Consider the following 57,671-nt stretch of genomic DNA (forward strand, 5'->3'; position numbering starts at 1 on the left):
GAGTACTATGGCAGCTTACTTTGCAAACGTTGGTACTGCTCCGTCATTGGAAAAAGGGTGGAAATCACTTCTTCTTAACCAATTTCACGATATTATTCCGGGTTCATCAATTCCTGAGGTGTATGAAAAGTCAGAAGCTGATTACAAGGAAATTTTTACTGCCGGTGAGCATGTTAAAAATAATGCTCTTGTAGTATTAGAAAAGCAAATAAATACGCTGGGTGAAGGAACCCCATTCCTTCTATTTAACAGTTTGTCATGGGCGAGGTCAGAAACGGTAAGAATTATCGGGGGATTTGAATTGGCAGGTAAGAAAGCGCTTAATAAGGATGGTGACTTTTTGCCGTCAGACATCCGCCAGCTGAAAAATGGCCAACTGGAATTATCTATTTATGTATCTGACATTCCTCAACTTGGCTACAAGACTATCTGGTTAAAGGATTATGATAATCCAAGTATAAAAGTGAATGAGGAAGTAGGTAGCCGATGGGAAACTGAATATTATTTAGTGGAATGGAATGAAAAAGGGGAAATGCTCCGCTTGTATGACAAAAAGGCACAACGTGAGGTTTTAGCACCTGATGCACTAGCCAACCAATTTCAGTTGTTTCATGACCGACCAATCGTGTGGGATGCCTGGGATATTGATCCAAAATTTAATGACCAGCCTGCTGATTCAATAGTTTTGCTAGGTAAAGATATTCAAAAAGGCGAGACACAGGATTCCATTCGTTTTAAATGGCAGTTGTCAAATTCCATTATTGAACAAGAAATGATTCTTTACCATCATAGTAGTCGAATTGATTTTCATACAAAAGTGAACTGGCAGGAGCAACACAAATTATTAAAAGTAGCCTTTCCTGTTGATATCCTTTGTCAAAAAGCCACATATGAAATTCCATTTGGATCAGTGGAGAGAGCAAATCACACGAATACAAGTTGGGAGAGAGCACAGTTTGAAGTGTGCGGTCATCGTTTTGCGGATCTTTCTGAAGCGGGGTATGGTGTCAGCCTGCTCAATGACTGCAAGTATGGATATGACGTAAAACATAATACCCTTCGTCTATCTTTACTTCGAGCTTCTAAATGGCCAGATCCAACAGCTGACTTAGGTAATCACGAATTTACCTACTCGCTGCTTCCACATGAAGGGGATTGGAGAGAAGCGGAAGTAGTTAAGAGAGGTTATGAATTGAATCACCCTATCGTTTGTGTAAACGCCTCCTCTCATAGTGGGAATCTTCCAAACTCACATTCTTTTATCGATTTGAAGAGCAAACACGCTATTCTAGATACATTGAAACCCTCTGAAGATGGTAAGGGGATCATTTTAAGAATGTACGAATCAAGCGGCGGCAGGGAAGAAGTACAAGTAACATTTGTAAAGTCGGTTTTTTCTGCTGATGAAACGAACTTATTGGAGGAAAAACAAGACGCTGTTCCGGTTCAAAAAAATAAATTATCCTCCTATCTTAAGCCGTTTGAAGTAAAAACGATTTTAGTCACATTCTAATCACTTAGATTTTCATCTTGTATCGCCTGCAAAATATCTTAAGCAGTATAGCATATATAAATCCAAGCCATGAGGGTAGAGGAGGTGGTGAAAGATGGATAATGCGATGGATTCAGTAAACGAAACAGAAATGATATCAATATGGGTAGAATCATTACTTTCAAAAATGACACTAAAGGAAAAGGTAGGTCAGGTAAACCAAAAGATGTATGGTTGGGAAGCCTACCGAAAAACAGAATCAGGGTACGAATTAACAGAAAAGTTTATAAACCACGTGCGATTTGGGGATGGAATCGGAGTTATTTACGGTTTGTTTCGATCCGATCCATGGTCAGGCATTCATTATGAAAATGGAATTCCCAAAAGTGAAAGTGCTGAAGTTGCGAATATGATACAGCAATATATTAAAGAAAACACACGGCTAGGTATTCCAGTTCTGCTATCAGAGGAGTGCTCACATGGTCATCAAGGGCTCGACAGTATGATTACTCCTGTTAATTTAGGTGTAGGAGCGACATGGAATCCGGATCTACACGAAGATTTGATGGCGGCTGTAGCAGAGGAAGTTCGGGCAAAAGGGGCTCATATGGCGCTTGTATCAACACTCGATATTTTGCGGGATCCCAGATGGGGACGTTCAGAAGAATGCTTCAGTGAAGATCCGTACTTAGCTTCAAGGTTAACAGAAGCAGTGGTAAAAGGAATGCAGGGAGATAATGGTGAAACTATTCAAGCTGGAAAACTTGTGGCGGTATTAAAACACTTTGCAGCTCAGGGCAATGGAACAGGTGGCCATAATGCTGCACCTGCATCTATAGGTGAACGAGAATTAAGGGAGATCCATCTGCCTCCAATGATTGCGGCTATACACTCCGGGGCACTTGCTTGTATGGCCGCATATAATGAAATCGATGGGATTCCATGCCATGCAAATGGCTATCTACTCAATGAAATCTTACGAGAGGAATTTGGCTTTAACGGTGCTGTTATGGCAGATGGCTGCGCTCTAGACAATTTGGTCAACTTGACCCAAAGCAGAGAAAAGGCGGCTGCGCTGGCTCTTGAAAGCGGAATAGATATAAGCCTTTGGGATAATGTATATACCACCTTAGAAAAGGTTATTGAAGATGGTCTTGTTAGTGAAGAACAACTTAATAAAGCCGTTAGAAGAGTTCTTACATTGAAATTTAAAATGGGATTATTCGAAAATCCTTATGTTGTAACCAAGTGGGCTGGAATTACTGCACAAAAAGAGGAAATTAATTTAGAATCAGCAAGGCAGTCGATTGTTTTATTAAAAAATGAGGGAATTCTCCCGCTAAAGAATAACTTAAAAAAAATAGCGGTAATTGGGCCCAATGCCAATTCAATCTACAATCAATTGGGTGATTACACGCCGTTCCAAGAAGAAGATCATGTTATTACGGTTCTTAAGGGAATCGAAAAGCTTGCAGGGGAGACAGAAGTTGTATATGAAAAAGGATGTGGCATTCGTTCACGGTCTGCGGAAGGAATCGAGAAAGCCGTCAGTCTTGCTGAAAGCTCGGATGTAGCTATTGTGGTACTAGGTGGGTCGAGCGCAAGAGACTTTAAGGCACAGTTCGATTTAAATGGAGCAGTCGTTAATATAACAGGAGAAGAGGAAATGGATTGCGGCGAAAATGTAGACTTAGCTAGTTTAGAGTTAGGCGGTCATCAATTGCAATTGTTGCAGCGAATCATGAAGACAGGTACGCCAACCATTACGATTTTGATACAGGGCCGCCCACATGCGATCCCTTGGATTGCTGGAAACGCCCCAGCGATTTTAAGCGCATGGTACCCAGGGCAAATGGGTGGACAGGCAATTGCAGAAATATTGTTTGGACACGTCAATCCAAGCGGTAGATTGCCTGTTTCCATCCCGAGGTCTTCTATGCAGATTCCTGTATTTTATAATCACAAGGATGGGAATTACAAAAAAGATTATTTTGATATGATAGGCAGCAGTCTCTTCCCATTTGGATTTGGGCTATCTTATACGACCTTTACTTATGAAAATCTACAATGCTCGGAACAGGCTATTTCAGTAGATAAACTTTCAGCTGGACAAATATTTAATCTTTCAGTAGATGTTACCAATAGTGGTGGCAGTGATGGATATGATGTTATTCAGTTATATTTAAAGGGAAAAGAATCCAGCATTACAAGAAGAGTACGGGAATTAAAAGGATTTAAAAAGGTTTGGATAAAAGCTGGGGAAACAAAAGAAGTAAATTTTGATATTGGAAAAGAAGAATTGCAAATTTACGGAAATCAAAGGCAGTATACCATAGAGCCGGGAAATTTTGATTTAGAAGTTGGCAATCCTGTTGAATCCCTAAAAGTATCACTTAAAATCGGCTGATGATTTTTAAATTTTTGGGGCAGTTTATTTAGAGATTAAGAGGAAGCCTTTTCTATTAAAACGATTTTAAAGAGGTTAGCACCTATTTTGGTAATGTGTTTATTAGTTCTTCTTTTTGAATAAAAAAATACCTATTTTTATTACAAGTAGATAGAAATGATCGTAAACAAAGAGGCTGGGACATAAGTATTTCAGTCAATGATAAATCCGAACTATTAGGTGATATTTTAATAGATATTTCGCCTAATAGTTTGGATTTTTATTTTTTTCAATAGATTGGTTACTTCTGTATATCATTATTAAACTTAGTGGAATGGAGCGGAAGCCACCGACTCCTGCGGGAAGTAGAGGAAAGGCTGAGACCCCGCAGGCTCAGCTTCCTCCCCGCGGAAAGCGAGTGGAGTAAGCGCGCAATGGAACGAATTTTTCTTCCAACTTAACTCTTTAATAAGTAACAAAGTCGATAAATTAGATTTCGTTCGTCTTTTCAGGATCGTTTATAAGTTATGTCTCATCCTCTTTGTTTTTTGAAATGTAACAGCAATGACTAAAAATACTTTATTACTATCATGTTAGCCATCTTTTTTCCTATTTATAAGCCGAAAAGCAGAAAATCTTGTGTATAATAATACGTATCGACAAAATTCTCCAAGAGAAAATAGGTTATTTTTTGATATAATCCTATAAGTAAGTTGAAGCAAGAAGAAGGTGGCAGTTATTAATAAGGTTGAAGTTAGAGTTAGACAATTTATAGAGGATATACAGCATCCTCAGCAAAAGAAAAAATTAAATGTAAATGTCTTGGAAAGCCAATTAAGAATACATATAGAAGACTATTTTGATATGGATGGGTATACATTGTTTCACGATGTTATCGAAAGACTCGTTGAAGAAAATATTCTTATACCGATACTAAATAAACAAACAAATGGCCGGCATCCAGCCTTGCCATTATTTTATTGGGTTAATATCAAAAAAGAAATCACTAAATGGAATCGTCTTGAGATGCTTAAGCTGAATGATCGATTTGATTTTTCTTATTATGAAAACCATCCGGAATGGCAAACGGAAGATGAATGGTTCAGGGTGAAAAATCTTTATTCGTTTCTAAAATCAAGTCAGGATAGACAAATTGTTTCGCTGGAAGAGCGGAGCCTTGAGCTTTTCGGGCATGAAAAATTTCTGACTGACTCTGATCTATTCCCTGAGGGAAAGGGATTTCTACAAAGAATTGGCGTTTCGATGGAAGAATTAAAAAGTATGAAGTTTGGAGAACCGTTTGTATTTTGGTTAAAGCCGGGTGTTCAGATAGCGGATATTAAACGAGTATTAATAGTAGAAAATCTATCATTCTTCCATACTTGCGTTCAATTGCTGGAAGAAGAAATATTAGATTACGAACCGGAACTGATTATTTATGGTGAAGGTAAAAAGATAGAAAGGAGCTTCTCCTTCTTCTTTAAACTTTTCCCGAAGGATTCCTCCTATTTATTTTATTATGTAGGTGACTTAGATGCAGAGGGCTACAGCATTTGTATGAGATTGATAGATAAATATCAAGAATGCACCATTCAGCCTGCTTTAAAAATCTACCGCAAAATGCTTGACTGCATGGATCAGGCAAATTCGGAGACAGGACAGGTACGTAATGAAATACACAGGGAACGATTCTTTTCCTGGTTCACGGAAGAGGAGCAAAACAGCTTAAATGAATTATGGGCTGCCAAAAACCGAATTCCGCAAGAGGTTTTAACGATTGAAACGTGGAGGAGATGGATGTGAACGAATCGTGGGAAGGCTTTTCTCAAAGGATGAAACGATTGAATCCTTTGTTCGAATTGGGAAAAGGAATGGAAATCGGTGAACTCAAGCCCTATATACAGACTATATTAATGCAAGTTCTACTGACCATGTTCTATCGTGAATTAAATGATGATGATGGCCGTAGAAAAACCGACATTTTACATATGGTTGAGGACAGCATTAAACAAATGAAGCTGACGGCTGATGAAAAGCAAATAGAAAGAATTACGAATGGTCTCTTATTTCAGGGGAAGGAAGAATACAGCAAGCCATTTGAATCCTTATATTTTGATGAAACGAGACAGGTATGGGATACTCAAACCTTTCGTTATGTGATGATGGATGAACTGTATACAAACCTGGAGATGGGTGGATCCATCGTTTATAAATTAACTGATGTTGCACAAGAAATGATTTTTATGAGTCGGGAAATGGCGGAAGAGTTCTCCATTACGATTGAACAGCTATACAGTATGCAGCTGATTAAAAATGGTAACTTCAAAAAAGCGACACGGAATTTAGATCACCTCATTTCGAGAGTGAATCGTTTAATGACAAAGGAATATTCCTTTCAGAAAGAGATGATGAACAACCCGAAAATTCTTCTCCTGGAGCAAGAACACCAGAGAGAGGAAAACAGGTGGGAGATTGAAGAACAATTTGAGGAGGAGAAAAATCATTTCCGTACCATCTCGTCTATGATTGAAAAAGCGAAACGTACGGAAGAAAATGGATTGGTTCAAAAAGAATTAATTCTTCTCCATGAAAAAATTGAACATACCAGACAGCTTCATGACCGGTTTGCAAAGCTGGTTATTCAAAATATTTCATATGAGATGAAATTAAAAGCAGAAAATCCTTCTCTATTTTGGGAAAACAGCCTTGTTTCATTCCGGGAGCATATTTATGAAAACTGGTTAATGAAAGAGGGAATTAAGGATTTCGATTTGATTGATCAAATTATTGGACCGTTGTTTTCACCCAAAAATGAATTTATTCTCCCATTGGACTGGATTTGGATGGAACAGGAATCGGCGCATACTCTCCAAATAGAAGATACGAATCAAGATGAGGATGAAGAAGAAGAATTAATCAAGCGAGTAACAGATTGGTCCTCTGTTATTAAAGCATGGAAATATGTATTTGAGTATTTACAGCAATATGGAGAATTTTCATTAGCGGATTTAGCAGATATGCCTATGGAAGTACAGGATCAATGGTTTGAAGAAAGTGAAACGATTGATTTATGGATGTTGTTTGATAAAAAACCTCTCCAAATCATGTCTCCGACAAGGAAATTGGAAACATTGACGGATGAACGTGAAATCCTCCTTCATCGATTAATGAATGAATATCCACAATTTTTATCATTGGAAGGCCGTCATATTTATACGGAGTTTGATCATCGATCAGATCCAATCTATTGGTATGGGACCAAAATGACACCATTTAAAATTTGTGTCCGGGAGGAACTAAGAATAAATGAATAATGAGATTATAAAAAAAGCTTCGCATGTGTACTTTACTTTATTAAAAGAAAAAGTAATTGATGAAACGAGCGAGCATTTTCAAACCTACTATGAGCCGGAAGTCAGACAAACTGTCCTATTACTAGCAGATGAATCCGGAACCTATATTATAGAATCGCCTAAACGTATCCATTTAGTTGTACAGCCGGCAGGGTCAGTCTTTGCGACTAATTTTACCCATATGAAGGATAAGCATAAACAAATAGAAAATAAGAAGTATTTTAATTTAATGAGTGTCATCCTAATGGCTTTTTTGGCTATGGTGGATAAGAATCAGGCAGCCAGAATTCGGACAAAGCGTGAAGGGATAACCTATTATGCATTGGAACGCCAGGTTAATGAACTGATTACAAACTGGAATCGAATGTTAAAGGAGGACCCATCCTTTGGCGAGGAACAAGCCATTGATATGCCGGATATCGTGACTACATGGGTCCATATGGTCATAGAAACGGATGATTTCGGTACAAAGAAAGGGAACAGGCGCACGCGTATCGGACTGATTACGAGCGCTATGAGACTGCTCGAAACTGAAGGGCTGATTGTGATTTTGGACAAAGATGATATACCAAAAGCTGTTCCTAAATTGGAGTTATTTGAACGGATTGAATTCCTTTACCATGATTATGACCGTTATGAACAAATGAAGGAACTTATGAGAACGGAGGAACAGGAGCATGCCGAAAATCCATCGCATTAGAATCGTCGGACTGAAATATGACGGGATGCAAAAGCAATATAAGGACACAACCTTTGATTTTCACAATGAACAAACATCAACAAACGGATTAATCGCGATGATGAATGGTGGTGGAAAAGGGGTTTTCCTGCAATCCATCTTTCAGGTACTCAAACCGGGTACAGCATGGGGCAAACAAAATAATCGTTTTTACCAACAATTTTTCTTTAATAAAAAGGAACAATTTGCACCGTATACTTTCCACATATTAATCGAATGGGAACTGGATGGTTCTGACGGGCGCCATTTAGTGACTGGTGGTATGTTCTCTGCTGAGCAAAAGAAACTGCTGGATGAGGATCTCAATGAGGAAACGGGTTCAGATGAGCGAGAAGCCAAGATTGTTCCTAATATCACTTTTTATGCCAGAGAATTTGATCGTAAAGAGGATGTAGCATTAGAGCATATTCCTCTATACGAGAATGGGCAAGTTGCTGATCCGGAAGAACTGAAGGATTATTTTAAATGGAATGGATTCGATGTTTATCGAGACACAAAAAAACATTACCGCATTCTTGATACATATGGCATTAATCGAAAAGATTGGGACATTATGAAAGAGATTAATAGGGATGAAGGCGGAGTTGGTAAATATTTCGAAGGGGCGGAGGATGATCATTCCCTTTTTCAAAAGAGAATTATCCCGACGGTCAGCCAGGTATTAAATAAAGCTGAAGCTCAAAAGAATGACCTAATCGAAATCTTTAAAAGCCAGGCCAGTATCGCAAAGGATTTGCCGGTTTTACTTAAAAGAGAACAAGCCCACAAGGAATTTTTAGAGGATATAGTTCCTTTTGAAGATCATGTCAGAATTGGTGTAGAGCATGAAGAAATTGTACAAGCAAGTACGAAGGAAGGCCAGCAGCTCCTCGGTGCTTTGGAGCATGTCATTAAACAAGAAAAAGAAGAATTGATCTCACTAGAAACAGAGATTGAACAATTAACAAAGCAACTGTCTGTCCTACGCTTTGAAAAAGATAATTTGGAGTATGCCAAGGCCCATCAGGATGTACGTAAATGGGAAGAGCAGCTTCAGAAAAACAAAGAGAAACACGAACAGTTGAAGGAAGTTGTCGCTGAAAAACAAGCAATAAGGGACGAATTCACTTTCTCCTTGTTATTAAAGGAATGGAGTGAATTTGAAAATACGATTCTTAATCTGACTGACCAAATGAGTAAACTTGAACAAAACAGTGGATTAGAACAAGTGAATCAACGAATGGAAGAAATTAAAGCCGAGGTTACAGCGGAATGGGAAAAGGCCAATCTAGATATTGCCCAATCCAATAACCAGTACCATGCTTATAAAAAGTATCTGACTAAACGGATTAAAGAATCAAGTAGTCATGATAAACAAAAGACGATTGAAATTGCTAAATTAAGTGCGGAAATTCTTTCCATTCAGGATGAGCTACAATCTTTTGAAGTGAAATCAAAGGATATGTCCACCCAATTTGGTGACCGCATCACATATGATTTATCTGGATTAATCAGTCATTTTAAACAAAATCTAATTCAGCTTCAGGAAGAGTTAAAACAACTGCAGGATAAGGATCAACAAACACAGGAGTTTCAAAATGAACTGTCTGGTTCCTTAGGAACATTACGTGAGTCACTGAAACATCTGAACTCCAAACGAGATAATTGGAAAGAGGCATACCAAAAGCAGGATTTAAAAGAATCCTCTATTTTAGAACGGATGAAATTAGTTTTGGATGATGTCTCACCATCCTTGACCCATGCTCTATTATCCAAATACGCTGCCGGAATTGAAGGTCAATTAACACAGAATCAGGAAGAGAGTGAACAGGTTAAAAAAGAACTGTGGGAGAGTCAGCTAGACCATTATTTAAACGATGAGAATTTTTGGATTGCTAATCAGGATCTAAAAGAGTTTAAAGAGTGGATTGATGAAAAAACAGGAATAGATGTATTCTATGGGACACAGTACCTGCAATCATTGGATGAAGATGAACGTCTTCATCATCTGGAGTCCTATCCTCTTTTACCGTTTGGGTTAGTCGTAAGCCGGAATCAATGGGAAAAGATCAATCATCATCTTTTACAGGGAAGGCTATTTAAAAGCCCGGTACCTGTATATTTGAGAGAAGAGATGAATGGTACTCCGGTATCTTCTTTTGTTGTTTTGCACGGTGAGGAACATGAACTAATCACAAACCGTAATGAATTTATGAAATGGAAGGTAGCAATTTCCAAGAAAATCGAAGAGAAAAAAGATGTTTTAGACGAGCTTGGAAAATCAGAGCGATCTCTTCGCCGTTTATATAACGAATTAAACAGAATGACGGATACAGATCTATGTGTAGATATTGCCAAATTCATTGAACAGGAAGAAAAGGAAATATCCAAGGCTGATACGGAATTAAAACGAACTGTTCAAATCCTCGATAAAGAAAAAGAATTACATGCTCAATTACGTGAACAACTCAATCAAAAGGTAGTGAGAATCGAGGAATGTGGAAAACATGTAGATGCATTGGAAGCATTTATTCTGGAAAAAGAAAAATATGACGAACATAAACAATTACTTGAAGCTAAAGAAGTGCATAAAGCTACTCTTATTGCACAACAGGCTGAGATTGCCAAGGATTTAGATGAGCTGAACGATAGAAGTGCTCAATGGAATCAAACCTATTTGGAATGGAAATTGGCAATCGACCAGAGTATTAAGGAAATCGTGCAATTTGTTCATTCCGCTTCATTTCCACCAGCGGAAAAAATGGAGGGTAACGATGAAGTACCAAGCTTATCCCTGCATATATTAGATAAGATCATGGGGCAATTGAATGAATTAAAACTCTTGCAGCGCTCCAAGGAAGAACAGGCACAGGAATTACTTACATTAAAAGCTCAGAAAGAAGCCGAAATGTCTCAGAAGTCTAAATTGGAGAAGAAGCTAGCAAAGCAACATGAAGATTGGAGAGAAAGACCTGTACCTGATGAACCTATCAGTATATTAGAGGGTTTGCAGCAAACTGCTCAAAAAGAAGCGAAAGAAGCAGATAAAGAGGAGCGTAAGCAGGATAAGGAAGTAACCGTTGCGGAAACCTCTCTTAATCTGGCAAATGAACAAGCGAAAAAAGCACAGAAAAAGCTAAGCAAGCATGGACAAGAGCCGGAAAAATGGGAAGATCAGGATCTGGATGTTAAAGAGGTAGAAATTAAAGACCGAACTAAATTAACCAAAAAACAATTGGATCAGACTGAGAAGAAGTTGAAAGAGACAAACGAACGTATTAATGGATATGAGGGAGACCAATTAACATTATCCGTAATCCTCAAGGAAAATCCAGTACCTTATACAGATGAGGTCGTGGAGAGAATCAAAAATCAAGGAAAATCGTGTATATTAGCCTGGTGTGAAGCTCACCAAAACTTCCTTGAAGAAAAACAGGTTAAACATGCCAAGCTTGAACAATCGCTTCGTAAGCTAAAGCTGACGATTGAGGATAAAGATTGGGAGATTCGTTTTAAAAATGAAGTTTTGACCTCATTTGATCACATGGATACGCGCCATTACGCTCATATTGAAACCATTATTTCGAATATGAAACGATTTTCAAGAAGCGGTTTGGAGCAATTGGACCGTGATAAAGAACGAGCTGAAAAGGCGCAGGATTTCTGGGCAAGTCGTGCGAGTATGAAGGTTATGAGTATGTCCGATGCTATACGTTCCATGATTGCGAAAATGAAAATCAAAAATGAGCGTGGGACATTCCCGCTGGTCCAATTGAAGGAAGATCTATTGCCTAAAAATGCGGAAGAGGTGGAGCCACTTTTAAAGCAGCATTTCGTTATGGCAATTGATAAAATCACGAAGCAATTCGAGACAATTGATGACCATAATAAAGCGCTAGAGGTTGAAATCAAACAATTAATCAGTGATGAACAAATACTATTTGTTTCTCTTCGCAATCGTTTCCCTGAGTTGCTTGTTTATAATATGCGTACAGATAACGCGTTCATGTATGGACGACCTCAGAAGGAACATTACTCAACCTGGAAAACCATTAACCAAGGTTCTAAGACGAAGTCAGACGGAAGCGGCGGCCAAAAATTATCTGCGCGGATGGTCATGATGATGATGCTCCTATCGGTTAAGAGTGAAGCAGATAACAGCTGGGTATCATTAGTATGTGATAATCCATTTGGTCAGGCGGCATCAGCGCACGTCCTTGATCCAATTTTTGCGGTGGCAGAAAAACTGAAATTCCAATTAATCGTTGTTACACCGCCTGAATTGGTGAAAACAGAGATCAGCCAGCGCTTTGACTCTTATTATAAACTTGATTTTGTCCGTGAAAATGGTAAAGAGATTGTGACAGATACAGTGGTACCTGCCTATCGAATTTATCAGGAAGAGGAAGTTTTAGAAAGTTAAATAGAAGACAAGGAGACTGCTGAAATTCTAAGCAGTCTCCTTTTTTACCATAACGGCTCTTCTTTATCAGTCAATTGTAAAAAAAGAGGCATTGATAATAAAACAACAAGCATCAACACTAATTCGATGATTATGACAAAAGTTAAAGATAAATTAAACAGTACCGTAATAGGAATTGTTATCAGCGGAAATAATACTACAATAGATGTGATTTTTCTTGAATACATGCTTTGGTATTGATTAGCTCCACAATCATTACATTTCATATTTTTGCGGAATGATGCTAATTTTTTAAATGAATCATTCCATGACCATTTGCTGCCGCAGTTTTGACAAGTTGGCACTGTAATTCCTCCTTTAATGAATATCCTTAAATCTCTAATAAAAAAATGGAGTGGGGTATGGAAATAAAGATGGAACTACATCCACCAAGCATCCTATTTGTAAATTCATATCTTTCATATAAATACAGAACCTGTATCTTTTTTGTCGAACACTTGTACAAATATATTATAGTATTTAATTCCATTTTATATAAAATCATTTGTAAGGTATAATTTAAGTATTCAGAAATATAAAGGAGGATACATAGATGGGAATTTTGGATGGGTTAATGGGTAATTCTTCAACAGTAAGTAAGGATGAAGTATCCAAATCTTTAAAAGAAGTATTGTTTCCAGGTGAAGAAGTTCAACAAGCTTACAAGTTAATCAGGGATATGATTGTTTTTACGGGCAACAGACTTATTCTTGTAGACATACAAGGAATGACGGGGAAAAAAATCGAGTATCATTCCATTCCTTACAAAAGTATCACTCATTTCAGTACAGAAACAGCGGGAACATTTGATTTGGATGCTGAGCTTAAAATTTGGTTATCTGGAGCAGACATGCCGATAACTAAGACATTCAAAAAAGGCAATAGCATTGAAGATGTTCAAAAATTGCTTGCGTATTATGTTTGTGGATAAATAAAAAAATAATCAATTAATAATGGGAGGGCGTTTTAAAACGCTCTCCCTTTTTTTATTGTTCCTCTTACCTAATCCCATCATAACAAATACAATCCGTAGTCTTTTTGCTTCATATAATCATAAAAAACCATACTAATAAATAATCTTTTTTTGTATAAATTGTAAATAATGAAGGACATTATAAATTTGTGACGAATATTATAATATGTGTCTAAATTGTGAACGATATGAATACGTTTTACCAAACTGAACTAAATATTTTTGCCTAATTCTAATTATTAAAGCGCTTTCATTATTATGAAAGGGAGGAATTATAATGAATGATCAACAAATTGTAAAATGCGGAAAATGCCAAGGAAATCAAGTGAAAAAACTAATTACAGTCTCAGATATGATGTTTTTGGCTATTTTAATTGCGTGCTGCATTCCAATGCCGGGTTGGTATTTAATCCCGATATTTATGTTCATAGGCTTTTTGGATGTTAAAAAAGGCGGTTTCCGTTATAGCTGTACTGGATGCAAATCTAAGTTCAGAGTAACGAAGGAAATCAATGCTGCATTTACTGAGTTTTTTAGGGCTCAGAAGACACTAATTAAATAAGAAACAAATGAACGGGGACCAGTTAAATAGAAACTGGTCTCTTCTATTTATCTAACAAATACAGGAGTACTTGCGACTTAAGTTGTAGATCATATCATCCTTTGTCAGGACGTAAAAATTCTTGGTAATTAATATACTTAACACATAAACAACTGAACCAATTTAAAGGGATGGTGATATAAAAATGAGTACACTTTACATTTGTACAACTTGCGGGACACAAACGGACTGCTTAAATGACCCACCGGTGAAATGTTTAATTTGCAGTGAGGAAAGACAGTATATTAATCGTAATGGGCAGCAGTGGACAACAATGGAAGAGATGGTATCTTCAAAACAATTTAAAAATGAAATAAAGTATGAAGAAAAAGATTTGTACAGTATGAAAACAGAACCAGATGTAGGTATCGGTCAGACAGCATACATCGTTCAAAGCGATAATTTTACATTGTTATGGGACTGTATTACTTATATTGACCAATTAACCGTCGATAAAATTAAAAAAAAGGGTGGCTTACATGCAATTGCATTGTCACATCCTCATTACTATTCCAGTCAGATAGAATGGGCTGAAGCCTTTGATATCCCAATCTATATACACGAAGACGACCAGGAGTGGGTATTAAGAAAAAGTGAAAAAATTGTATTTTGGTCAGGAGAATCTTTAAAGTTGTCTGAAGGATTAATCCTTCACAGATTAGGTGGCCATTTTAAAGGTGGCGCTGTCCTTGAATGGAATAAAGGAAATCATCATAAAGGAATTTTGTTGACAGGAGATATTATTCAGGTGGTGGCTGATCGTAAATGGGTTAGTTTTATGTATAGTTATCCCAATCTGATTCCCTTGCCTGCTAAAAAAGTAATGGACATAGCCGATAAAGTAGCCAAAATGAACTTTGACCGGATTTACAACGCTTTTCATCGTATCATTCAGAAGGATGCCAAACAAGCCGTTCAAAAATCTGCTGAGCGATATATACAAGCGTTAAATGGGACTTTATTTGAAACTTAAGTAGGACACGAAGAGAAATTTTTTTTTAGGAAAACTGTTATTAAATAAAACAACGCCTTTTAGTTATAGAACCCAAAAGGCTAGTAACAAACGTATGGCCACCCTTATTTAAGAACTGATACACGTCTTGTTCCCTATATTCATTTTAGTCGAGATAATTACAAGTAATTTCAATTGGCGAACCTGGCTTTAAGTTTAGTACTTAGCACTAAGATGTAATCATCTTGACTTATCTTGGAACTTTTGGCATCTGCTCCTATTTGTAAATTATCAATTAAGGTTACCGAATTATAATGAAATAAATACGTTAATTGAAGGATTTTTCATCAATTCGGTACTGATGACGTTGACTTTTCATTTTAGCATTGTGCTTCAGATAGTATTCAAATACTTCTCTTGTTGTATAAGTTGGAGTATATCCAAAAATGTTTTTCACTTTAGTGTTATCAAGAACAGGTCGATAGCGAAGGAAGTTAACCTGTTCCTCTCCATATTGAGTTAGGGATAATCGTTTTAAGATATAAAGAGCCCATTTTACGACTAATGCAGGGATCCGTATGACTGGCTTGTATAATATATAGGCAAGTTCATCGATTGTTAGCTTACCATCACCAGCAATATTAAAGATTCCTGTCACATCACCTGTAACGGCCCGTTCGAGACAGCAAGCGACATCATGATCCCAAATAAAGACGAATGGGCTATCAGATCGAGAGATGCCGATTAATGCTTTCTTTTCGAAGAGTGCGGTGATTTGGTTGTTCACTGTCTCGCCAAGGATGGTACCTATTCGGAAAATGACCTGTTCCAGCTCTGGGTGAGTTTGACGATATTGAGCTAATAACTGTTCAACCAACCTTTTGTGATAGGAATATGCAAACTCCTTGTTGCCCCGAATCGGCACATCTTCTGTAATCCAATCAGGATTGTCTGGATGATAGCCATATGCAGCACCGCTTGAGGAGACGATAAGACGTTTCACGCCATTGCTGACGCAAGCCTTTAGAATATTTTCTGTACCGAGAACATCAACGGAATATTCCAGTTCACGGTTGCTCTTTTTTCCTGGTGTAACGATAGAAGCCAGGTGGACGACCGTATCGATACGATATGTGGCCATAACCTTATGTACATCCTCTGAGCGGATATCGAGCTGTACATATTCTATGGTAGTGTCGGAATAAAATATAGGCTTTTCTTGAATATCAGTAGCGATAATGTGAATAGGTTTCCCGTTTTTTTCTGCCACAGATAGTCGTTGGACAAGAAGGCTTCCTAAATAACCTGCCGCGCCTGTTATGAGTACATTCATGTTTTCACACTCCTGGCTGATTCTTGGACGGTTTCTTTATGAGGTGGCCGCTTTGACCAATAAGTAGCAATGGTAAGCCCAGATATAATATGCCAGATTGCCCACCAGGCAGCTACTATGGCCATACCACCTAGTCCGTCAAAGAAATTAAAGATCAAAACAAGTCCTAGTCCTGAGTTTTGGATCCCGACCTCAATCGAGATGGCCCGACGATCAGCAATCGGAAGCCTTAACAGCGAGGAAGTGGTGTAACCAATGACTATGGCAAGTAAATTATGAATAAATACAATGATCGCAACCATCCCAATGAACTCAATAAAATATTTAAAATTTGCTGCCAGTGAAACGATGACAAAGCCTAGGAAGAAAACAATAGAAGCTTTTTTCGCCCATTTGTTGATTTGCTGGGCTTTTTCCGGATATTTATGATTGATATACATCCCGATAGCAAGCGGTAACCCGAGCATTAGAAAGATTGTCACTAGCAAGTCTTGCGGACTGATAGTAAAGGATTTGAGCAAACTATCTGTTGGTCCATAAAGAGAACCCCAAAGCAAGGTGTTAAAGGGAGTCATAAAAATAGCCAGTACGGTTGAAATAGCCGACATGCTGATGGATAATGGGGTATTACCTTTAGCTAAGTAGGTCAAGAAGTTAGATAAATTGCCGCCCGGACAAGCAGCTACCAAAAATAATCCTAGAGCGATACTTGGTCTTGGCTGTATGATAAGAACGAGTAGATACGTAAATGCCGGAAGCAAGACGAATTGACAACACAGCCCGATTATAGCCGGTTTTGGGTTTTTAACACTTTGCTTAAAATCTGCCAATTTTAAGTCCAAAGCGACCCCAAACATGATAAACCCGATTAAGATATTCATAATTGTCAGTGAAGTTGCGTTGAAATTTAATTGGATATCATCGATATTCATGCTATTTACCCCTTGGTTCAGCATGCATTTCTTTAAAATATTTTAAGCCTGGTGCCCACATATGCTTGACTGGATCTACATCAGCATGAATAACCGAACAAATCCCGCTTCGGATTGAACGCTCAAGGGCCTCGCGGAATTCAGTTGGATTATTGGCATATTCCCCATGTGCACCCATGCTTTCAGCTAACTGTTGAAAATTGATATTGCCCAGGTCTGTATTAATGCTTTCTTCAGGGCTGAGGGTTTTCTTGATTAAGGTCTTAATTGGCTTCATGGCTATATGCTGATTAATTTTTACCATTCCCCATTGACGGTCGCAAAGAACGATATAGATAATATGCAAGCCATTCCGCACCGCTGTTTCAATCTCTTGTGGATGAAAGCCCATTGCTCCATCTCCAATGATGCAGCAGACAGGTACATCTGGCTTAGCAGCAGCTGCGCCGAGCGCCTGACCGACACCTGCCCCGAGCATCCCGAATTTAAATGTCGAAATGACTGTTCCCGGTTCTCTAACCTTATAATAGAAATTTGTCCAGATGGCTGTATTTCCGCCATCAATAACAAGTGGTGATTCTTTTGGAAATACCTCACTGCATATAGCAGGAATATGAGCTGAGTTCATCGGAGTGGCATGATCATTTAGATGTTCGTTAAGCTTATCCCTGTGCTTTTGCTTATCTTCAAGGTATTTGGATAGCAATGCTTCGCGCTGAAGGTAGTTCAATTGATCCTTGAAGGGAAGAAGTCGTTGATATAATTTTTCTAAAAAGATTTTTACATCTGAGAGTATGCTGACCTCAGTTGGCTTATTTGCACCGAGAATAGAAGGATCTAAATCGACTTGAATTACCTTTTGGTTATTGTTCCAGTAAGGTGCTTTTCCCCACCAATCTGTTTCTCCTATCCTTGAGCCTAGCACTAAAAGCACATCTGCTTCATTGCGAACCTTGTTATTAGCTTCAATATGAACCATTGGTAGCATAAGGCGGTTATTCTCTGAAATAGCGCCGCGTCCTGCCCAACTTGTTGTAATCATCGATTGTAATAATTCCGCAACCTTCTCAAGCTCATTGAAGGCGCGTGCATGAATGACTCCACTGCCAGCATGAATAACAGGAAATTTAGCTGATATAAGCAGTTCAACCGTTTCATCTAATTGTTGTTTATTTGGTTCAGGTGGCTGGGTTACACGATATTGGCTAGCCCTCCAAAATGAAAGGTCACATTTCACTTTCGTATTGAGAATATTTTCCGGTATATCAAGATGAACGACTCCTGGGCGTCCTTCGAAACATTTTCTTAAGGCGGTGCGGAGCATTTCTGGAATCCTATCGAATGAAGGAACTGCTTCGCTCCATTTCGCAATCTGGCCAATCACGGCTGTCTGATCAAAGCATTGATAGGTACCTCCACGGTCTGGGTACATGATGCCGGTCCGCCTGGCACTGGTAATCACAAGCACCCGGTTACCTTCTGCCTGCTCGACAACTAGTCCAGGAAGGATATTGGCTACTCCCGGCCCATTGCTGGCCATGCAAACTCCAAGCTTACCAGTTAATCTGGCATAGGCTCCAGCCATGTGGGCTGCGCTAGTCTCATGACGTGGAGAAATCAATTCAATACCATGGTTCTGTAAGTTTGAATAAAATCCAAAATAAGTTCCATCAATGATGCCAAATAATTTTTCAACATTCTCAAGGCTTAACATTTTTGCAATGACTTCGCCGCCACTCATTTCAGCCATAATATTCCTCCTTAATCATTACGATTATATTGATGAATCAAATCAGGGTTTAATACTTGAAATAATTGATGGAAAATCTTTTCAATATCCTCTTGGGTTGGAATCCTGCGGTTTGTGTCAATACCATTGCCGCAAAGAGTGAGCGCCGTTAATTCCTTTATCTGTGAGGAACACATTTGTTCCGTTGGGATGTATGGTCTGCCTGTCTCCCAAATGTTAAACTGCTCATTATATTGATAGATCAGTTTAAGTATTTTTCTTGCCAGGGCGGATTTGCTTTCATTGGGATTGTATCCAATAGCAACGGCCAGTTCTGCATAACGGTCTTCTGCATCTTCAATTCCGAAGTCAATTACAAATGGATGTAGGAGTGCAACACTTAAACCATGGGGGATTTTATATTTTGTCCCTAAGGCTCTGCCTGTGGCGTGTGCTAAATTAGTTGATGAATTAGAGAATGCTATTCCAGCATAAAAACTGCCGATAAGTATATCATCATAGGCTTGTTGGTTATTTGTTTTTATGTAAACGTTTGGAAGGGCGTTGGTGATTTTCTTGAAGGCTTGAAGAGCATAGTAGTCTGTTAATTCGGTTGCTTTTGTTGAAACATAAGCTTCCATTGCATGTGTAAGTGCGTCTAATCCTGTATATGCGGAGATGGCCGGAGGTAATTTCTTGGTCCAATAGGAATCTAATATGGCCGCATCCGGTACAAAACTTGGATGAGAGGGATTGCGTTTAATGCCAGTTTCATCGTCAGTAATGACCATAACTTTTGTTGCTTCTGATCCTGAACCAGCTGTGGTTGGTATGACAATCAAGGGAAGACGTTCAATTATGGATTCTTGCTGGATGGTAAGTAAAGTATGCTCTGAATTAATGGCAAAGACTGAAACAGCCTTAGCGAGATCAATCACACTGCCACCACCGATTGCCACGACACCATCACAGCTTTCTGAGAGAGCTGTATGGGTGATTTTTCTCACCTGACTGAAGGTTGGTTCTCCTTTGTCGCAAATATAGAGCTGAAATGATATCCCTTCTTTTTCAAGTCTTGAGAAGAGATGCGTTTTCGCATCTTTGTAAAGCTTTACTGAAATCATGATAAAAGCTTTCTTGATTTGCAGCTTTCGAATTGTCTCCATAAGCTGTATTCCACTAAACCCGCCTGTCAAGATTATGGCAGGTTTTAAAATAGATTCGATAAAGATCACTCCTTCAGCTTGATGTATACGCTTACATTAATGCGTGCAGATAGGTTTCTATTATTATATCTAAGGAAGATTATAAAGACTTGAAACTTCAAAAGCAATATTAATTCAGAAAATTTAAATTATTTGATTTTGATAACAAGATAATATTTTAGGATGAAATAAACTATGTCATATTTTTTTCAAGTAAATATCATTGATATTCCTTTAATTCAATAGAGAAAAAAACGTTAATTGTTACTGGGACAATTACTGCAGTAAGTTTAAAACAGAAAACTTGCTTCATATCATAATCGAAGGAGTAAGTTATATCATTAGCATTTCGCTAACAATAGCTTTGTTTAAAATTTTCCTTGGTGGAAAAATGAATCTTTCTTTGGTTCTTTTCCTATTTTACCAATCACTTTTGTTCCTTATTTATATCAATATACAAACTACCAAACATTACATATTATTGAAGTAATTTTCATTTAAAGTTTTTCTCAATTTGATACAATATAATTTGATAACGTACTAGATAACGTTTATAGTAGTTATCTACTGCTAATCCTGACTTTCTTCCGGTTAAATGTCGAATTGTCAAAAGGAGAAAATCAAATGAAACCTTTAAAGTTAGTATTCTTCGCAATGATTGCGATTATGATATTTGTTCTTTGGAAAATGTCCCCGACTGAGCAAAAGACTTTTATTACGAATGATCGAATGAAGGAAATCCAGTCAATAGTGGATGACTCAAGTAAAGGTAAAGTCCAGGCCAACTGGCAAAACGTCGCAGCTATTGCAGCTATTGAATATAATATAGACACTGTAGAACCTTATAATATCGAACAAACCACTAATCTGTTTATCGAAAAAGAAGGAAACAAATATAAGCTTAAAAATATTGAAGAAGTAATGGATACTTTAAAATATACAGATGAACAGAAATCTCAGGTGAAATCCTATATAACCTACTTGGATTCATTTAAAAAAGGTAATAAAAGCAATCAATATGAATTTATTGCTGAAATTGAAAGTGCCGCTGTAGATAATTATAAGGAATATGGTATATTGCCTTCCATCACAATTGCGCAGGCTATCCTGGAATCTGAATGGGGGAAATCAGGACTATCTCAGAAGTATAATAACCTATTTGGCATTAAAGGCCATAACTGGGATGGGGCTGTTGCAAGCATGGACACAACGGAATTTCATAATCAAAAAACGAAAAGTTATTTCAGAGCCTATAATTCGATTGATGAGTCAATCGATGATCATGGTGCATTTCTTAAAGAAAATCAACGTTATGAAAAGCATGGCCTTTTTGAGGCTAACACCTATATGGAACAGGCTCAAGCATTGGAAGATGCCGGCTACAGTACGGCTGAGAATGAAAAAGGCGAAAAGATATACAGTAAAATGTTAACTGATATTATTCAGCAATATCAATTACAGCTAATTGATAGCAATGTCACGTCAGATAAATTATAAAAACAAGCGTATGTGTCTACTTTTGCACATACGCTTGTTTTTTATTCTTAATAGGTGATTTTGGATTAACTGCATAGAATTAAATTTCCAACTTTTTCAAATGAGGTTTGCTAAAATAAATGGTAACTGTAAAAGTGACTTAAGTAATTATTTAATGTAAAGATTGGTTGGTGATCATTTGAATACGTATGGAGACGAATTGTTTAAGGGATCTGTTATGTATTATTCAAAATACAGACCTATGTATCCTTCTGAACTAATTAGATTTCTAGTAGAGAAATTCTCTTTAAATGGAGAGCAGAACCTCCTGGATCTTGGATGTGGAACAGGACACCTCACAATCAGATTTTCTGATTGGTGTAAAATAATCGTTGGGATTGATACTGAACCAGAAATGATTGAAGAAGCTAAACGTCTACATCAAGAGATAAGAATAGGGCAAATTCAATTGTTTAATGGGACTCTAAATCAATATAAGGATCTACATAATGAACAATATAGCCTCGTGACTATCGCTAAAGCCTTTTATTGGATGGACAGACCAACGATTTTAGAGGAACTTTTTCCAATCATTACGGAAGGCGGAGGAGTTGCTATTATCGATAATTATGATCCAAATCAACCACTTACAACATGGCAGGTAAGATTGAATGAAATTATAGAGAAATGGTATGGAACTGATCGAAAAGCTGGAAAGACTACCTATACCCATCCGATTAAAAGTCATGAAGAAGTACTAACTAACTCAAAATTCCATTTAGAGATTCACCAAATTGAACGGTAGAAGAGAGGAGGGTCAATCGGAAAAGACCTGGATATTGAAAAAATATTTTGTACCCTTCCTTCATCTCTTTCCACCAAAATCGCTTTGTCCATGGAGATACGGCCTGTTTGGGATTATCTGGCAGTCGTTTAAGAGATAGAAAGCTTATTAAGAACATGATTGCAGAAAAGACATAGATGAAGTGAATGGGGATGAATAATAAAAATAAGGAGGCAGCTCCCGGTGCGAGAAAGCTCATAAGACGAAGTGTGCCGTCCAATAATGCATTGGCATTTACCAGTTCCTTTTCTTCACAAAGCTCCGGCAGAAGGGAGAAAGAGAGACTTGCGTAAATAGGCTGCATTAAACCCAGTAAGCATTGCAATATGAATAAACCAATAATAGCGCCATAGACCAGAATAAAACCCAATAAAGGAAGTAAATAAGCGAATGAGCGAATCAGTTGTATATTACGCAAAAGTCTTTCTTTAACCATGTAATTTAAAAATGGAGAGCTAATACATTGTAAAATTAACGAAGGGATAAAATAAATCAACCAAAGTATACCCATCCATTCTTTCGAACCAGTCAATTCATACAGTAGTAATCCATTTACAATTCCACCAGCTGCTCCGCCTAATTCAGAAACAATTTCTCCAATCCAAAGAGCTTTAAACGATTTTGAATAATTTTTCATAAAGGATTACCCAAATAATGAAATAGCTTAGTTGAAAAATCTTTAAGCTGAGCAGCATTGATTGAATAGATTCCTTTATCCGCACGAATAAATTTGGCCGATTTTAAAATGGAAAGCTGATGATGCAGAGTTGTCTTTGAAATTAAAAATTGGACGCTTAATTCCTGCAGGGACCTTGGACCTTTAATCAATTGATGAAGCAGCTTTAAGCGGAGCTCATCCCCAAGCGCTTTATGGCCAGCAATTAATTCCTGTGAAGGTACATTTGATTGCCTAAAATAGTCTTCTTTAACTGGATAGAAGATCAGTTTGGTATCTACTGTTCGAATTTCCAGTATCCATGGCCGATAAGAAACATGAGGGACCATCTTTACAGACCATACGGAAGGTTCCGGTATATAATTCGCTCGGCCGCTTATTTGCTCAATGATCTCGGTGGGATTCTTTTCTTCCAATGATTGATGCTGTTTTTCTTCAAATTCCAGTGCTTTTAACCATTTATTCCATTCCTCGAAGCTTCTTACCCATTGATACCATCCATTTATAATGGTTTGATAGAGGACACATATTTCTTTGAATTGATATTTACCAAGATTAAGAACGTAGTCTCCCAAATAATCATGCTCTGAAAAATGTTTACTATACTCAGTAAACAAATGCTTTTCCTTATAATTAATCGCTGTATTTTTACGTGCTTCTTCACAGACTCGATTTTTATATGGAAGAACGGTTTCGTAAAAAGTATTTGGCGAAATATCAGCCAAAGCATCACGAAACTCCTGAATAGAAGATGAAGAAAATTTTGCTTGCAGCATTATCAGTCCATACCAAAGGTTTGTATCTTCGATTTCTTTTAAATCCTTAGAAAGAGATATTGGCAACTTGTTTTCCCAAGAGGACCATATTGCTTCCTGCTCAAAAGTATGCCGCATCTTTTCATGAGTATAGCCAGCAATACCAAGGATAACTTCCCAAACTGGTGAAGATTCTACTTGCATAGATAGCGATTCTATCGATTCAAACGAATAAAGATCCTGCATTTAATCCCCTCCATTTTTTGGATTATATTCAGATTCTAAATTAGTTGAATTATATATTCAATATATTTGGAAAATAAAATTATTTTCCTCTTAATTAATCGATTTAAATATGTGTTATTTCGAGTTGCCGCTAGTAGGAAAATAGACTTCCTTGATGACCAATTCGGTTATATGATTACCACTAGTGAACTTGCATGAACCAATACAGTTTCAGCATTCACCGGAATAAACAACATGTAAAAAGGGATGTAAACAGTTGTTTACATCCCTTAGTCATTAGATTTTCATAACTCCACCTGTACTGGCGGAAGTGACGAGTTTCGAATATCGTGCCAGATAGCCTGTCTTTACCTTTGGCTCAAAACCTTTCCAATTCGCTCTGCGGAGTTCAAATTCCTCGTCTGAAATTTCCAGTTGAATGGTTCGTTTATTCATATCAAGTTCAATGATATCGTCATTTTCAACAAAGGCAATGGGACCGCCTTCAGCAGCTTCAGGTGATATGTGGCCAATGCTGATTCCTCTTGAGGCACCCGAAAAACGTCCGTCTGTAATTAAGCCTACTTTTGCGCCCAATCCTCTTCCGACAATTTGCGAGGTAGGAGCGAGCATTTCCGGCATACCAGGACCGCCTTTTGGGCCTTCATAACGAATGACGACTACATCTCCTTCTTTTACTTTGCCGGTAATAATACCTGATAAAGCATCCTCCTGAGAATCGAAACAAATAGCAGGGCCTCTGTGATAGCCGCCAACTTCGGGATCGACCGCTCCAACTTTAATAATTGAACCATTTGGTGCAAGATTGCCAAACAGTACAGCCAAGCCGCCACGTTCAGAATGTGGATTGCTTAAAGGACGAATTACATCATAATCTAAAATCTCACAGCCCAGCACGTTTTCTCTCAATGTTTGGCCAGAGACAGTTATACATTCTCCGTTTAAAGCACCCGGCTTTTTCAGCAATTCATTAATAATAGCACTGACACCACCGGCATTATGTACATCCTCAATATGATAATCAGATGCCGGCGCTATTTTTGCCAAGTGGGGGACTCGGCTGGCAATCTCATTAATACGCTCCATCGGGTATTCGAATCCAGCTTCATGAGCCAATGCGAGAGTATGAAGGACTGTATTCGTTGAACCACCCATGGCCATGTCAAGAGCAAATGCATTATCAATCGTATCGATGGTCACGATATCACGCGGTTTAATGTCTGTTTTAATGAGCTGCATCAGCTGTTTGGCTGATTGTCTGACAAAATCCTTTCTTTCCTCTGCAACGGCAAGGATTGTCCCGTTACCAGGTAAAGCTAAACCTAAGCCTTCCGCTAAGCAATTCATTGAGTTCGCGGTGAACATTCCGGAACATGAACCGCATGTTGGACAGGCGACCTGTTCAAGCTCCTGCAGTCGCTCTTCATCAATTTGTCCGGATTGATAGGCACCGACACCTTCAAAAACGGAAGTGAGGGAGAGGGAGTTGCCATCTTTATCTTTACCAGCTTTCATTGGTCCGCCACTGACGAAAATAGTTGGGATATTGACACGAAGAGCAGCCATCATCATACCAGGTGTGATTTTGTCACAGTTTGGAATACAAACCATTCCATCAAACCAATGCGCTGATACGACTGTTTCAATAGAATCCGCAATAATTTCACGACTCGGCAAAGAATAACGCATGCCGATATGGCCCATAGCAATCCCATCATCGACACCAATAGTATTGAATTCAAACGGAACCCCACCCGCTTCACGGATTGCTTCCTTTACAATCTTTCCGAATTCCTGCAGATGTACATGACCAGGAACGATGTCAATATAGGAATTGCAAACCGCGATGAATGGTTTTCCAAAATCCTCTTCACTTACACCAGCCGCTCTCAGTAAGCTTCTATGTGGAGCGCGATCTATTCCTTTTTTTATCATATTACTACGCATTTCAGTCATGACAATCATCTCCAATTAGGTAAATTTATCTGTATATTTAGAATTATTCAACATTTTAACATTAAATGAAGTAATATCCTATCATAATTGGAAAAGAATTATATTTTTTATATAAATATCGTAAATTGCTGATGTAACTTTCATACTTGTTGAAACTCTCTTCGTTTGAAGACACATTATTTTCATTTTATTGAAAATCAGGGTAAAATAATGCGTATTACTTACATGACGTTTCATAATATGGATAAAAATTCTGACTTGGTAGTAGAACTTCAATCAAGACAGAAAGGATTTGATCGTTTGTTAGATTACAAGTTAATGGTCACTTTATATGAAGGAGACTATGAGAAATGGGTTAACACTGGGATTGCATTAGGGATTGTTTTGCTATTCATCCTTTTTAGGAAGCTAGTTACGAAGTATGTCTTTCAGTTGATATTAAAATTGAGAGAGGATAAGCCAAATGATTTATTTATTCAAGTTTTTAAAAGCTTTGAAAAACCGATCAGTTGGCTGTTTATTATCATTGGTCTGTACATAGGGGTAAAGTACTTTCCATTCATCAATCAACATAATCCTTTTTTCTTAAAATTATTGCGTTCGATGATTATCTTTTTGATTACCTGGGGATTATTTAATTTGTCCTCACCTTCACAAGGTATTTTATTAAATATTAATGAGAAAATGAATCAAAAAATCGATTTGATCCTCATTCCCTTTATATCCAGAGCCATGAGAGTGATTATCGTAGCCATCAGCATTAGTATTATCGGTCAAGAATTTGATTATGACGTAAATGGATTGGTAGCCGGTCTTGGTTTGGGTGGTTTAGCTTTTGCCTTAGCAGCTAAAGACGCTGTTGGTAATTTAATTGGCGGAATTGTAATCGTCACAGAAAAACCTTTTTCTATCGGTGATTGGATTTTAACATCTAATGTTGAAGGAACTGTGGAGGATATAAACTTTAGAAGTACAAAGGTTCGTACATTCAGCCAGGCGTTAGTGACTGTACCTAATGCTACGCTGGCCAGCGATGCAATCACGAACTGGAGTCGAATGGGAAAACGAAAAATCGATTTTCATTTGGACGTCGCCTACCAAAGGGAGACAGATCAACTTGATAATCTAATAGAGGAAATTAAACATTTGCTGCGCTCACATCAAGGTGTTCATCAGGACACCATTGTCGTAGCCTTCGATCAATTTAAAGATCATTATATAAAAATACTAGTTTATTTCTTTACCAATACTACTGCCTGGGAAGAACATGTCCAAATTAAACATCAAATCAATTTAAGTATCATGCAGCTGTTAGAAAAAGAGGGAATATCTTTGGCAGTGCCTATGCAAAAAGTTTCTGTTGATCCTGAGTTTTCATTAATAAAAGAAAGATCAAATTAAATCATTTTAATATACCACTGTGAATTAAGTGATTCATAGTGGTATATTTCTTTTATAAAGAGTATTCACTATAACAGTGCTAGAAAACCTTAGATATTAACCATATTTAAAAAAGAGGGAATACATTCTTTGCCACACAAGCCATCTCCAATTTCTCCAGTGTTTTACAATAATCAACTTCTACATTTTCAATAGTTTGATTCATACTCAGAACCATTTCCTTTACAATCGTTGAATCCTTATACCATTCTGTATATTGAGGTGGCGAGTGCGATACATCTTTCCATACATATGAGAGTGAAGGGCTATAAAAGTGAGGAGATCCAGATAGCAGCCTGCATTCTCTTAAACGAACTTTATACTTTTTTCCTGGAAATTCTTCATTTATATCATTAAAAAGATGCGGCCAATAATCCTTTCTTGAGCCTGTATGCGGCGTATTTAATGCCCATTGTTCAATTTTCTTCAAACTTCTATCATTAAATAAACACGTATACAAATCCTTTCCAATTTGAATCCGGCTATCGAGCTGTTCAAAGTGATGGATCGTTTTACCCGCAAAACTGATCTTCGTATTATTTTTCAAATAAGGAAATAAAATTTGATTCATTGATAAATGATCTTGTAGAGAAAATTCAGGTTTTACAAGGACCTGATTATGGATATTGGGTTCTTTTATGAGTGTTTCTTCTAAATGGTTTTGTTCATTTATGATAAGTGCCACCGTTAGAAGAGCTGAATCTTTATATTGCCAAAAGTAAGTCCAAACAGTTTGCATATACGCTGAAACAAATAAATGAGGCAATAAGTAGGCGAGATTCCGACCGTATTTAAGTGATTCTTCATACATGAGTAATTGAGGATAGGCATCATTAAAAATCAACCAATTGCCCCGTTCTAAAAACAAAAAGAATGTTTCAGCTTCCTTTTTCTCCAGCAATCTTGATAAACAAGTACCCTTTAAGTCAGTCATATTCCATCCGGCATTTCTGGAAACCATATGGGCAAGAAATGACCAATGGATCTCTGGATGGTTTTGATAAAAAGAAAGATAGGCTTTAGTCCTGGTAATATTATTCTGATTGGCTAAGCTTGTTTTTTCACGTATCATTCTTAAAATCATTTCATCTTCATGCGTCATTTTGTATATTACTTTCTTTTTTTGATCAAGCATCTTTTTCATTTCAGTTAATGTTCCGGATAGTTCTGTTTTTTTCTTTTTAAACCAGGGAAAGGACATAAATATATCTCCTTCTAATAAAAAATAATTAAAGGTGCTCTATTTTATTCTTTGAAAATTCGGTTTATACACATGCATAAAGCGTTAAGATAGACGATTGCCGCTTGGGAGGAGTAATCTAATAAGCAGCATGAATAGCTTTTACTTTGTCAATAATTTGTTCAGTTTCCGTATGAAAGTGAACATATTAGATATTTCAGTCTGTAGTTTTGTGAAAAAATGTTTGATTGAAAAGAAGTGAGGTTACGACATGAAACAACCAAAGACATCAGAGGAATATACATTAGGAAAAATATTGCTATTCTTTATCCCATTGGCTCTGTCAGCTAGTTTGACTTCGGTATCTCACGTTATTATTAACGGGACACTTAGTCGGGCTGAAGCAGCGGAGGTCATTATATCCAACTATGCAATTGCTTTTTCACTGTTTAGTATTATGGAAAGACCGGCTTTAGTATTCAGACAAACAAGCTCAGCCTTAGCAAAAGGGAAGTCGACCTTCCAGGCTATTTGCTCTTTTTTCATAAAAATCATCGTTACTTTAATGCTTATTTGTATGTTAGTCGCGTTTTCACCGCTTGGAGAATGGATATTCACTTATTTATTTAATGCTGAACCTGAGAATATGTCAGCTTTAATGAACACCTTTAAGGTTTTAGCTGTTGTGATTTTACTATCAGGCATCCGTACGTTATATCAGGGAATTATGATTAATCATCTTGAAACAAAATGGGTGACCTATGGTGTGATTATTCGCTTGATTGGTATGATTGCAATTGCATTTTATTTCATCCATTATGCGGATTTACTGTCAAGTATAGCCGGAGCCATCATTTTCTTAACCGGTATGTTAATCGAATGTGTAATCAGTATCTGGAGAGGCCATCGTTTAATAAAGACAGAGAACCTGGATGAAGATGATGAACAGCCATTGACCCAAAGAGAGATTGGAAAGTTTTATACGCCATTGGTCTTTTACTTATCTTTTCAAACGCTTGTAACACCTATCATTTATGCTTGTTTAAGCTTCATTGACAATGTAAATCTCGGGATCGCTTCTTTTGCTCTTGCCTTCAGTGTAACGAATTTGATCATCAGCTTTTTTATGTACACCCATCAGGTCGTTCTTCAATTTTATGATACAAACAAAAAAGCGGTCTTTCAGTGTATTGTGATTTTTAGTATAGTTCCTACAACATTATTGCTTATATTATGCTATACACCTGCAGGCTTCTGGTTTATGGATACGATCTTTGGCACAACCGGTACATTGGCTAAAGAGACATTGCAGGTGCTGCAATTCTTTATTATAAAAATCTTTGTTTTTCCTTGGGTGGATTACTTAGGGGGCATTTTAATGCTAAACAAGAAAACAGGAGCGATGTTAAAGCCACAGCTTTATAATCTGATTACGGTTGTAATTATTTTAGTGACATTTGTTGTCCTGTTCCCTTCATTAAATGGAAGAGCGGGTGCCATAGCTGCTTCTCTTGGGGAATTGGTTGGCTTAGTATTCGTTTTTATGGTGGTGCAAAAATATAATAAGGACATAGATAAGCAAGCTACTCAAATGGAATCCATGTAAGTAAAAGGGAGGTTATTCAGATGAATAATCTCTTTTTTTTTGCAGCTAAAAGACTCATAGCATGAGAAAGAGTGAGGAGAGTAAATATTCTTTGTATCCACCCTATCTGTTATACATATTTCCCCTAAATCATTAGTACTTTTATTACTTTTCTTCCTGTTCTAATTTCTCTAATGCCTATTTTTCAGTTAATGGGTAATTCCTGTCTAGTTAGACCCCTCAATGACGACATATTGCTACCGGTATGACGATATTAAGTACTTACTAAATTAGTAATCTTTATTTCCTGTAAATGAAGAGTCTAAAGTGATGAAAAGCATCCAGGGAAAAGAAGAATAAAAGGTTATAACTGGAAGAGACAATAATGCGAAATGTCTAAAAATTCGACAAATATAAAGTATCTCGTGGGAATTAATATAAAAAGTTGTAAATGTAAGGCATTTTTAGTTATTATAGTAAATATATAGCGCTTTACTAGGTAGTAATTTCATAAACTAGTAAATATTAACTAACGAAATTTATTGAATTATGTAAATATTCGTTATTTCACCCATGGCTACTATACAGAAAATCCAAAACGAAAGAAGGAGAGAACGTTAATGGCTATAAGCTTACAAAAAGGACAACGAATTGACCTGACAAAAGGTAATGCAAATCTAAATACGATTATGGTTGGTTTAGGTTGGGATCCAGTAAAGAAAAAAGGCGGCTTTTTTAGCAGAAGTGCAGATGTAGACTGTGATGCATCAGTTATTATGCTGACTGCAGATAAATTGCAGAGTAATAAAGATCTTGTTTATTTTGGGAATAAAAAAAGTGCTTGTAGTTCTGTTATTCATTCAGGAGACAACTTAACTGGGGATGGCGATGGTGATGATGAATCCATTAAAATCAACTTGAAATCTGTTCCAAATACATACAACAAATTAGTTTTTGTCGTAAACATTTATAACTGTGTTCAAAGAAAACAAGACTTTGGCATGATTGAGAATGCTTATATACGTGTTGTGAATCACGATACAGGCGAAGAATTAGTTCGATTTAATTTGTCGGATAATTATGCTGGCTTAACAACATTGATTACAGGTGAAATTTATCGTCACAATTCAGAATGGAAATTTGCTGCTATTGGTGATGGAACGAAAGATAGCAGTCTATCGGAGATATGCAGCAAATACCAATAATAAATATTAATTAAAATACTGGAGGGAAATAAAATGGCAATTTCATTATCAAAAGGACAAAAAGTAGATCTTACAAAAACAAATCCTGGTTTAACAAAAGTAATAGTAGGTTTAGGATGGGACGTAAACAAATATGATGGCGGACATGATTTTGACCTTGATGCATCCGTATTTCTTTTAAATGAAAGCGGAAAAGTATCCGGCGGAGAAGATTTTGTTTTCTATAATAATACAACAGGTGGTGCTGGTTCCGTAACTCACTCTGGTGATAACTTAACTGGAGAAGGTGACGGCGATGATGAACAGGTTAAAATCTCAATCCAAAGTATTCCACAAAGTATACAAAAAGTTGCTTTTGCTGTAACCATCCATGATGCTGATTCCAGAAGTCAAAACTTTGGTATGGTTTCAAACGCTTTCATTCGAATTGTGAACGAAGAAACGAATGAAGAACTGATCAGATATGATTTGGGAGAAGATTTTAGCATTGAAACTGCCGTTGTTGTAGGCGAATTATACCGCCATCAAGGAGAATGGAAATTTAGTGCGATTGGTTCCGGTTACCAAGGCGGTTTAGCTGCTCTTTGCAATGACTATGGATTACAAATAGGATAATACTATTCGTTTATTAAATAGTAATATACGAATTTGAGAGGTGTGATTTTGCACATGGCTATTCAACTCAGTAAAGGTCAACGTATTGACCTGACTAAAAACGATCCAACATTGCAAAAAATTGTTATCGGTTTAGGATGGGATGTAAAAAACTTTGATGGAGGTCAAGATTTTGACTTGGATGCCTCTGCGTTCATCTTAAATGCCCACGGAAAATGCCGTAACGATTTCGATTTCATTTTTTATAATAATCTTCAAAGTACGGATGGTTCCGTTACCCATACCGGAGATAACAGAACGGGAGAAGGGGAAGGCGATGATGAACAAATCAAAATCGATCTTTCTAAAATCCCCGATGATGTGAACAAAATTGCTATTACAGTAACGATTCATGATGCGGAAGTTCGCCGTCAAAATTTTGGACAAGTTACCAACGCTTTTGTACGTCTTGTAAATGAAGATACGGGCGTTGAGGTTTTACGTTATGACCTTGGAGAAGATTTCAGTATTGAAACAGCTGTCGTATTTTGTGAGGTTTATAGACATAACCTTGATTGGAAATTCAATGCGGTTGGTTCCGGTTATCAAGGCGGGTTACATTCATTGGTTAAAGCATATGGCTTAAGCGTTTAAGCATAAATGATTAGTTAGGGGGAATTATTTCTTTCCCCTATTATTTTTAAGATATACAACGGAGGGTTAACACTTTGGAAATTTTAGAACAAATCTTAAGTACGTATGCATTATTTTTTGACTTGGACATGTGGGCGGAAGTATTAACTGATCCTGTAGCATGGGGACTAATTGGGTCCTTAGTAATCATAGAAGGATTATTGTCCGCTGATAATGCCCTTGTTTTGGCTGTTTTAGTAAAGCATCTTCCTGAAAAACAACGAAAAAGAGCACTTATGTATGGGATGTTCGGTGCCTACTTCTTCCGTTTCTTATTTATTGGAATAGGCGTATACCTCGTTAAATTTTGGTTCATTAAAGTTTTAGGTGCTGCGTACTTAGCATGGATCGTAATCCAGCATTTTCGGTCAAAAGCCGGAGATGGCGAAGACGGCGTAAAACAATTTAATAAAAATTCATGGCTTACACGTACAATCGGAATATTCTGGAGCACGGTTGTTTCAGTAGAATTAATGGATATTGCGTTCTCAGTGGATTCTATATTAGCTGCATTTGCAATATCTGATCAAGTATGGGTACTTTTGGTTGGCGGTATGTTAGGAATCCTAATGATGCGTACGGTTGCCGGTGTATTCTTAACATTAATTGAACGGGTACCTGAGCTCGAAACTACTGCTTTTATACTCATTGGAATTATTTCAGCAAAAATGTTTGCAAGTGTTTTTGGCTTCCATGTATCTCATTATGTATTTTTTGCGATTATCATTGTCGCTTTTCTCGCAACTTTTATCATTCATTATATCAATAAAGGTAAAAATATTGATAAAAACACGGAAATGGCTGCATCTAAAGATAAATAAAAAGATCTGGCTTGAATTAAAGACGGCTACTGTGTTCGTAAACAGTAGTCTTTATTTTTATATGAAAGGAGCATAAGAATGCAACATTTCAGCTATGAATCATCCATAAAAATGAAAGAGATTTTTTATATGGAACCGGAGCCTTTTACGAAATATACAGATAAAGAGGTACTTGCTTATGCCCTTGGTGCCACTCTTTATATGCCTGCTATAAAAGCGAATATCGCAAAGGATATCATTAACAAAAAGTATCAAGAGCTTACTTCATTAGTGATTGATTTGGAAGACTCAGTTGCTGATTGTATAGTTGTGGATGCTGAAAACAAATTGCTGGAACATCTATCTATACTATCTGAGCATCTTGAGGAAAACAAAATAAGCATGGATGAACTGCCGCTTATTTTTATAAGAGTAAGGGACCCAATCCAAATGAGACGAATAACTAAGCTCATTAACGATTATTTGTACATACTGACAGGGTTTGTTTTTCCAAAATTCAATTATGAAAATGGGAAAGAATTTTTAGCAATCCTGGATGAAATCAATAAAAACAATAGCTTACTATATGGTATGCCTATATTGGAGTCAGCTGAAATTATTTATAAAGAAACCCGAATGGATGCTCTATTAAAAATAAAAGAATTACTGGATTCTTATAAGAGCTATATATTAAACATCCGGATAGGGGCTACTGATTTTTCTGGTTTATTTGGTATACGAAGAAAAGTAGACACAACTATTTATGATGTGTCGGTGATTAGAGATTGTATCACGGATATTATCAATCTATTTACCAGACAAGGTGATGAATATGTAGTTTCCGGGCCAGTTTGGGAGTTCTTCTCAAAAGATAACCGTATCTTAAAACCAACACTGCGTGTATCTCCTTTTCAAAGAAGATATGGTAGCTCCGGTCTAGTAAAGCGGACTGAATTAATCAATGAATACTTAGATGGTTTAATTAACGAAGTCCTCCTGGATAAATTAAATGGAATTAACGGAAAAACCATTATACACCCTACTCATATTAAAGCAGTTCATTCTTTATATACCATTACACATGAAGAATATTTAGATGCCATAAGCATCATAGCGAACCGCGAAGGGGATGCAGGGGTATTAAAAAGCATGTATGAAAACAAAATGAATGAAATGAAACCTCATTATTATTGGGCGAAAAAAATTCTACTCCGAGCCAAGGTATTCGGTGTATATAATGTTGATCAAGATTTTACTAGTTTACTTTTATATCAAGGACATGATGAACAAATTCTAGAGGTGAAATGAAATGACAGCAACCAGAGTGAATATAAGAGAAGTAACGCACCAAATACTGGATGATTTAACAGTTGGGATCGAAGTTTTTCATAATCCATATGATTTCGAAACAAATCAGTTATTTAAAATGGCGACTCGCATCAATAAAAAGCGTAATTTTTTATTTGTAAGTACGGTTTTAGGCAAACATCTGGCTGTTAACCCTAAAATACCTCTACTGGTTGGTCATTTATTATCCCTGCGATATTTAGAAGTCGTCTACGGCAAGAAAGATATGCGTGCAGCAAGCATTGCTGAGGCTATAAAAACTGGTGAAAACATTGAGGAAGCCTTGCTTTTAGTTAAAGAGAATCCAATCAAACTACCTAAGCCACTAACCATTATTGGTTTTGCTGAGACGGCTACAGCATTGGGTCATGCGGTATTTAGTTCCTTTGATAAAAATGCAAAATACATACACACAACCAGAGAAAAAATAGCTGAAATCCCTTCAATCATTAATTTTGAAGAAGAACATTCTCATGCCAGCAGCCATTATGTCTATTCAAGCGACCCTGCTTTTTTTGATAACGACCAAGAAATTGTATTAGTGGATGATGAAATAACAACGGGTAAAACAGCAATCAATATTATCCGAAAAATCCATTCTGTTTATCCATCAAAAAAGGTATTTACATTGATATCGATTTTGGATTGGCGCACAGCTGAGCATCGTTCACAATATCAGCAATTAGAAAGAGAATTAGGGGTTACCATACATCCAGTGTCTTTAATGGATGGAACAATCTCGATTAATGGTCAACCTGATTTAAAGCTAGAGGATCAACTTGCTGCTCCTAATCAAACTTCTGAGCAACACGTTTCATATATACCTATCCATCATTATTTTAAAGACCATCACTTTAATCAATTTACTTCTATCAATACTGATGAGTCTCTAAATGCTTCCCCTTATTCACAGGCTACAGGGAGATTTGGTCTGGATATAGAAGAAGAAAGAAGTTTTTCTCCTATTTTTGAAGAGATAGGCGGTATTTTGAAACAGCATCGCAAAGGTAAGAGGACCTTGGCTATAGGTACCGGGGAATTTATGTATATACCTATGATGATTGCTTCGTCCATGGGGAGTGAGGTTTACTTTCAATCTACTACTCGAAGTCCAATATACTCTTTAGAAAAGAGTGATTACCTAATTCATAATAAATTTACATTTGATAGTCCTGAAAATAAAGGGATCGTAAATTACTTATATAATATTGAAATCAATCGCTATGACGAGATATTTATATTTATTGAAAGAAACTCATCTCATGAATCAGTAAATTCCATACTATCCGCATTAAAACAAACCGAAATTAATTTCATTACTGTCATCACTCTAACGGAAATGAATCAGTAAGGAATTCATATCAACCATTTTCTTTCTAATTGGCTAGAACTGTTAGATATCATATATAGTTTCATACTTTTATAGTTATATACTGCTCCACTATACAACCAGGAGGGATTTTATGCTTAAAAGAAAACTAATACCGGATCAAATGGGAAGCTACAACGAAGATGATGCCATATTTTTATTAAGAGATATTAGTGATTACGTTTTTGAAACCAAAACGGAAGAAAGAGAAAGTTTGATCCAATCCGGTATACACTATTCGGAAATGCTCCCTGTCGAATATCATCCTCCAAAAGAATATATAAATTTATTTCATGATACATTAAAAAAATATTCAGAGCGTCTAGCAGTGGCTATTGGAACAGTGGCCGAACAGATTATTGAACGTAAAGGAATGGATAACTTAGTTTTAGTCAGCTTAGCAAGAGCTGGAACACCAATTGGAGTGTTGATTAAACGTTATTACGCCTATAAATATCAAATCAATGTTCCTCACTATTCTATATCTATCATTCGCGGCAGAGGCATTGATGAGGCAGCTATTGATTATATTTTTGAGCAGCATTCTCATGCGAACATTCAGGTAATAGACGGCTGGACAGGAAAAGGAGCTATTACGTTTGAATTAGCTGAAGCATGCGATCAATATAATTCAACTCACTCGAATTATATTGATCCTTCATTGGCCGTGTTAGCCGATCCAGGGCATTGTGTAGATATATATGGAACAAGAGATGACTTTTTAATCCCATCCGCTTGTTTAAACTCTACGGTATCAGGATTAGTAAGTCGTACTGTATTAAACTATGAATTCATGAGCAAGGATGACTTTCATGGTGCAAAGTTTTATAAAGAATTAGCGGATGCAGATTTATCGAATTTTTATGTGGATACGATTAGCGAGGATTTTGGGAAAGTAGAAGAGCAAGTGAAACAATCCTTGGAACACTTACGTCAAGAAGATAAAACACCTACGTGGCTCGGGATGGATTCTATTGAAAGAATTCAAAACATCTACAATATTAGCAATACACATTTTATCAAACCAGGTGTTGGAGAAACAACACGTGTTTTATTGCGAAGAATACCCTGGAAAATCCTAATCAATCCTAATCATTCAAATGATTTATCACATATTTTGTTTTTGGCTAAAGAGCGAAATGTACCGGTTGAGGAATTCAGGGATATGTCCTATACATGCTGCGGAATTATAAAAGAGGTATAAGGAAGGGATTACTATTATTTTATTTACATCCGATTTAGACAGAACTTTAATTTATTCAAAAAATATGATGGACAAGTACCCCATCGATAATCAAATAACACCAGTCGAATTTAAAGATGATCAGGTTATTACCTATATGTCTCAAACTTCTATTGACCTTTTACAACAATTTAATAAACAACATCTATTTGTACCAGTAACGACAAGAGCACTATATCAATATGAGAGAATTGAAGTATTTCAACAGAAAATAAAACCTAAATATGCGATTGTGAGCAATGGCGGAACGATTTTAGTAGATGGAAAGCCCGACTCAGAGTGGGACGATTTTATTAAAAACCATCTCTCTGTTACTTCACTTCCACATCATGACATGCTAAATACGTTCGCAAAGATCCGTCATGATTCCTGGGTTGAGCGTGAGTTTTATATCGATTCCTTGTTCTATATGTACCATGTAAATAAAGATACCTTACCACATCAAGAACTGCTGTCCTTTGAAGATGAATTAAACAAAATCGGATGGAGAACATTTTTGCACGGAAGAAAACTCTATATACTGCCAAGTAATTTAAATAAAGTTTTTGCAGTGGAGCATTTAAAAAAGCGGCTGGACTATGATATTCACACTGCTGCCGGGGATTCCCTTATGGATTATGATATGATCGCGATTGCCGATAAAGGATATAGTCTAAAGCATGGAGAGCTTTACGATGTCAAACCGAACGATCCAAAAATAAACTGGTTAAAAGGTAAAGGAGCAGCTTCCACAGAGGATTTAATTAAAAATCTTCTGAGCCTGTAAGAAAGCTGTAACTCGGTGGGAGTAAGAGTATAAAGTACTATCCCACTGGGTTACTGCTCATTCTTTCAATTGTTTTAGCAATTTTATTTCTAACTGAATAGCGATTCCTAAAAAACATCTATGTAATTGACCGAAAATATCATAGATTTTTTAGTTTATAGAAAAACTGACTAATTACGGGCGTATAATATTCTCCCAAAGTTATATTTTTTGTAAAAAAAGAGCAGATTTCCCAAATCTCTTAGCGCAACTGTAAAAAAATAGATATATAATATTAATGTACGAATCATCTTAGAGAAAGGAGTTTAAATATTGAATTACATAAAAATAGAACCTTTATTAAACAAATCTACAGCAGAATGGTTAGAGTTATTTCTTTCTTCTATTCGTACAAGACCATCCTATCATTTAGATGAATCAACTTTTCGTTTTCAAAGAATCAGTCTCCGAGTATTAGGTATTCCGCTCGACGAAGATGAATACTATAACTCCTTATACGACATGCACCAAAAACCTTTTATACATGTGTTAAGTGAAGAATTGGATAAAACAATCGATAATCAGGTCTTCCAAACTATACAGGATGTTTTAAACTTACATCGGACAGAAAATAAAGGATTATCAATTAAACGATTGATAGCCATTTTTTATGGTAAAAACTTAATACCTAAGCATACGGATTCTACCATTAACAGGCATGTACAAATATCAATCATTAAAGTGGTTGAACATTTTAAAGATAAACAGAAGAGCGGGTTGCTCTCACCTGAATTCCGCAGATTTATCATCGATATGATTAAGTGGCTTAAAAATCATTGGGAAAAATGGTCTAAAGACCTCCAAATAGGTTCAGATTTTCCGAAAGTCGTTTGGTATGGAGATCTATCCTTAAGTCAGCAATATTTTTTATTACTGCTCATGGAATTTGGTTGTGATGTTTTAATTTTGCATCCTGCCGGCACAGACTTTTTTAGCGATCTTGATCGAGAAAATGAATTTTCACTACCCTATGTGTATACGAATAAAGGGAAGCTAGAACCATTCCCTACGAAAGAAAGAGAGCGGCAAACAACTGTAGCGTATCGAGCCAACAAACAGCTTGAAATCATGTTAAATGATCATGAGTCTGGTATTTATAAACCTTGGCAATTTAGAAATTTCAAGCCTTCATCTACAACATTAAGAATGACCTATGATGATGTATTTATATATGCAAAAGAAAAAGCAATGATTAGGCCTCAATTTAAAATTGATAAGGATCGAGTAATCATTCCTGTCATATTCACAAAAATCAATGGAGTTTCACGAGATCGAGCGGATTATTGGTCTAAAATGAAGGATCTCAAGGATTCTTCACTCTCGAAAAACATTCGCGAATTTCCTTTCACGACAAAGACAAAAGCCAATTATCATTTTCACTTTCAGCATTCCTTAGATAAAGATGGCGCACTGTCACCCGAAAAAATGCTCGCAGGAAATTGGTGGAGATATGGAAATTTGCCGATTGAGCTGCAAAGGGCCATCGCCTGGACGATTAAAGAGTACTGTGAACATCCTAAATTACTAAAGCTGAATCATGAAACAGAATATGATTTGCAATTATTTTTATTTAAACAAGCGAGTTTGATTCCTGAAGATTTTCTGAAACAATTACAACAATTCGATTATTCTCAAGATGTGCCCAGAATCGTTCTATACAATATGGGAACTAACAGTACATTTACCCGTGAGGATGCAGCACTGCTGCTGTTTTTAAATGAATTTGGCGTAGATATTGTGTTATACCATCCAGCAGGACAAACCGATATAGAAAATTTTGTAGACCCATCTCATTACGATACCCATTGGCTAGAAGATATTGTTTTTGAACAAGAAATTCAAGACTTTCAGCAAGAAGAAAAATCATTCATTAAAAAGATTATTAAAAGAATATTTTGACTGATATCTATAAGGCTGAATCAACAAATATTCCAATGATTGGGGAAATTACTAATGGTAAATGAATTACAGATAAAACAAAATACAGATCTGACAGAACAGTCTGCTAATGAAGTTAGAATGCAGCTGCGCAATGAAGCACAGGTTCTTCAAATTGTAGAAAATATGGATCTTCGAAATCAAAATGAATTATTATCACTTGGGAGAGCACCCGCAGAACGACTTTCTCAGTTTTCAGACAGAATATTAAACACCATGGCACTTTCAAAAATTGATGAATCCGGTGAATTATTAATTCAATTAGAGAAATTAATGAAACGATTTGATAAAAACGAAATCATGAAAGAACCTAATTTCATCGCAAAACTATTTAAAAAAGCGAAGGCGACCACGGAAGCTCTCTTTAAAAAATATCAAACATTAGGTGGAGAGCTTGATAAAATTCATAGAGAATTTGCGATGATTGAGGATGAATTAAAGCGGACAAATCAAAACCTCGAAGGCTTATATGAAGAAGATATTGAATATTATTTCGAATTAGAAAAATATGTAGTAGCTGCTGAAATGAAATTAGAGGAAGTAAATCAGACGTTAATCCCCGAGTGCGAACAACGAGTTAATTCAGGCAATCAAATGGCTCGGATGGAGCTGGAAAATCTTCGTACAGTCAAAGAATTATTAGAAAGAAAAATTGATGATTTAGAAAAAGCCCGTATGGTAGCTGTTATTGCCGCTCCACAAATTAAAACAATGCAACGCGGTAATAATGATTTAGTTGCAAAAATAAATAGCGCCTTTGTGACAACCATTCCGATTTTTAAAATGGGCATTATTAATACGGTCAGTGCGAAACGTCAAAAAGTACATTCGGATTCATTGAATGCATTTGAAGATCGCACGAATCAAATGTTAAAGGATGTCACTAGCGATATTATGAATCAAAGCATTGAGATTGCTCAGCGTTCCGGTAGCTCTAGTATTAAAATGGATACCATTGAAAATATGTGGGATACGATTGTTAAAGGAATAGATGAATATAAAAAGGTTAAGGAAGAACAGTCTATGCAACGGATTGAAGATAAAAAACGTTTGGAAACGATTAGAGAGGATGCGAAACGTGTCCTATCCCAATCCTAACCGATTACCCCTATCTATAGTGAAGATAGGGTTTTTTTTATATTCTTTATCACCAATTGGCTGGTAATTCGAGTGAATATTAGCTTTTTTATCGATTCATTTGAAATATCGACTTAATATGATTCTTTTTCTATCTAAAATTTGTAAATTAAAATATAATTAATTTATGTAAATAAAATACAAATAAGGAAGGTGTAATATAATGGTTAACTTAAATAAAATTGAATTAAAGAAAAAAGGACAAAATATCAATCTAACAAAAAGTACGAATCAATCACTCGGAGAACTGCTCGTAAACCTAAATTGGAATCAAAAAAGTGCTCCTAAATCCGGTGGATTCATGTCTGCTTTATTCGGTAAGTCTAATAATGTCGACCTTGATCTTGGTTGTTTATTTGAAATGAAAAATGGAGAAAAAGGCTGTGTCCAAGCTCTTGGCAATGCTTTTGGCAATTATAACGCAAGACCTTTTATAAAATTGGATGCTGATGACCGTACGGGAAGTGCCATAGGCGGAGAAAATCTTCGGATTAACGGAGATAAAGTCACCGAAATCAAGCGAATTTTAGTATATGCATTTATATATCAAGGAGTAGCTAATTGGTCTCAGGCAGACGGTGTCGTAACTCTTAAGTATCCTGGAGGTTCCGATGTAGAAGTAAAACTAGATGAACATCTGAACGGGAAAAATATGTGTGCAATAGCAATGATAGAAAATGTTAACAACGAAACATTCAAGGTGGAAAGACTAGTAGAGTACTTAAAGGGTCATCAGGATATGGATCGTGCTTTTAATTGGGGTATGAACTGGGTAAGTGGTTCAAAATAAAAGATTGTACCACAGATAGCAATTTAAAAAATAACAAGGGAGAGTTACGGATGCAGCCGATCTTATTAAAAAAGAATATTGCTAAAGTTGTTTTAGAGAAGAAGAAATTACAAGGCGTTGTAGCCAGAGTAGGAGTTGTGTTAGACATATCAGGTTCTATGCGAGCTTTATACCGTGACGGGGTTGTCCAGGAACAGTAGAGAGAATCCTGGCTGTAGCAAGCCAATTTAATGTAACGGTTCATTGGATGTATGGGTCTATGACAATGAATTTTCCAGGCTGCCTGTTGTTACAGAAAAGGATTTTGTCAATTATGTCAATGATAAGATAGTAAATAATCAGTCCATACATAAGTTTGGAAGAAATGACGAACCACAAGTTATGAAAGATGTTATACATAAATATATGAAAGAAGAACCAGCAGATGAGCCAGTCTTTTTAGTATTTATTAATGATGGCGGATGTAAATCAGGTATTAAAAAGATTATTGCAAATTCTTCAAAAATGCCGATTTTCTGGCAGTTTGTAGGTATAGGTGATTCTAATTTTGATGTGTTAAGAAAGCTGGATACAATGGAAGGCCGACTTGTGGATAATGCAAATTTCTTTCATCTATATAATTTGGAAGATGTGTCCGATGAAGAATTGTTCGATCAATTATTAAACGAATTTCCACAATGGTTAGAGGAAGCAAAGCAAAAGGGGATCTTGAGATAATATACTCAAAAGCTCTATATTTCCTTAACAAGGATTAATCTCTATAATAATTTTTGAATGATACCACACAAAAACACAAACGTTATATGTTTATGAAATGGTTTCATTCATATTTAGAGAAGCTAAGTGCGGTTGCTCCACCGACCGGACACCAACGAGTTGGCGAAAAACACGAACATTGGCTATTTTCTTTATAAAAGTTCGAAAAATTAGAGATTATGACTGTAATTTTTACAAAATGCTATTTTTAATAAAAAGAACATATGTTCGCACTTTGTTTTGCAGTCTATTCGATCCTATGAATAGAATCGTATATTTCGTGGTATTAACCTATATAATCAGATATCAATTATATAGGGGTGAACTATATTGACAAAACAGACAAGTGACGATTGCAGATTAGGCAATTTTGAAAAAGAATATGAGCTCACACCCGGGACCATTCGAAATCGTAATGGCAGGGATACACGCAGTGATAAGAAAATCGGGACGATACGAAAAGAATCGGATCACCACAAAAAGAAATAAAAGAAAATCACAATCTACAAACATATCGTTTTAACGGATCAGTAACGTGAGAGAGCTATTCATTTTCATATACTACGTGTAAAAGGAGCTTGATGATGGCAAAAACGACACTGAAATCAAAAGCAACTTTAATTAATAATGTACAGGTCGAGGTCGAAGCAAGGGGACATAAGGTGACAATTGATGAACCGGAAAGAGCAGGAGGAACAGATCTTGGCATGAACCCATTAGAACTCCTTCTTTCATCACTCGGTGCTTGTCAAACCATTATGGCTCAAAGTTATGCGGATAAAATGGGAATTCAATACGATCGTTTAGTGATCGAGCTTGAAGGTGATTTAGATACGGGCGGTTACAAGGGAAAACCAGGTGCAAAAGTTGGTTTAGAGGAAATTCGTTATTTCGTCCATATGGAGTCTAATGCGCCTCAAGAAAAAATCGAGGAATTTATCCGTTATATAGAAGCACATTGCCCAGCACTTGATACCTTAATCAATCCAACAAAAGTTGTATCAAAAGGCGTTAAGGTCACACAAACAAAATAAAATTTTACACCGTCGCGGTATTAGTGACGGTTTTTATTTATATAGAGACAAAAAACCCAACTTACTTAGAAGTCGGGTCGTTTGATATTTAGTCTTTACTTAGTTCCATTTCTCTTAATTGTACATGACGAATCTTTCCTGAAGTCGTTTTTGGTAGCGCCTCGGTAAATTCAATGCTCCTCGGATATTTATAGGGAGCGGTTAACGTTTTTACAAAACTCTGTAGGTCAGCAATCAGTTCTTTTTCTGGATGCTGTTTATAAGATTCTGTTAGGACGATAAAGGCTTTAACAATATTTCCTCTAATCGAATCAGGACTACCTACGACTGCACATTCCTTCACGGCAGGATGCTTGATTAAAGCATCTTCCACCTCAAATGGTCCAATTGTATACCCGGAGCTAATAATGATATCGTCGCTTCGACCCTCAAACCAAAAGAATCCGTCTTCATCTTTTAAAGCACGGTCACCTGTAATAAAGTATTCGCCTTTTCTTTGCGAAAGTGTACGTTCCGGATCTTTATAATATTCTTTAAAGAGAGCAGGTGTACTAAGATGAACACCTATATTACCAACTTCACCTGCTTGGCACAGCTGCCCATTTTCATCGACAATTTCTACTATATTTCCCGGTGTAGCTTTACCCATGGAACCAGGCTTATTTGGGATATCTTTTAATTGACCGATTAATAATGTACTCTCGGTTTGTCCATAACCATTGCGAATCGTTACATTAAACTGATTGTAAAAAGCATTTATTACCTCTGTATTTAGTGCTTCACCAGCGGAAATTGCGCTATGGAGATAAGGTAATTTGTACGTATGTAAATTTCCACTTTTTACAATTAACCGATATTCAGTAGGTGTACAGCAGAAAACATTTATTCGATATTTATCCAGCAAAGCTAAAAAGGTATCAGCATTGAATTTTCCATTATACACGAAGCCCGTTGCTCCTGTTCCAAGTACGGATAGGAAGGGACTCCACACCCATTTTTGCCATCCAGGAGCGGCTGTTGCCCACACTAGGTCATTTTCATTGATAGACATCCAATTCTTTGCAGCTGTTTTCAAATGAGCATAGCCCCAGGCGTGAGTATGTACAACTGCCTTTGGATTGCCTGTTGTGCCGGAAGTATAGGATAACAAAGCAATATCATCCCTGGTGGTGTTGGCAGCTTTAAATTGAGAGGAAGCTGTTTTCACTTTTTCATCTAGTGAAATCCATTGATCTTTAACATCGCCAACACTGAATTTAATCAGCTTATCAGAGTCAGGCACCGCATCAATTTCAGCTGTGAATTTTTCATAACAGACAACCGCTCGGGCTTCAGCGTGCTGGATTCTAAAAGCCAAATCTTTTGCACGGAGCATTTCTGAACATGGAATAAGTACAATACCGGATTTCAATGCTGCCATATAGATGGCATAAGCCTCGATTATACGGGGAACAATCACCAGTATTTTATCTCCCATTTGTAATCCCGCTTCAGCAAATACATTTCCTATTTTATTAGCTTCTTCGACTAATTGTTTATATGTAATTGATCTAGTCAGACCATCCTGATTCTCCCACTTTAGAGCCAATTTCTCTGAATCTTTGGCATAACGCTCAATTTCCGTTGTTAAATTATAGACATGAGGAGCTATTAATTCTTCTCTTTTCATAAAAAAATCCTCCTAAAATACGAATCAAGTATATAATACCTGTTGTCATATGCAACTTTTAGTATCAGGTGTTAAAAACAATTTTAGCTATTTTTTACTGACAAGTAAAGGAAAGAGAATAGGAATAATTTTTGTAATGGCTTACAAGGTTGATATAGCAGAAGAATAAAATTGAACAAAGTTTAATAGGAGAGGACATAAATGGAGTATCTTTATTTTATTTCTTACAGATTGTTTGAAAAATATTAGACTATCCATCCGGAAGAATGGAAAGTATTACGGTGGAATAATAGGTTTAACTTAGTAAGATGATTCGTGAAAACCATATAGAATTCTATATACGTAAAAAAGAGAACCTATCAACTTTTAATTAAACGACTATAAATCGACAAAATAATGATTCCAAGCCCGCTATACTTATACTAGTTAATAAGCAAAGGGGATGTTAGAGTGTTTATTTTTGAGCAATTACGTGAACATGCACAAACAAAACCCAGCAGCGTGATTACTTCATTTAAGGGGAAAGAAACAACCTACTCAGATTTTTATCAAAAAGCACAAAACCTAGCAGGATTCTTTCAGCAAAAAGGATATCAAAAAGAGGATATCATAGCTCTTTACTTATTTAATTCGGATACCTTTTTAATTGCTTATTACGCTTGTCAGTTAGGTGGATTTTCTGTATTGCCGATCAACACAAAACTTGCCGCTCCAGAAGTGGAGTATATTATGCGGCATTCAGAAGCTAAGGCCCTTATCTATGATGCTCGTTTAAATCCAATACTAGAGAAAATAAGTTCTACTGTGGAACAGTTTAAGGATATTCTTGAAACTGGTGAAAAAAACACTATAGAGTCAGTTTTAGAGGATCGTTCTATCCCTTTCCGGCAAGAGCACATAGACAAAGAAGATACTGCTGTTATTTTCTATACATCTGGAACTACAGGTAAACCAAAGGGTGTATGTTTATCAGCAGAAAATGTACGAGCTATTGCTGATATCTGGGCACAGTCACTAGAAACAACTTCTGAGGATCGTACACTAATCGTTACTCCTTTATTTCACTGTGCAGCCAGTCATTGCTTTTCTATCCCAACAATCGTAAACGGCGGTACAGTCATTATTGAAGAAACTTTTATAATCGAACAAACTTTGAAAGCAATGGAGAGGGAAAAAGTTACGATCTTTTTTGGAGTTCCCGCCATTTATAGTACGTTATTAAATGCACCTCAAATGCACGAAGCCGATTTATCTCATCTACGGTTATTTACATACGGAGCGGCCCCTATGCCATATGAGCTCGTTAAACGATTAAAGACCTATTATCCAAATGTAAAGGTTCAAAACCTATATGGGCAAACAGAAAACTCTCCAGGGGCAACAACTCTAAAAGATCATTATGCACTAGAAAAAATCGGTTCAGTTGGAGAGCCTTTACCCCATACACAGGTTCGCGTCGTGAGTGAAGATGGAGAGGACGTTCCTCCTTTTACTGTCGGAGAAATCATTGTTAAAGGTCCACAAGTAATGAAAGGGTATTTAAAAAATGAAGAAGCAACTCGCATGACACTCAGAGATGGGTGGTTGTACAGCGGAGATTTGGGTCGGTTAGATGAAAACGGATTGTTATATATTGTTGATCGAAAAAAAGATTTGCTCATTCGTGGAGGAGAAAATGTCTATCCAGTTGAAATTGAAGAGGTTTTATATCAATTAGATGAAATTTTGGAAGCAGCTGTAGTGGGTATTCCTCATCCTGTTTATGGAGAAGTTCCAAAGGCATTTATTGTGCTAAAAGAGGGACGACATCTATCAGCAGAGCATATTCAAACCTACTGTCAAAAAAATCTCGCAAAATATAAAGCTCCTGAGACAATTGTCTTTGTGGAAGAATTACCACGAAATGCGAGCGGGAAAGTGCTAAAACATACTTTGCGAGATTATCATGTGAGGGCATAGGGAAGATTCATTTAAATTAGGTGATAAATGGTTGCTCAGCCATTCAAAAAGATCTCTCAGTCAAAGTGCTGTGAGATTTTTTGCTGTTATTCGAGTAAAAGAACCTGTAAAGCTGACTGAATAGTAATTAAATATACATAGTATACTTATCACCTTTTTCATAATTAACGTTACTTGCCATTATCATATGAGAAATAGCTTTATCGATAAGTATTTGTAGAATTTTGCTGAATTTTCAGATATAAATAAGATTGATTAATCATTTTAGGAAATTTAATATTATAATGTAGACAGACAATATATTCATACCTATGACAGAATACGTGAATATCTTTTAAAAATAATTTATATCCAGAGGAGGAAATATGAGTAACCAAAATGTTTTGCAGGCATTTTTGAAGGAAAAAGGTGTTCATTGCCCGTATCAAATTTGGTTATCAAGTCCTGAAACTTCAGATTCTATTTTAATTGAGGGCGGGGAACATTTAGGTGTTTTCGAGCCAGTGCATATAGACTTAATGGATTTTATATCTACTCAGGAAGTTAAGGAACGTAAAACATATCTTTATTTCAAATATCCTAATCAATACATAGTATCCGTCTGCTTATCTGAATCAACTAAGTTTGACGATAAAGAAATGGATTTAATGTATTATTTTCTTTATCCGATATACAGTGAGTATGCTTTACATGCAAACCGATATAAGATCGATAAAATCATAGAGAGTATCTGTCAGACTACTTCTTTGTTAGATATTGAAGAAATATTTTCTGCAATATTAAAAAATACGATGGAAGTTATTCCAACCGCTGACTTAGGTACTTTGTGGTTATATGACCGGCAATTAGATCGTATAGTTTGTAAGACTTCAGTTGGCCATGTTATGGACGGACTTTGGAAAATGAAATATAGAATAGGAGAAGGATCTATTGGACAAATGTTCATGAATGGAACTCCGGAGCTCGTGAAGGATACTTCTAAGCTTTTATTAAAGATGGCTACTGTTTCTCCAGAAAATAATCAATATTGGGATTCTACCTATGACTTTCCCCGTCATGTCAAATCGTTAATTTCAGCTCCAATAGCTGTTGATGGCGAAATTGAGTGTGCTATGATCCTTGGCCAGGTTAAATCAAGTAAGAGTCTAACAGAACAAGATTTACACTTGATGCAAGGCTTTTCTTCTCAAATTGGTGTAGCACTTAAAAATGCAAAGTTATTCACCGATATCAAAAATCAAAATCAACTTCTGCTCAAAAGAGACGATATCCATTCCACACTAACAAATCTATCCCTGCAGAATAAGGGGGCAAAAAAGGTAATTCGTGAGCTAAACAGAATAATAGGGAAAAAATTAATATTTGTAGACCTAATCGAAAATAGCTACATACCTGAAAGAAAAAAACTGCCCTATTCTTATACGTACCAAAAACTTTATCGTACGATTACAAACATGGAAGATGGTTTGCCATACAAAATTATTACATCTGAGCAAGAGTCCCATTGTCTATATCCAATCCGTACAGAAAATTTAATTCTTGGCTGTCTTATTATCGAGATAAAGGAACCCTTAAGTCAGCTAGACCATATCGCATTAGAACAGGGATATTCTGTCCTTGCACTTGAACTGGTTAAGAAAAAGAATTTAGTCGAGTTTTATTACAAAAACCGTCGAGAGTTATATTATGAATTGCTGCAGAGCAAAGATTCCACTACTTTATTATCTAAGGCAACTGAATTAGGAATTAAGGAGCAGGAGGAGTTTTTTTCAGTAATCCTTCAGTATATAGGAAATCAGGACGAGGAAGTGCTAGACACCTATATACACCGTTTAGTGGCTCAGTTAAAAAAAGAATTATCCTTTTATATTCAAACCATTTTCGGTGACCATAATAAAGCAATCGTTCTCTTCTGCCTTCCCGATTCCAAATCATACCCTTATATTTTGCAGATTTTAGAACAAACCATTGTGATGTGGAATGAGGAGGAAAAGGGCAGATTACTCTGCGGAGGAATCAGTTCAACATATAGCGATTTATCCCTGATTGGTAAATCTCATAATGAGGCGGAGATGGCTCTCTCATATCTTGTTTCAAAGGAAGTTCCTGATATAATAGAGTACTCGAAAATTGGACTGAACAGGTTGTTTATCAATCAAGACAAAGAAGAAATTAACCGTTTTCTGCAGGAGGTATTTGAACCCTTACAGACACCTCATCATGCAGCCAGCAAACTCGAAGAAACATTGATTACTTACTTTGAATTGAATCGATCTGCATCACAAACGGCTACTAAATTGTTTATCCATATCAATACACTTTACCAAAGATTAAAGAAGATTGAAGATTGTCTCAGTATATCATTTGAAGACGCAGAGGACATTTTACGCCTTCAACTAGCCTGTTATCTTAAGAAATCACTGAACCAAGCTTCTTAGCCTCATTTTCCACCATTATTATTGATGTTTAAAATAAAAACCTCATATATTCATTTACGAGAAGGCAATGCCTTCTCTTTGTTTATATAACTTTCTTCCACATTACCTCCTTCTCCAGCAAAAACTAGTATATAATCTTCAATTCATTACAAAGAAATTATGTAAAAACCTACATTGTATTCAAAAATCTGTATTACTAAAATACAAATTATAGTTGTTATGTTTGTGAGGAGCTTGATGATTGCCGAAGGAGGATAATGAAATGGATTTTTCTTTTACAAAAAAAGAGGAAGAATACCGTCGAACATTAAGGATATGGTTAGAGGAAAATCTACCTGAGGGTTGGATCGAAGGTAAACGAGATTTGCCAGAAAACGAAGAAGAACAAGCTCAATTTTTGAGGGACTGGCAGAAGAAAATGAATGATGGCGGATGGGTTGCCATCGCTTGGCCAGAAAAATATGGCGGTCAAAGTGCCTCGGTTATTGAAGAGATCATCTATCATCAGGAAATGGTTAGAGCAGGAGCTCCACATCTTATTAATTATATTGGAATCCATATGGTTGGGCCGACATTAATGGATATTGGAACGGAAGAGCAAAGAGAGAAATTTATCCCCAAAATACTTAATGCTGAAGAAGTATGGTGTCAGGGTTATTCTGAACCAAATGCCGGGTCTGATTTATCTGCATTGAAAACGAGTGCTGTAAAACAGGGCGACAAATGGATTATCAATGGACAAAAAGTTTGGACGAGTTATGGGCATTTGGCAGACCGTTGTTTTCTACTTGCGAGAACCTCCAATTTAGAAAAGAAGCATAAAGGAATCACGGTATTTCTAGTAGATATGAAACAACCAGGTGTTGAAGTACGTCCCATTATTCAAATGAATGGAAAGCATGATTTTAATGAGGTCTATTTCAATGACGCTGTTGCCTATGATGAAGAAATTGTTGGCGAAATTGATGAGGGCTGGAAGGTAATGATTAATTTAATGCTCCATGAACGAACTGGAATTGGCGCACAAATATTCACTCTGGAGAAGCAATTTTCTGATTTAGTGTTGTTAACGAATGAACTGAAGGAAAATGGCCAGCCGCTCATAAAAGACCCATTTACACGACAAAAAATGGTTGAGCTCTATACTCGTTGTCGAGGTGTACTTTTAACGTATTATCGCAATATTACTACCTCTATGAAAAGAGGCTATCCTGGTGCAGAAAGCTCGATGGATAAATTAATGAGCAGCGAATTAACAAAGGATTTGTTTGAGTTTGCTGTATCCATTCAGGGTCATGAGGGTGTTTTATGGAAAGAAGATGCACTGGCCAATCCTTTTTGGCAATTAGAATATTTATCTTCCTTTGGAGTTACGATTGGCGGAGGTACAAGCGAAGTACAGAGAAATACGATTGGTGAAAGATTATTGGGATTGCCTAAGGATTTACGTTAATGAAACGGAGGTGCAATAAAAATGGATTTTTCTTTAAGTGAAGAACAGGAAATGTTTCGAGGATCGGTCCGAAAATATTTAGATGGCGCAGGGCAAACAAAGATTGCTCGGGAGATGGCGAAAAATAATATGAAGCTACTCACCAAGACATGGAAGGGTCTAGCACAATTGGGCTGTATGGGAATCACCGTGAAAGAAGAATATGGAGGCGCAGAATTAACTACAGTTGATCAAGTTCCTGTACTCGAAGAATTAGGACGTGCATTATTACCAGGATTGTATTTAGAAACCGTCGCATTTGCAGCACCGATGATTGAAAAGTTTGGTACAGCCGAACAAAAAGAAAAATACTTACCAGGAATTGCAGACGGTTCAAGAACCATTTCACTTGCATGGTTAGAGCCAGGAAAGAGTTTTAACCTGAATGATATTCAAATGACAGCAAAATATGATGAAGACACGATGATTCTTAACGGGTCTAAAACATTAGTTCCTGAAGGCAATCTGGCAGATACATATCTTGTGCTAGTTCGCTCTGAATCAGAAACGGATGGAAAAGGTATTTCTTTTGTCCTTGTAGATAGAAATGATGATGGTGTAGATTATCGAGTACTTCAATCAATGGATGAAACTCGTCATCTGACAGAAGTTAACTTTAAAAATGTAATCGTTTCCAATTCTCGAATTCTAGGTGAATTGAATAGAGGTGAGGACGCCATTGAGGAAGGACTTTTATATCTGAACGCCGCCCTTGCTTCAATGATGGTTGGAGGTATGGATAAAATCGTAGAAATGTGTGCCGAATATGCAAAAATCCGTGTTCAATTTGGCCAGCCAATCGGACGTTTTCAAGCGATAAAGCATCGAATTGCAGATATGAAACTGGATTTGGAGACGGCAAGATCGTTAAGTTACTACGCTGTTTGGGCTTTGGATGAAAAGGCAGAAGATGCAGCAGTGGCAGTTAATAGTGCTCGGGCATTTATTACAGAAGCGTATCTTCGTTTAGCGGGACATGGGATTCAGATTCATGGAGGCATAGGAGTAACAGAGGAAATTGACTGTCATCTGTATTTAAAAAGAGCTCAATACTATCAAACATATCTGGGAAATTCAAGATTATATAGAGAAAAGGCAGCTACAGCTCTTAATTGGTAGATTTTCAGCCTAAACCATCTTTAAAAACAGGAAGGGATGAGTAAGTATGCCTGTAATCCATGAACTAAAAGAATATAAAAATATTATCAACGGTAACGCAGTTCCGTCAACAACCGGTGAATTTATTGAAAGTATAAATCCCTCTACAGGTATTGCTTGGGCTAGGATACCGAGAAGCACGATAGAAGACGTAGAATATACAATTCAAGCTGCCCGCGGTGCATTTCCTAATTGGGCTGAACTTCCACCATTACAACGTGCTGAATTATTAAGGCAAATCGGCGATCGACTTACTGATCATGCTGAAGAATTAGCAACTCTGGAAACAAAGGACAATGGATGGGTCATAAGCAACACAAGCTATACGCTTATCACTTCATTAAAACAAATTTGGTATGATGCAGCCGGGCTTTGTAATTATGCAAGCAGAGGCGATACCATTCCAAAGGGACCAACAACGTTTGGTTATACGTATCGTGAACCTCTGGGAGTGGTAGTAGGGATAACACCATGGAATGCCCCTCTATTTACATTCACCATGAAAGCCGCCTATGCTTTGGCAGCAGGCAATACAGTTATTATTAAACCTTCTGAGCATGCGTCAGTTTCTTCCTTACGCTACGGAGAAATTTTGGCATCCATCTTACCTCCAGGTGTCATAAATGTCTTATCTGGATATGGAACCGAAATCGGTGATGCTTTAGTAAGCAATAAGGAAATAAATAAAATCAGTCTTACTGGCTCTAAAGCTACTGCAAGCGCAATTACCAGGGCAACTGTAAATAATCCTAAACCATTTATCTTTGAATTAGGCGGTAAATCTCCAAATATTATTTTTGAGGATGCAGACCTAGATAAAGTAATGGAAAGATTATTGCCTTATTCCATTTTTACCGGCAACGCAGGACAAATATGTGTGGCTGGATCCAGGATATTAATTCAGAAGTCCATTTTTGAAGAAGTTGTAAAAGGATTCAAGCAGGCTATGGAATCCGTGAAGCTTGGAAATACGTTAGATATGCAGACAACGATGGGCCCAATCGGTAATCTATCACAATATAAAAAAGTGACTTCCTATATAGAGCTTGGAGAAAAAGAAGGAGAAATTATTGCAGGTGGGAAATCTGGCGGTAATGTCTTATTACATGGAGATCAGGAGTTAGAAAACGGATATTGGGTAGAGCCAACACTAATAAAGGTGGATAACCACCGTCATCGTGTATGCCAGGAAGAAATCTTTGGGCCCGTAGCAGTGGTCATACCATTTGAAACAGAAGAAGAAGCTATAGCCATTGCTAATGATACGGATTTTGGTTTGGCAGCAGGAATCTGGACGACTGGTCTAGCCCGTGCAAAGCGATTAATAAGCAAGATAGATGCAGGAAATGTATGGGTGAATACGTATTCTCAGGTTGGCATTGATTTACCCTTTGGAGGATTTAAAGACAGTGGTTTTGGCACAGATTCGTTTATAGAATACACCAGGGAAAAAGCATGTGTAATAGAAATTGGATAAAAATATATCCCACTAAAGTAGACATCTATTAAGTTATGCTTACCTATTCTAATACCAATTGGAGTTGATAAAAATGTTTAATTGGTCAGATGAACGAATTTTTGATCCAGATATGCCAAGGACTATTGATTATCCTAATTTGCCGGTAGGAGCGATTTTAAAAGGAAGCGCCAGCCGTTTTGGGAACCGAACCGCTTTTATTTATCGTGATACTCATATTAGCTATGAACAGGTTTACCGTGATTCTCTTATGTTTGCTTATTCATTAAAAAAGCTTGGCGTAGAAAAAGGTACAGTCATTTCAGTTCATTTACCAACGTGCCCTCAATATATTGTTGCTTATTATGGAATTGTTTTATCCGGTGCTATATATTCACCAATTAATCCTTATTTTCCAAAAGATGATGTCTGCTTTCAGCTTCAGGATTCGGATACTGAAATTATTATTACTCATGAATCAACAGTGGATGATATACAAAGTCTGCAAGCAAACTTAAATTTAAAGAAGGTAATTGTGACCGGAGACCAGGAAATGTTTTCATATGACAACCCAGTGTATGTAAAGAATTACGGAGAGGGTTGGTATAGCTTAGCAGATTTGATTGTTTCAGGTATAGATGAGGAATTTGATCCAGGTATTGATCCAAAAAATGATCTTGTCCATATTGCGTATACGGGTGGAACAACAGGTAGACCTAAAGGTGTTATGATTACACATTCTAATTTGATTAGCAGTTTTCTGCAGACGGCAGCCTGGACGGCTGGATTATTGCCAAGAATTACAGACAATAATGGACTTGAAGTTGTACGAGTGGAGAAAGATATTGACAAATACCTAGCTAAATATCCGTGTTTGACAGAGGAAGCCATTTCACTCAGTCCTTCACCTTTGTTTCATATTTCCGGTGTTTATTCTTGTATGGCATATCCAATGTTAGTAGGATACACTGTCGTTCTCATTGATCGTTTTAAACCGACTACATTTCTTGAATATATTGAAAAATATCAAGTGACACATGTGAGCGGTTCTCCAGCTATGTGGAATGGCTTATTCGGTCATCCAGACATACATAATTATGATTTTTCATCTGTAAAGAATGCCGGATCCGGTTCCGCCCCATTAGTACAAGAGGAAATGAAACTATTAGCAAAAACATTCCCAAATGCCAAGATTGGAGAAGGCTATGGACAAACAGAAGCGACAGCAACGATCACGAATACTGTTATGTTGTGGTCTGGATTGCAAAAGATTGGAACAGTTGGACATCCACTTTTTGATACAGAAGTGAAAATCATCCCTGCAGATGGCAGCAGCGACGAACCATTACCTGTAGGATCCACAGGTGAAATATGTGCAAAAGGTCCACAAATTATGAAGGGATATTATAATAAGCCCATCGAAACAGATGAAGCGCTTAGAGATGGCTGGCTCCATACAGGAGATATCGGAATGCTGGACGAAGATGGATTCATCACCATCGTTGACCGCAAAAAAGATATGTTGATTTATAAAGGTTATAACGTCTATCCAAGCAGGCTTGAGGATGCGCTATTTAAGCATCCTGCGGTAAGCAACGCCACCGTAATCGGCAAACCTTCAGCAGGTGTGGGAGAAATCCCAAAGGCATTTGTTATTCTCAAGCCGGGAGCAACAGCAACTGTTGAAGAACTTATCGATTTTGTTAATCAGGAAGTCGTTCACTATGCAAAAATACGAGAATTGGAGATTGTTGAAGTATTTCCTGTATCACCAGCAGGTAAAATTCTTAAACGAATACTGCGTGAGAAGGAATTAAAGACAATAAATAGCCCACTATAAAATAAATCATTTTATTATTTGAGAAGATTTATAAGACTACTTTATAGATTGAATCATTCTATAGTATTTGTTAGATAAATACAAACTTTTATCATTCAACTACAGCACAATGTGGTCTGTCCATGTAACGCTATCTACTATTGGAGTGTAGAACATTACAAGACTTTGTGGATATTTATGTTGAAACCTACATTGATGCTACATGTATATTATCTTAAAATTTGCATAAACAACCGTCATTTTTACACATAAAGCCTATTAATGGGAGGCAAATCTATGGAGCTTGATAAAAGTATAATTGGTTTAGAAGGAAGCACTTTTTCCGTTGAGGTAGAAAAGCGACATATTCGTCAATTTGCGGATGCTATAGGAGATCCTAATCCTTTATATACTGACCAAGAATACGCTAAAAATACATTTTATGAGGGCATTATTGCTCCTCCAACCTTTTTAATTGCCTTAAGCAGTGAAGGAAATCATCTTCCTCTAAAACTAGACGAAAAGCGGATGCTTCATGGAGAGCAGGAGTTTATCTACTATCGTCCAATTCGCCTTGGAGATCGACTCATTTGTAAAAGCAAGGTAGCGGATTTATACGAAAAAGACGGAAATAGCGGTAAGATGCAATTTCTTGTTCTTGATACAGAATTCAAGGACGAAAGCGGAGAAATGGTAGCAATCAGCCGTATGAATATCATTTATCGAGCTGCTTTATGAAAAGATAGGGGGTCAAATGGATGGAGATACAATATCAAGATTTAAGAGCGGGACAAGCGCTTCCTGTCTTAAAAAAACCGCCCATTACAAAGGTTCAATTAGTCAAATATGCAGGTGCATCCGGCGATTTCAACCCGCTACATACTGACGATGAGTTTGCGCAAAAGATTGGCATGAATGGTGTGATTGCTCACGGAATGCTAATTATGGGCTTTTTAGGCCAATACATTATGGAGCTTGCAGGCACCACAGCTGAAATTAAACAGTTTAAGATGCGATTTGGGGCGATGACAATTCCAGGTGACTTAATAACATGTTCCTCAACTGTAGAAAAAATCTATGAGGAAGATGGCCTGAGAATGGCAGATTTGAATTTAATAGCTGAAAAGGAATCCGGATCAGTTGTTGGTTCTGGTAAAGCCACTTTAAAATTTCGTTAACTTGTACAGGAAAAGGAGGCATTAATGTGGGGGATATAAGCAATCGCTATGCCATTGTAGGAATTGGAGAGAGTGAACGATCAAGAAAATCAGGAACCACACCACTCCATATGGCTTTAGTAGCTGCACGGAATGCATTGCAGGATGCTGGGCTTGAAGCTAAAGAAATTGATGGAGTTATGAGCTATAGTACTGGTGATTCCTGCTCTTCACACCAGCTGGCAACTTATTTGGGGATACGCCCCAGTTATGTTAATGACGTCATGGGTGGCGGAAGCTCGACTGAAATGTTAATTGCAGATGCAGTTGGATTAATAGAAGCAGGCTTAGTAAAAACCGTATTAATTTGGAGATCTATGAATGGTGCTTCCGGAAAAAAGGTCGGACGAGGATATGATCCTGACATGATCCAGGAAGCAATTGATGGAGGAAGCTTCATTATTCCGTATGGTTCCGCAAGTCCATCTCAGTGGTTTGGAATGTTTGCTACAAGGCAT

44 protein-coding genes and 2 pseudogenes (2 of these 46 cut by a window edge) are annotated in these 57,671 nt (G+C 36.9%); 36 read left to right on the forward strand and 10 right to left on the reverse strand.

Annotated elements, in window-relative coordinates; all coding sequences use genetic code 11:
- The 6 genes from AC4BHP_RS05725 to AC4BHP_RS05750 form a co-directional block, all read left to right on the forward strand.
- On the forward strand, nucleotides 1-1,513 hold the end of the coding sequence (locus tag AC4BHP_RS05725) for an alpha-mannosidase (RefSeq protein ID WP_490551579.1). 1,607 nt of this gene lie to the left of the window's left edge; the window shows 1,513 of its 3,120 coding nt (coding positions 1,608-3,120); its start codon lies beyond the left edge, outside the window; the stop codon is at nucleotides 1,511-1,513.
- Between the two features lie 94 nt (nucleotides 1,514-1,607).
- Nucleotides 1,608-3,899: a glycoside hydrolase family 3 N-terminal domain-containing protein gene (locus tag AC4BHP_RS05730; protein ID WP_490551580.1), complete on the forward strand. Its 2,292-nt coding sequence runs from the start codon at nucleotides 1,608-1,610 to the stop codon at nucleotides 3,897-3,899.
- Nucleotides 3,900-4,607: 708 nt separating this feature from the next.
- Nucleotides 4,608-5,681 carry a Wadjet anti-phage system protein JetD domain-containing protein gene (locus tag AC4BHP_RS05735; protein ID WP_490551581.1) on the forward strand — a complete coding sequence of 358 codons (1,074 nt, stop codon included), beginning with the start codon at nucleotides 4,608-4,610 and terminating at the stop codon, nucleotides 5,679-5,681.
- Nucleotides 5,672-7,192 (forward strand): hypothetical protein, encoded by a 1,521-nt coding sequence (locus AC4BHP_RS05740; RefSeq protein ID WP_262365964.1) that lies wholly within the window; start codon nucleotides 5,672-5,674, stop codon nucleotides 7,190-7,192. The genes AC4BHP_RS05735 and AC4BHP_RS05740 overlap by 10 nt, the downstream gene beginning before the upstream one ends.
- Complete coding sequence (locus tag AC4BHP_RS05745; RefSeq protein ID WP_490551582.1) at nucleotides 7,185-7,931, forward strand: DUF6063 family protein; 747 nt, start codon at nucleotides 7,185-7,187, stop codon at nucleotides 7,929-7,931. The genes AC4BHP_RS05740 and AC4BHP_RS05745 overlap by 8 nt, the downstream gene beginning before the upstream one ends.
- Nucleotides 7,909-12,372, forward strand: coding sequence for a coiled-coil domain-containing protein (locus AC4BHP_RS05750; RefSeq protein ID WP_490551583.1), 4,464 nt, complete (start codon nucleotides 7,909-7,911; stop codon nucleotides 12,370-12,372). Before AC4BHP_RS05745 ends, AC4BHP_RS05750 begins: the two co-directional genes overlap by 23 nt.
- Before the next feature lie 44 nt (nucleotides 12,373-12,416).
- On the opposite strand, the gene AC4BHP_RS05755 is transcribed toward AC4BHP_RS05750, so the two are convergent.
- Nucleotides 12,417-12,716: a TIGR04104 family putative zinc finger protein gene (locus tag AC4BHP_RS05755; protein ID WP_139891912.1), complete on the reverse strand. Its 300-nt coding sequence runs from the start codon at nucleotides 12,714-12,716 to the stop codon at nucleotides 12,417-12,419.
- Nucleotides 12,717-12,964: 248 nt separating this feature from the next.
- Here AC4BHP_RS05755 and AC4BHP_RS05760 point away from each other — a divergent pair, with 248 nt between their 5' ends.
- The 3 genes from AC4BHP_RS05760 (at nucleotide 12,965) to AC4BHP_RS05770 (ending at nucleotide 14,958) form a co-directional block, all read left to right on the forward strand.
- Nucleotides 12,965-13,342: a PH domain-containing protein gene (locus AC4BHP_RS05760; RefSeq protein ID WP_139891913.1), complete on the forward strand. Its 378-nt coding sequence runs from the start codon at nucleotides 12,965-12,967 to the stop codon at nucleotides 13,340-13,342.
- A 319-nt stretch (nucleotides 13,343-13,661) separates the two neighbouring features.
- A complete protein-coding gene (locus AC4BHP_RS05765) occupies nucleotides 13,662-13,946 on the forward strand; it encodes a hypothetical protein (RefSeq protein WP_139891914.1) in 285 nt (94 codons plus the stop codon).
- A gap of 184 nt (nucleotides 13,947-14,130) precedes the next feature.
- Nucleotides 14,131-14,958 carry a hypothetical protein gene (locus tag AC4BHP_RS05770; RefSeq protein WP_140461478.1) on the forward strand — a complete coding sequence of 276 codons (828 nt, stop codon included), beginning with the start codon at nucleotides 14,131-14,133 and terminating at the stop codon, nucleotides 14,956-14,958.
- A gap of 307 nt (nucleotides 14,959-15,265) precedes the next feature.
- Here AC4BHP_RS05770 and AC4BHP_RS05775 read toward each other — a convergent pair whose 3' ends face one another.
- Genes AC4BHP_RS05775 through AC4BHP_RS05790 form a run of 4 tightly spaced genes read right to left on the reverse strand, consistent with a single transcriptional unit; the run spans nucleotide 15,266 to nucleotide 20,166 of the window.
- Nucleotides 15,266-16,270, reverse strand: a complete 1,005-nt coding sequence (locus tag AC4BHP_RS05775) for an SDR family oxidoreductase (protein ID WP_140461477.1) — start codon at nucleotides 16,268-16,270, stop codon at nucleotides 15,266-15,268.
- Nucleotides 16,267-17,202: a bile acid:sodium symporter family protein gene (locus AC4BHP_RS05780; RefSeq protein WP_140461476.1), complete on the reverse strand. Its 936-nt coding sequence runs from the start codon at nucleotides 17,200-17,202 to the stop codon at nucleotides 16,267-16,269. Before AC4BHP_RS05780 ends, AC4BHP_RS05775 begins: the two co-directional genes overlap by 4 nt.
- A gap of 1 nt (nucleotide 17,203) precedes the next feature.
- A complete protein-coding gene (locus AC4BHP_RS05785; protein WP_066103749.1) occupies nucleotides 17,204-18,952 on the reverse strand; it encodes a thiamine pyrophosphate-binding protein in 1,749 nt (582 codons plus the stop codon).
- An 11-nt stretch (nucleotides 18,953-18,963) separates the two neighbouring features.
- The gene (locus AC4BHP_RS05790; protein ID WP_490551584.1) at nucleotides 18,964-20,166 is read right to left on the reverse strand and encodes an iron-containing alcohol dehydrogenase; all 1,203 of its coding nucleotides are present in this window, start codon (nucleotides 20,164-20,166) and stop codon (nucleotides 18,964-18,966) included.
- Nucleotides 20,167-20,760: 594 nt separating this feature from the next.
- Between AC4BHP_RS05790 and AC4BHP_RS05795 the strand changes: the two genes are divergently transcribed.
- A complete protein-coding gene (locus AC4BHP_RS05795; protein ID WP_490551585.1) occupies nucleotides 20,761-21,633 on the forward strand; it encodes a glycoside hydrolase family 73 protein in 873 nt (290 codons plus the stop codon).
- A 178-nt stretch (nucleotides 21,634-21,811) separates the two neighbouring features.
- Nucleotides 21,812-22,417, forward strand: a complete 606-nt coding sequence (locus tag AC4BHP_RS05800; RefSeq protein WP_490551588.1) for a class I SAM-dependent methyltransferase — start codon at nucleotides 21,812-21,814, stop codon at nucleotides 22,415-22,417.
- Here the strand turns inward: AC4BHP_RS05800 and AC4BHP_RS05805 are convergent.
- From AC4BHP_RS05805 to ilvD, 3 genes are all read right to left on the reverse strand, one after another.
- Nucleotides 22,374-23,093 (reverse strand): MFS transporter, encoded by a 720-nt coding sequence (locus AC4BHP_RS05805; protein WP_490551590.1) that lies wholly within the window; start codon nucleotides 23,091-23,093, stop codon nucleotides 22,374-22,376. The genes AC4BHP_RS05800 and AC4BHP_RS05805 overlap by 44 nt on opposite strands.
- On the reverse strand, nucleotides 23,090-24,133 hold the full coding sequence (locus AC4BHP_RS05810; RefSeq protein WP_066103758.1) for an ArsR/SmtB family transcription factor: 1,044 nt from the start codon (nucleotides 24,131-24,133) through the stop codon (nucleotides 23,090-23,092). Before AC4BHP_RS05810 ends, AC4BHP_RS05805 begins: the two co-directional genes overlap by 4 nt.
- A gap of 276 nt (nucleotides 24,134-24,409) precedes the next feature.
- Complete coding sequence (gene ilvD, locus AC4BHP_RS05815; RefSeq protein WP_490551676.1) at nucleotides 24,410-26,098, reverse strand: dihydroxy-acid dehydratase; 1,689 nt, start codon at nucleotides 26,096-26,098, stop codon at nucleotides 24,410-24,412.
- Nucleotides 26,099-26,299: 201 nt separating this feature from the next.
- Between ilvD and AC4BHP_RS05820 the strand changes: the two genes are divergently transcribed.
- Nucleotides 26,300-27,490, forward strand: coding sequence for a mechanosensitive ion channel family protein (locus AC4BHP_RS05820; protein WP_254654698.1), 1,191 nt, complete (start codon nucleotides 26,300-26,302; stop codon nucleotides 27,488-27,490).
- Nucleotides 27,491-27,596: 106 nt separating this feature from the next.
- On the opposite strand, the gene AC4BHP_RS05825 is transcribed toward AC4BHP_RS05820, so the two are convergent.
- Complete coding sequence (locus AC4BHP_RS05825) at nucleotides 27,597-28,730, reverse strand: DUF2515 family protein (RefSeq protein WP_066103759.1); 1,134 nt, start codon at nucleotides 28,728-28,730, stop codon at nucleotides 27,597-27,599.
- A 250-nt stretch (nucleotides 28,731-28,980) separates the two neighbouring features.
- Between AC4BHP_RS05825 and AC4BHP_RS05830 the strand changes: the two genes are divergently transcribed.
- From AC4BHP_RS05830 to AC4BHP_RS05900, 15 genes and pseudogenes are all read left to right on the forward strand, one after another.
- Nucleotides 28,981-30,315, forward strand: coding sequence for a multi antimicrobial extrusion protein MatE (locus tag AC4BHP_RS05830; protein ID WP_490551594.1), 1,335 nt, complete (start codon nucleotides 28,981-28,983; stop codon nucleotides 30,313-30,315).
- Between the two features lie 599 nt (nucleotides 30,316-30,914).
- Entirely contained in the window at nucleotides 30,915-31,499 is a 585-nt protein-coding gene (locus AC4BHP_RS05835) for a TerD family protein (protein ID WP_066103763.1), read from the forward strand.
- A gap of 33 nt (nucleotides 31,500-31,532) precedes the next feature.
- Nucleotides 31,533-32,114: a TerD family protein gene (locus AC4BHP_RS05840; protein WP_066103765.1), complete on the forward strand. Its 582-nt coding sequence runs from the start codon at nucleotides 31,533-31,535 to the stop codon at nucleotides 32,112-32,114.
- Between the two features lie 54 nt (nucleotides 32,115-32,168).
- On the forward strand, nucleotides 32,169-32,747 hold the full coding sequence (locus AC4BHP_RS05845) for a TerD family protein (protein WP_066103766.1): 579 nt from the start codon (nucleotides 32,169-32,171) through the stop codon (nucleotides 32,745-32,747).
- A 128-nt stretch (nucleotides 32,748-32,875) separates the two neighbouring features.
- Nucleotides 32,876-33,607, forward strand: a complete 732-nt coding sequence (locus tag AC4BHP_RS05850; RefSeq protein ID WP_373925477.1) for a TerC family protein — start codon at nucleotides 32,876-32,878, stop codon at nucleotides 33,605-33,607.
- A 78-nt stretch (nucleotides 33,608-33,685) separates the two neighbouring features.
- Complete coding sequence (locus AC4BHP_RS05855; protein ID WP_490551597.1) at nucleotides 33,686-34,894, forward strand: HpcH/HpaI aldolase/citrate lyase family protein; 1,209 nt, start codon at nucleotides 33,686-33,688, stop codon at nucleotides 34,892-34,894.
- 1 nt (nucleotide 34,895) lies between these two features.
- Nucleotides 34,896-36,284: a phosphoribosyltransferase family protein gene (locus tag AC4BHP_RS05860; RefSeq protein ID WP_490551598.1), complete on the forward strand. Its 1,389-nt coding sequence runs from the start codon at nucleotides 34,896-34,898 to the stop codon at nucleotides 36,282-36,284.
- A 112-nt stretch (nucleotides 36,285-36,396) separates the two neighbouring features.
- Nucleotides 36,397-37,506, forward strand: coding sequence for a cysteine protease StiP family protein (locus AC4BHP_RS05865; RefSeq protein ID WP_490551600.1), 1,110 nt, complete (start codon nucleotides 36,397-36,399; stop codon nucleotides 37,504-37,506).
- A 16-nt stretch (nucleotides 37,507-37,522) separates the two neighbouring features.
- Complete coding sequence (locus AC4BHP_RS05870; RefSeq protein WP_490551678.1) at nucleotides 37,523-38,311, forward strand: HAD family hydrolase; 789 nt, start codon at nucleotides 37,523-37,525, stop codon at nucleotides 38,309-38,311.
- Nucleotides 38,312-38,623: 312 nt separating this feature from the next.
- On the forward strand, nucleotides 38,624-40,249 hold the full coding sequence (locus AC4BHP_RS05875; protein ID WP_490551601.1) for a YceG family protein: 1,626 nt from the start codon (nucleotides 38,624-38,626) through the stop codon (nucleotides 40,247-40,249).
- 54 nt (nucleotides 40,250-40,303) lie between these two features.
- Nucleotides 40,304-41,386 (forward strand): toxic anion resistance protein, encoded by a 1,083-nt coding sequence (locus tag AC4BHP_RS05880; RefSeq protein WP_066103781.1) that lies wholly within the window; start codon nucleotides 40,304-40,306, stop codon nucleotides 41,384-41,386.
- 199 nt (nucleotides 41,387-41,585) lie between these two features.
- Nucleotides 41,586-42,215: pseudogene (locus AC4BHP_RS05885) on the forward strand (TerD family protein); the annotation flags it as partial.
- Nucleotides 42,216-42,265: 50 nt separating this feature from the next.
- Nucleotides 42,266-42,932 (forward strand): annotated as a pseudogene (locus AC4BHP_RS05890) (vWA domain-containing protein).
- A gap of 369 nt (nucleotides 42,933-43,301) precedes the next feature.
- Entirely contained in the window at nucleotides 43,302-43,460 is a 159-nt protein-coding gene (locus AC4BHP_RS05895; RefSeq protein ID WP_175354256.1) for a hypothetical protein, read from the forward strand.
- Nucleotides 43,461-43,555: 95 nt separating this feature from the next.
- Nucleotides 43,556-44,005 carry an OsmC family protein gene (locus tag AC4BHP_RS05900; protein WP_066103785.1) on the forward strand — a complete coding sequence of 150 codons (450 nt, stop codon included), beginning with the start codon at nucleotides 43,556-43,558 and terminating at the stop codon, nucleotides 44,003-44,005.
- 88 nt (nucleotides 44,006-44,093) lie between these two features.
- Here the strand turns inward: AC4BHP_RS05900 and mbcS are convergent, their stop codons facing one another.
- On the reverse strand, nucleotides 44,094-45,674 hold the full coding sequence (gene mbcS / locus AC4BHP_RS05905; RefSeq protein ID WP_490551607.1) for an acyl-CoA synthetase MbcS: 1,581 nt from the start codon (nucleotides 45,672-45,674) through the stop codon (nucleotides 44,094-44,096).
- Nucleotides 45,675-46,124: 450 nt separating this feature from the next.
- On the opposite strand from mbcS, the gene AC4BHP_RS05910 reads away from it, so the two are divergent.
- From AC4BHP_RS05910 to AC4BHP_RS05950, 9 genes are all read left to right on the forward strand, one after another.
- Nucleotides 46,125-47,633, forward strand: a complete 1,509-nt coding sequence (locus AC4BHP_RS05910) for a class I adenylate-forming enzyme family protein (protein ID WP_490551609.1) — start codon at nucleotides 46,125-46,127, stop codon at nucleotides 47,631-47,633.
- A gap of 365 nt (nucleotides 47,634-47,998) precedes the next feature.
- Nucleotides 47,999-50,071, forward strand: a complete 2,073-nt coding sequence (locus AC4BHP_RS05915; protein ID WP_490551612.1) for a helix-turn-helix domain-containing protein — start codon at nucleotides 47,999-48,001, stop codon at nucleotides 50,069-50,071.
- Between the two features lie 262 nt (nucleotides 50,072-50,333).
- On the forward strand, nucleotides 50,334-51,524 hold the full coding sequence (locus tag AC4BHP_RS05920) for an acyl-CoA dehydrogenase family protein (RefSeq protein WP_148629722.1): 1,191 nt from the start codon (nucleotides 50,334-50,336) through the stop codon (nucleotides 51,522-51,524).
- Nucleotides 51,525-51,545: 21 nt separating this feature from the next.
- On the forward strand, nucleotides 51,546-52,682 hold the full coding sequence (locus AC4BHP_RS05925) for an acyl-CoA dehydrogenase family protein (RefSeq protein WP_148629721.1): 1,137 nt from the start codon (nucleotides 51,546-51,548) through the stop codon (nucleotides 52,680-52,682).
- 46 nt (nucleotides 52,683-52,728) lie between these two features.
- Nucleotides 52,729-54,198, forward strand: a complete 1,470-nt coding sequence (locus tag AC4BHP_RS05930; RefSeq protein WP_148629720.1) for an aldehyde dehydrogenase family protein — start codon at nucleotides 52,729-52,731, stop codon at nucleotides 54,196-54,198.
- 73 nt (nucleotides 54,199-54,271) lie between these two features.
- Complete coding sequence (locus AC4BHP_RS05935) at nucleotides 54,272-56,017, forward strand: class I adenylate-forming enzyme family protein (protein ID WP_490551615.1); 1,746 nt, start codon at nucleotides 54,272-54,274, stop codon at nucleotides 56,015-56,017.
- Nucleotides 56,018-56,293: 276 nt separating this feature from the next.
- Entirely contained in the window at nucleotides 56,294-56,734 is a 441-nt protein-coding gene (locus AC4BHP_RS05940) for a MaoC family dehydratase N-terminal domain-containing protein (protein WP_148629718.1), read from the forward strand.
- A gap of 20 nt (nucleotides 56,735-56,754) precedes the next feature.
- On the forward strand, nucleotides 56,755-57,174 hold the full coding sequence (locus AC4BHP_RS05945; RefSeq protein ID WP_066103802.1) for a MaoC/PaaZ C-terminal domain-containing protein: 420 nt from the start codon (nucleotides 56,755-56,757) through the stop codon (nucleotides 57,172-57,174).
- A gap of 26 nt (nucleotides 57,175-57,200) precedes the next feature.
- Nucleotides 57,201-57,671 carry the beginning of a thiolase C-terminal domain-containing protein gene (locus AC4BHP_RS05950; RefSeq protein ID WP_490551618.1) on the forward strand. It continues 690 nt past the right edge of the window, so only the first 471 of its 1,161 coding nucleotides appear in the window; the start codon lies at nucleotides 57,201-57,203; the stop codon falls past the right edge of the window.

The organism is Pradoshia sp. Z4_20 (genome assembly GCF_058216035.1).

Coding starts and splice junctions, on each gene's coding strand:
- AC4BHP_RS05730 (WP_490551580.1), top strand. CDS start 1,608: ATGGATAATGCGATGGATTCAGTAAACGAAACAGAAATGATATCAATA.
- AC4BHP_RS05740 (WP_262365964.1), top strand. CDS start 5,672: ATGGATGTGAACGAATCGTGGGAAGGCTTTTCTCAAAGGATGAAACGA.
- AC4BHP_RS05745 (WP_490551582.1), top strand. CDS start 7,185: ATGAATAATGAGATTATAAAAAAAGCTTCGCATGTGTACTTTACTTTA.
- AC4BHP_RS05750 (WP_490551583.1), top strand. CDS start 7,909: ATGCCGAAAATCCATCGCATTAGAATCGTCGGACTGAAATATGACGGG.
- AC4BHP_RS05760 (WP_139891913.1), top strand. CDS start 12,965: ATGGGAATTTTGGATGGGTTAATGGGTAATTCTTCAACAGTAAGTAAG.
- AC4BHP_RS05765 (WP_139891914.1), top strand. CDS start 13,662: ATGAATGATCAACAAATTGTAAAATGCGGAAAATGCCAAGGAAATCAA.
- AC4BHP_RS05770 (WP_140461478.1), top strand. CDS start 14,131: ATGAGTACACTTTACATTTGTACAACTTGCGGGACACAAACGGACTGC.
- AC4BHP_RS05775 (WP_140461477.1), bottom strand. CDS start 16,270: ATGAATGTACTCATAACAGGCGCGGCAGGTTATTTAGGAAGCCTTCTT.
- AC4BHP_RS05780 (WP_140461476.1), bottom strand. CDS start 17,202: ATGAATATCGATGATATCCAATTAAATTTCAACGCAACTTCACTGACA.
- AC4BHP_RS05785 (WP_066103749.1), bottom strand. CDS start 18,952: ATGGCTGAAATGAGTGGCGGCGAAGTCATTGCAAAAATGTTAAGCCTT.
- AC4BHP_RS05795 (WP_490551585.1), top strand. CDS start 20,761: ATGAAACCTTTAAAGTTAGTATTCTTCGCAATGATTGCGATTATGATA.
- AC4BHP_RS05805 (WP_490551590.1), bottom strand. CDS start 23,093: ATGAAAAATTATTCAAAATCGTTTAAAGCTCTTTGGATTGGAGAAATT.
- AC4BHP_RS05810 (WP_066103758.1), bottom strand. CDS start 24,133: ATGCAGGATCTTTATTCGTTTGAATCGATAGAATCGCTATCTATGCAA.
- ilvD (WP_490551676.1), bottom strand. CDS start 26,098: ATGATTGTCATGACTGAAATGCGTAGTAATATGATAAAAAAAGGAATA.
- AC4BHP_RS05820 (WP_254654698.1), top strand. CDS start 26,300: ATGCGTATTACTTACATGACGTTTCATAATATGGATAAAAATTCTGAC.
- AC4BHP_RS05825 (WP_066103759.1), bottom strand. CDS start 28,730: ATGTCCTTTCCCTGGTTTAAAAAGAAAAAAACAGAACTATCCGGAACA.
- AC4BHP_RS05830 (WP_490551594.1), top strand. CDS start 28,981: ATGAAACAACCAAAGACATCAGAGGAATATACATTAGGAAAAATATTG.
- AC4BHP_RS05835 (WP_066103763.1), top strand. CDS start 30,915: ATGGCTATAAGCTTACAAAAAGGACAACGAATTGACCTGACAAAAGGT.
- AC4BHP_RS05840 (WP_066103765.1), top strand. CDS start 31,533: ATGGCAATTTCATTATCAAAAGGACAAAAAGTAGATCTTACAAAAACA.
- AC4BHP_RS05845 (WP_066103766.1), top strand. CDS start 32,169: ATGGCTATTCAACTCAGTAAAGGTCAACGTATTGACCTGACTAAAAAC.
- AC4BHP_RS05850 (WP_373925477.1), top strand. CDS start 32,876: ATGTGGGCGGAAGTATTAACTGATCCTGTAGCATGGGGACTAATTGGG.
- AC4BHP_RS05855 (WP_490551597.1), top strand. CDS start 33,686: ATGCAACATTTCAGCTATGAATCATCCATAAAAATGAAAGAGATTTTT.
- AC4BHP_RS05860 (WP_490551598.1), top strand. CDS start 34,896: ATGACAGCAACCAGAGTGAATATAAGAGAAGTAACGCACCAAATACTG.
- AC4BHP_RS05865 (WP_490551600.1), top strand. CDS start 36,397: ATGCTTAAAAGAAAACTAATACCGGATCAAATGGGAAGCTACAACGAA.
- AC4BHP_RS05880 (WP_066103781.1), top strand. CDS start 40,304: ATGGTAAATGAATTACAGATAAAACAAAATACAGATCTGACAGAACAG.
- AC4BHP_RS05900 (WP_066103785.1), top strand. CDS start 43,556: ATGGCAAAAACGACACTGAAATCAAAAGCAACTTTAATTAATAATGTA.
- mbcS (WP_490551607.1), bottom strand. CDS start 45,674: ATGAAAAGAGAAGAATTAATAGCTCCTCATGTCTATAATTTAACAACG.
- AC4BHP_RS05915 (WP_490551612.1), top strand. CDS start 47,999: ATGAGTAACCAAAATGTTTTGCAGGCATTTTTGAAGGAAAAAGGTGTT.
- AC4BHP_RS05920 (WP_148629722.1), top strand. CDS start 50,334: ATGGATTTTTCTTTTACAAAAAAAGAGGAAGAATACCGTCGAACATTA.
- AC4BHP_RS05925 (WP_148629721.1), top strand. CDS start 51,546: ATGGATTTTTCTTTAAGTGAAGAACAGGAAATGTTTCGAGGATCGGTC.
- AC4BHP_RS05930 (WP_148629720.1), top strand. CDS start 52,729: ATGCCTGTAATCCATGAACTAAAAGAATATAAAAATATTATCAACGGT.
- AC4BHP_RS05935 (WP_490551615.1), top strand. CDS start 54,272: ATGTTTAATTGGTCAGATGAACGAATTTTTGATCCAGATATGCCAAGG.
- AC4BHP_RS05940 (WP_148629718.1), top strand. CDS start 56,294: ATGGAGCTTGATAAAAGTATAATTGGTTTAGAAGGAAGCACTTTTTCC.
- AC4BHP_RS05945 (WP_066103802.1), top strand. CDS start 56,755: ATGGAGATACAATATCAAGATTTAAGAGCGGGACAAGCGCTTCCTGTC.